General features: G+C 73.1%; 48 protein-coding genes and 2 pseudogenes (1 of these 50 only partly in view). 16 read left to right on the forward strand and 34 right to left on the reverse strand.

Annotation, left to right across the window (positions count from 1 at the left end; translation table 11 throughout):
- On the reverse strand, positions 1-1,253 hold the 5' portion of the coding sequence (locus tag ACIQGV_RS08045; RefSeq protein WP_402492108.1) for a streptophobe family protein. Its footprint begins 19 nt before the window's first position; the window shows 1,253 of its 1,272 coding nt (coding positions 1-1,253); its start codon is at positions 1,251-1,253; the stop codon falls past the left edge of the window.
- A gap of 195 nt (positions 1,254-1,448) precedes the next feature.
- Between ACIQGV_RS08045 and ACIQGV_RS08050 the strand changes: the two genes are divergently transcribed.
- The 3 genes from ACIQGV_RS08050 to ACIQGV_RS08060 all read left to right on the forward strand — a co-directional run bounded on the left by ACIQGV_RS08050 (position 1,449) and on the right by ACIQGV_RS08060 (position 3,766).
- A complete protein-coding gene (locus ACIQGV_RS08050) occupies positions 1,449-2,687 on the forward strand; it encodes a DUF6777 domain-containing protein (RefSeq protein ID WP_402492110.1) in 1,239 nt (412 codons plus the stop codon).
- A gap of 92 nt (positions 2,688-2,779) precedes the next feature.
- The gene (locus tag ACIQGV_RS08055) at positions 2,780-3,232 is read left to right on the forward strand and encodes an ATP-binding protein (RefSeq protein WP_402492112.1); all 453 of its coding nucleotides are present in this window, start codon (positions 2,780-2,782) and stop codon (positions 3,230-3,232) included.
- Between the two features lie 96 nt (positions 3,233-3,328).
- Positions 3,329-3,766: a helix-turn-helix domain-containing protein gene (locus ACIQGV_RS08060; RefSeq protein ID WP_402492115.1), complete on the forward strand. Its 438-nt coding sequence runs from the start codon at positions 3,329-3,331 to the stop codon at positions 3,764-3,766.
- Positions 3,767-3,790: 24 nt separating this feature from the next.
- Here ACIQGV_RS08060 and ACIQGV_RS08065 read toward each other — a convergent pair whose 3' ends face one another.
- Complete coding sequence (locus ACIQGV_RS08065; RefSeq protein WP_402492419.1) at positions 3,791-4,393, reverse strand: ClpP family protease; 603 nt, start codon at positions 4,391-4,393, stop codon at positions 3,791-3,793.
- Positions 4,394-4,395: 2 nt separating this feature from the next.
- Entirely contained in the window at positions 4,396-5,034 is a 639-nt protein-coding gene (locus ACIQGV_RS08070) for an ATP-dependent Clp protease proteolytic subunit (RefSeq protein ID WP_402492118.1), read from the reverse strand.
- Between the two features lie 179 nt (positions 5,035-5,213).
- Here ACIQGV_RS08070 and ACIQGV_RS08075 point away from each other — a divergent pair, with 179 nt between their 5' ends.
- Positions 5,214-5,696, forward strand: coding sequence for a VOC family protein (locus ACIQGV_RS08075; RefSeq protein ID WP_402492120.1), 483 nt, complete (start codon positions 5,214-5,216; stop codon positions 5,694-5,696).
- Positions 5,697-5,724: 28 nt separating this feature from the next.
- On the opposite strand, the gene ACIQGV_RS08080 is transcribed toward ACIQGV_RS08075, so the two are convergent.
- The 4 genes from ACIQGV_RS08080 to ACIQGV_RS08095 form a co-directional block, all read right to left on the reverse strand.
- Positions 5,725-6,636 (reverse strand): SGNH/GDSL hydrolase family protein, encoded by a 912-nt coding sequence (locus ACIQGV_RS08080; RefSeq protein ID WP_402492123.1) that lies wholly within the window; start codon positions 6,634-6,636, stop codon positions 5,725-5,727.
- Between the two features lie 85 nt (positions 6,637-6,721).
- Positions 6,722-7,594 (reverse strand): geranyl diphosphate 2-C-methyltransferase, encoded by an 873-nt coding sequence (locus ACIQGV_RS08085; RefSeq protein ID WP_402492125.1) that lies wholly within the window; start codon positions 7,592-7,594, stop codon positions 6,722-6,724.
- Positions 7,595-7,649: 55 nt separating this feature from the next.
- The gene (locus tag ACIQGV_RS08090; RefSeq protein WP_402492421.1) at positions 7,650-8,762 is read right to left on the reverse strand and encodes a family 2 encapsulin nanocompartment cargo protein terpene cyclase; all 1,113 of its coding nucleotides are present in this window, start codon (positions 8,760-8,762) and stop codon (positions 7,650-7,652) included.
- Positions 8,763-9,066: 304 nt separating this feature from the next.
- A complete protein-coding gene (locus ACIQGV_RS08095) occupies positions 9,067-10,509 on the reverse strand; it encodes a family 2B encapsulin nanocompartment shell protein (protein WP_402492128.1) in 1,443 nt (480 codons plus the stop codon).
- Between the two features lie 361 nt (positions 10,510-10,870).
- Here ACIQGV_RS08095 and ACIQGV_RS08100 point away from each other — a divergent pair, with 361 nt between their 5' ends.
- Positions 10,871-11,671 (forward strand): VOC family protein, encoded by an 801-nt coding sequence (locus ACIQGV_RS08100; RefSeq protein WP_402492131.1) that lies wholly within the window; start codon positions 10,871-10,873, stop codon positions 11,669-11,671.
- Between the two features lie 31 nt (positions 11,672-11,702).
- A complete protein-coding gene (locus ACIQGV_RS08105; protein ID WP_402492134.1) occupies positions 11,703-12,413 on the forward strand; it encodes a ribonuclease H in 711 nt (236 codons plus the stop codon).
- Here ACIQGV_RS08105 and ACIQGV_RS08110 read toward each other — a convergent pair whose 3' ends face one another.
- Both ACIQGV_RS08110 and ACIQGV_RS08115 read right to left on the reverse strand, forming a co-directional pair.
- On the reverse strand, positions 12,414-13,238 hold the full coding sequence (locus ACIQGV_RS08110) for a tyrosinase family protein (RefSeq protein WP_402492137.1): 825 nt from the start codon (positions 13,236-13,238) through the stop codon (positions 12,414-12,416).
- Positions 13,239-13,269: 31 nt separating this feature from the next.
- Positions 13,270-13,641 (reverse strand): tyrosinase cofactor, encoded by a 372-nt coding sequence (locus tag ACIQGV_RS08115; protein WP_402492139.1) that lies wholly within the window; start codon positions 13,639-13,641, stop codon positions 13,270-13,272.
- Positions 13,642-13,976: 335 nt separating this feature from the next.
- Here ACIQGV_RS08115 and ACIQGV_RS08120 point away from each other — a divergent pair, with 335 nt between their 5' ends.
- Both ACIQGV_RS08120 and ACIQGV_RS08125 read left to right on the forward strand, forming a co-directional pair.
- Positions 13,977-15,248, forward strand: a complete 1,272-nt coding sequence (locus ACIQGV_RS08120; protein WP_402492141.1) for an FAD-dependent monooxygenase — start codon at positions 13,977-13,979, stop codon at positions 15,246-15,248.
- Between the two features lie 30 nt (positions 15,249-15,278).
- On the forward strand, positions 15,279-15,764 hold the full coding sequence (locus tag ACIQGV_RS08125) for a DUF6328 family protein (protein WP_402492144.1): 486 nt from the start codon (positions 15,279-15,281) through the stop codon (positions 15,762-15,764).
- A gap of 4 nt (positions 15,765-15,768) precedes the next feature.
- Here ACIQGV_RS08125 and ACIQGV_RS08130 read toward each other — a convergent pair whose 3' ends face one another.
- Together ACIQGV_RS08130 and ACIQGV_RS08135 are read right to left on the reverse strand one after the other, a co-directional pair.
- Positions 15,769-16,410, reverse strand: coding sequence for a DUF2238 domain-containing protein (locus ACIQGV_RS08130; protein ID WP_402492146.1), 642 nt, complete (start codon positions 16,408-16,410; stop codon positions 15,769-15,771).
- Positions 16,411-16,620: 210 nt separating this feature from the next.
- A pseudogene (locus ACIQGV_RS08135) lies at positions 16,621-16,827 on the reverse strand (hypothetical protein); the annotation flags it as partial.
- Between the two features lie 152 nt (positions 16,828-16,979).
- Here ACIQGV_RS08135 and ACIQGV_RS08140 point away from each other — a divergent pair.
- Positions 16,980-18,434 (forward strand): serine hydrolase domain-containing protein, encoded by a 1,455-nt coding sequence (locus tag ACIQGV_RS08140; RefSeq protein WP_402492149.1) that lies wholly within the window; start codon positions 16,980-16,982, stop codon positions 18,432-18,434.
- Here ACIQGV_RS08140 and ACIQGV_RS08145 read toward each other — a convergent pair.
- The 4 genes from ACIQGV_RS08145 to ACIQGV_RS08160 all read right to left on the reverse strand — a co-directional run bounded on the left by ACIQGV_RS08145 (position 18,412) and on the right by ACIQGV_RS08160 (position 24,115).
- Complete coding sequence (locus tag ACIQGV_RS08145; protein ID WP_402492152.1) at positions 18,412-20,013, reverse strand: serine/threonine protein kinase; 1,602 nt, start codon at positions 20,011-20,013, stop codon at positions 18,412-18,414. The genes ACIQGV_RS08140 and ACIQGV_RS08145 overlap by 23 nt on opposite strands.
- A 90-nt stretch (positions 20,014-20,103) precedes the next feature.
- Positions 20,104-21,078 carry a threonine/serine dehydratase gene (locus ACIQGV_RS08150; RefSeq protein ID WP_402492155.1) on the reverse strand — a complete coding sequence of 325 codons (975 nt, stop codon included), beginning with the start codon at positions 21,076-21,078 and terminating at the stop codon, positions 20,104-20,106.
- Positions 21,079-21,110: 32 nt separating this feature from the next.
- The gene (locus tag ACIQGV_RS08155; RefSeq protein WP_402492159.1) at positions 21,111-22,436 is read right to left on the reverse strand and encodes a CAP domain-containing protein; all 1,326 of its coding nucleotides are present in this window, start codon (positions 22,434-22,436) and stop codon (positions 21,111-21,113) included.
- 449 nt (positions 22,437-22,885) lie between these two features.
- Positions 22,886-24,115 (reverse strand): serine hydrolase domain-containing protein, encoded by a 1,230-nt coding sequence (locus ACIQGV_RS08160; protein ID WP_402492161.1) that lies wholly within the window; start codon positions 24,113-24,115, stop codon positions 22,886-22,888.
- A gap of 198 nt (positions 24,116-24,313) precedes the next feature.
- Here ACIQGV_RS08160 and ACIQGV_RS08165 point away from each other — a divergent pair, with 198 nt between their 5' ends.
- Positions 24,314-26,068: a M4 family metallopeptidase gene (locus tag ACIQGV_RS08165; protein WP_402492163.1), complete on the forward strand. Its 1,755-nt coding sequence runs from the start codon at positions 24,314-24,316 to the stop codon at positions 26,066-26,068.
- Between the two features lie 132 nt (positions 26,069-26,200).
- Here the strand turns inward: ACIQGV_RS08165 and ACIQGV_RS08170 are convergent, their stop codons facing one another.
- From ACIQGV_RS08170 to ACIQGV_RS08185, 4 genes are all read right to left on the reverse strand, one after another.
- Positions 26,201-29,167: a helix-turn-helix transcriptional regulator gene (locus ACIQGV_RS08170; RefSeq protein WP_402492166.1), complete on the reverse strand. Its 2,967-nt coding sequence runs from the start codon at positions 29,165-29,167 to the stop codon at positions 26,201-26,203.
- A gap of 76 nt (positions 29,168-29,243) precedes the next feature.
- Positions 29,244-29,594 carry a UBP-type zinc finger domain-containing protein gene (locus ACIQGV_RS08175; RefSeq protein WP_402492168.1) on the reverse strand — a complete coding sequence of 117 codons (351 nt, stop codon included), beginning with the start codon at positions 29,592-29,594 and terminating at the stop codon, positions 29,244-29,246.
- Positions 29,584-31,080 (reverse strand): ATP-binding protein, encoded by a 1,497-nt coding sequence (locus tag ACIQGV_RS08180; RefSeq protein ID WP_402492170.1) that lies wholly within the window; start codon positions 31,078-31,080, stop codon positions 29,584-29,586. The genes ACIQGV_RS08175 and ACIQGV_RS08180 overlap by 11 nt, the downstream gene beginning before the upstream one ends.
- Positions 31,077-32,753 (reverse strand): FAD-dependent oxidoreductase, encoded by a 1,677-nt coding sequence (locus ACIQGV_RS08185; protein ID WP_402492172.1) that lies wholly within the window; start codon positions 32,751-32,753, stop codon positions 31,077-31,079. The genes ACIQGV_RS08180 and ACIQGV_RS08185 overlap by 4 nt, the downstream gene beginning before the upstream one ends.
- A 428-nt stretch (positions 32,754-33,181) precedes the next feature.
- Here ACIQGV_RS08185 and ACIQGV_RS08190 point away from each other — a divergent pair, with 428 nt between their 5' ends.
- On the forward strand, positions 33,182-34,051 hold the full coding sequence (locus tag ACIQGV_RS08190) for a universal stress protein (protein ID WP_402492175.1): 870 nt from the start codon (positions 33,182-33,184) through the stop codon (positions 34,049-34,051).
- Between the two features lie 22 nt (positions 34,052-34,073).
- Here the strand turns inward: ACIQGV_RS08190 and ACIQGV_RS08195 are convergent, their stop codons facing one another.
- Complete coding sequence (locus ACIQGV_RS08195; protein WP_402492177.1) at positions 34,074-35,309, reverse strand: DUF4032 domain-containing protein; 1,236 nt, start codon at positions 35,307-35,309, stop codon at positions 34,074-34,076.
- Positions 35,310-35,352: 43 nt separating this feature from the next.
- Positions 35,353-36,129 carry an MBL fold metallo-hydrolase gene (locus ACIQGV_RS08200; protein ID WP_402492180.1) on the reverse strand — a complete coding sequence of 259 codons (777 nt, stop codon included), beginning with the start codon at positions 36,127-36,129 and terminating at the stop codon, positions 35,353-35,355.
- A gap of 470 nt (positions 36,130-36,599) precedes the next feature.
- Between ACIQGV_RS08200 and ACIQGV_RS08205 the strand changes: the two genes are divergently transcribed.
- Positions 36,600-37,229: a TetR/AcrR family transcriptional regulator gene (locus tag ACIQGV_RS08205; RefSeq protein ID WP_402492183.1), complete on the forward strand. Its 630-nt coding sequence runs from the start codon at positions 36,600-36,602 to the stop codon at positions 37,227-37,229.
- Between the two features lie 16 nt (positions 37,230-37,245).
- Positions 37,246-38,919 (forward strand): FAD-binding dehydrogenase, encoded by a 1,674-nt coding sequence (locus ACIQGV_RS08210; RefSeq protein WP_402492186.1) that lies wholly within the window; start codon positions 37,246-37,248, stop codon positions 38,917-38,919.
- Between the two features lie 11 nt (positions 38,920-38,930).
- Here the strand turns inward: ACIQGV_RS08210 and ACIQGV_RS08215 are convergent.
- Positions 38,931-39,284, reverse strand: a pseudogene (locus ACIQGV_RS08215) (DUF488 domain-containing protein).
- 70 nt (positions 39,285-39,354) lie between these two features.
- Entirely contained in the window at positions 39,355-39,633 is a 279-nt protein-coding gene (locus ACIQGV_RS08220) for a WhiB family transcriptional regulator (RefSeq protein WP_402492189.1), read from the reverse strand.
- A gap of 206 nt (positions 39,634-39,839) precedes the next feature.
- Here ACIQGV_RS08220 and ACIQGV_RS08225 point away from each other — a divergent pair, with 206 nt between their 5' ends.
- Entirely contained in the window at positions 39,840-40,313 is a 474-nt protein-coding gene (locus tag ACIQGV_RS08225) for a carboxymuconolactone decarboxylase family protein (protein WP_402492191.1), read from the forward strand.
- On the opposite strand, the gene ACIQGV_RS08230 is transcribed toward ACIQGV_RS08225, so the two are convergent.
- A complete protein-coding gene (locus ACIQGV_RS08230; protein WP_402492423.1) occupies positions 40,249-41,250 on the reverse strand; it encodes a LysR family transcriptional regulator ArgP in 1,002 nt (333 codons plus the stop codon). The genes ACIQGV_RS08225 and ACIQGV_RS08230 overlap by 65 nt on opposite strands.
- A gap of 90 nt (positions 41,251-41,340) precedes the next feature.
- On the opposite strand from ACIQGV_RS08230, the gene ACIQGV_RS08235 reads away from it, so the two are divergent.
- A complete protein-coding gene (locus tag ACIQGV_RS08235; RefSeq protein WP_402492193.1) occupies positions 41,341-41,964 on the forward strand; it encodes a LysE/ArgO family amino acid transporter in 624 nt (207 codons plus the stop codon).
- 242 nt (positions 41,965-42,206) lie between these two features.
- On the opposite strand, the gene ACIQGV_RS08240 is transcribed toward ACIQGV_RS08235, so the two are convergent.
- From ACIQGV_RS08240 to ACIQGV_RS08255, 4 genes are all read right to left on the reverse strand, one after another.
- Positions 42,207-42,662 carry a cyclic nucleotide-binding domain-containing protein gene (locus ACIQGV_RS08240; RefSeq protein ID WP_402492196.1) on the reverse strand — a complete coding sequence of 152 codons (456 nt, stop codon included), beginning with the start codon at positions 42,660-42,662 and terminating at the stop codon, positions 42,207-42,209.
- A gap of 312 nt (positions 42,663-42,974) precedes the next feature.
- Positions 42,975-43,205 carry a hypothetical protein gene (locus tag ACIQGV_RS08245; RefSeq protein WP_402492198.1) on the reverse strand — a complete coding sequence of 77 codons (231 nt, stop codon included), beginning with the start codon at positions 43,203-43,205 and terminating at the stop codon, positions 42,975-42,977.
- A gap of 42 nt (positions 43,206-43,247) precedes the next feature.
- Positions 43,248-44,621 (reverse strand): NAD(P)/FAD-dependent oxidoreductase, encoded by a 1,374-nt coding sequence (locus ACIQGV_RS08250; RefSeq protein WP_402492201.1) that lies wholly within the window; start codon positions 44,619-44,621, stop codon positions 43,248-43,250.
- Between the two features lie 209 nt (positions 44,622-44,830).
- A complete protein-coding gene (locus ACIQGV_RS08255; protein WP_402492203.1) occupies positions 44,831-46,762 on the reverse strand; it encodes an AMP-dependent synthetase/ligase in 1,932 nt (643 codons plus the stop codon).
- A gap of 152 nt (positions 46,763-46,914) precedes the next feature.
- On the opposite strand from ACIQGV_RS08255, the gene ACIQGV_RS08260 reads away from it, so the two are divergent.
- Positions 46,915-47,148 carry a DUF6480 family protein gene (locus ACIQGV_RS08260; RefSeq protein ID WP_402492205.1) on the forward strand — a complete coding sequence of 78 codons (234 nt, stop codon included), beginning with the start codon at positions 46,915-46,917 and terminating at the stop codon, positions 47,146-47,148.
- Between the two features lie 12 nt (positions 47,149-47,160).
- On the opposite strand, the gene ACIQGV_RS08265 is transcribed toward ACIQGV_RS08260, so the two are convergent.
- The 6 genes from ACIQGV_RS08265 to ACIQGV_RS08290 all read right to left on the reverse strand — a co-directional run bounded on the left by ACIQGV_RS08265 (position 47,161) and on the right by ACIQGV_RS08290 (position 56,010).
- On the reverse strand, positions 47,161-48,246 hold the full coding sequence (locus ACIQGV_RS08265; protein ID WP_402492208.1) for a glutamate--cysteine ligase: 1,086 nt from the start codon (positions 48,244-48,246) through the stop codon (positions 47,161-47,163).
- Positions 48,247-48,302: 56 nt separating this feature from the next.
- Positions 48,303-50,516, reverse strand: coding sequence for a 1,4-alpha-glucan branching enzyme (gene glgB / locus ACIQGV_RS08270; RefSeq protein ID WP_402492211.1), 2,214 nt, complete (start codon positions 50,514-50,516; stop codon positions 48,303-48,305).
- A 7-nt stretch (positions 50,517-50,523) separates the two neighbouring features.
- On the reverse strand, positions 50,524-51,906 hold the full coding sequence (locus ACIQGV_RS08275) for a maltokinase (RefSeq protein WP_402492214.1): 1,383 nt from the start codon (positions 51,904-51,906) through the stop codon (positions 50,524-50,526).
- Positions 51,907-51,934: 28 nt separating this feature from the next.
- Complete coding sequence (treS, locus tag ACIQGV_RS08280) at positions 51,935-53,653, reverse strand: maltose alpha-D-glucosyltransferase (RefSeq protein ID WP_402492217.1); 1,719 nt, start codon at positions 53,651-53,653, stop codon at positions 51,935-51,937.
- A complete protein-coding gene (locus ACIQGV_RS08285) occupies positions 53,650-55,641 on the reverse strand; it encodes a maltotransferase domain-containing protein (protein ID WP_402492220.1) in 1,992 nt (663 codons plus the stop codon). Before ACIQGV_RS08285 ends, treS begins: the two co-directional genes overlap by 4 nt.
- A 66-nt stretch (positions 55,642-55,707) precedes the next feature.
- Positions 55,708-56,010 (reverse strand): DUF5133 domain-containing protein, encoded by a 303-nt coding sequence (locus ACIQGV_RS08290; protein ID WP_402492223.1) that lies wholly within the window; start codon positions 56,008-56,010, stop codon positions 55,708-55,710.
- Positions 56,011-56,170 lie beyond the last annotated feature (160 nt).

A 56,170-nucleotide genomic window follows, 5' to 3' on the forward strand; every position in this document is an offset into this window, starting at 1 on the left:
CCCCGTCTGCGTACACCGTGGGCCAGCAGAGCGCCCAGGAACCCTGTCACCAGGCCCCACAGGAGGGCGAGACCGACGGCGGACCAGATCCGGGGGTGCAGGAAGAGGTCGCCGCCCAGCTCGCCGCCGAGGTCGCCGATGCCGAGGACCGACAGGCCGTAGTGCGCGTCGACCCGGCCGACCAGGCAGATCATCAGCACGGTCAGGGCGAGGGCGACGGCCATGTGCACGGCGTGCTGCCAGGCACGGACCCGGGCGGGGGAGCGGGCGGCCATCACGAACGCCGCCGCCAGCAGCAGCACGGCGTCGACCGCCACCAGCCACCACACCCGGCCGTCGTGCTCGGCGAGCGCGGACAGATTCAGCTCGGCGGTCTCCTCGCCGCGCAGGACCTGGTCCAGCACATGCGGCATCGGCAGCCCGAAGGGACCGTCCACCCTGCCGTACCAGGTCGCGCCCAGACCGATCGTCAGAGCCAGCCACACCAGGTTCGGCAGGCCCAGCAGGAGCACCGCGAACGTCTCGGCGACATGCCCGCGGGTCGCCGCCACGACCAGCCCGATCACCGCACCGAGGCCGACGTACGCCAGAAGCAGCAGAACCATGGCGTACGCGGCCGGCCTGACCGACGTCTGGAAGCGCAGCAGGCCGGCCGGCAGCGGCGCCCCGCGCGACACCAGCAGTGCGAGGACCAGCACTCCGGCCAGCCACAGCAGACCGAAGAACAGCGTCGGCGCCAGAGCCGTCTCGAACCCCACCTCCGGCGAGACCCCGAACACGTCGCCCAGGTCGGCGAGCGTGCCCTCGCCCAGCGGGATCGCGAAGGTCTGCCGGGCGGCGAGGGACACACCGAGCAGCACGACCAGCCACAGCACGGCGATCCGGGCCGCCCAGCCGGCCAGCTCCCGGGCCCCCGCCACGGCCCTGTGCCGCAGCGGCCGCAGGAACCCCGCGGCGAGCAGCAGGGCACCCACGAGGGTGACCGACAGCGGGATCACCGTCAGGGCCGCCGACGACTCGGCGAGCCCCCCGGCGTTCCCGGACAGCTCGACGGTGCCGCCGACGGACGTGACGACGGTCGCGGCGGTCACCCGGGGGAAGGCCCCGTCGGGCAGACCGGTGGCACCCGCCGCCCACAGGCCCAGGGCCGCGGTGACGGCCATGGCGACCGTGGCGACCAGCACCACGGCAGCGGCCTGCACCCAGCCGTGGCGGGCGACGGACTGCCGGTCGGAGGGGGTGTGCGGACTCACCCTTGCCACGCTAAGCAGCCGTCGCCCGCACCGCCCGCCGGGAGGTCCGTCCGGACCTCCCCCGCCCGGAGCCGGTGAACCGGACCCGGCCCGCTTGCGTGGTCGGCAGGACAAGCGCACACAATAAGAGCTGAATACCCTATAGCGGTGCAAGGCGGTGATGTCGCACGCGGCCGCCGTCGGGAAGAAGGGCTCGTGAGCGTCGAACCGCCGTCCTCAGGCCGTCCCACCGGCCCGCCCTCCGGCCCGCTGTCGGGCCCCGGCCAGCCGCCCTCGGGCCCGCCCTCCCAGCCGCCCACGAGCGGGGGCGGAGCGACCCCGCCACCGCGGCGGCCCTGGTGGAGGTCGGCGCCGCGCGTCGCCCTGGTCTCCGCCGCGGTGGTGGCCGCCGTGGTCCTCGCGGTCGTCCTGACCCGGCCCGGCGGCGGCTCCGCCCCGGGCTCCGGCGGCGAGGTCTTCCTCCAGGCCGCCGGCACCTCGGGTCCCGACCCCTTCACCGAGTCCACCGCCGACGACAGCTCCCTGCCCCCGGTCACCCCCAGCCCGGCCGGCACGTCCCCCGCCAACACCGTGCGCGGCGTCGACGGCGGGGCCCCCGGCCTCTACGGCGGCACCCGCAACGTCGCCGCCTGCGACGTGGAGAAACAGGCCGAGTACCTGACGGCCGACCCGGCCAAGAACAAGGCGTTCGCGTCCGTCGCGAGCGTCGAGCCGGCCGGCGTCCCCGCCTATCTGCGCTCGCTCACCCCCGTCCAGCTGCGCATCGACACCCGCGTCACGAACCACGGCTACAGCGACGGCGCCGCCACGGGCTATCAGGCCGTCCTGCAGAGCGGCACCGCCGTCCTGGTGGACGACCGCGGTGTGCCCCGGGTGCGCTGCGCCTGCGGCAACCCGCTGACCCCGCCGGTCGCCGTCCAGGGCACCCCGCAGCCCACCGGTGCCTCCTGGCCGTCGTACCGGTCCTCGAACGTGGTCGTGGTGAATCCCGCACCGGTCGTGATCGACGTCTTCGTGATCTACGACGCCGAGCAGGACGAGTGGATCGAGCGCCATCAGGGCGACACCGGCGACCACGACCGGAAGACCGACCGGCCCTCCGGCACCCCGACCCCCTCGGTCAGCGTCTCCACACCGACCTCGTCGTCCACGTCCCCGTCCACCCCGTCCACCTCGCCGTCCTCGCCGTCGCCGTCCTCGCCGTCGCCGAGCTCGCAGAGCCCGTCCTCCGAACCGCCCACCTCCGCACCGGAACCGGAGCCGCAGTCGCAGTCGCCCGACACCTCGTCGCCCCAGGAGGCGTCCGACTCCGGCACGACGGTCGAAGAGACCGTGTCCGACTCCGGCGGCACCACCACGGACGGCATGCCGAGCGGCCCGGGATCCGTCTCCTCGGGCGCCCCGCGGTCGGCCGTGACGCTCTCCGGGCTGTAGCCGCCGTCACAGCCGGGACTGCCGCGCCGCTCACGGGGTACGAGGATGGGTGCAGCAGTATCCGGCCAGGCCGGCTTCGGAGAGAGAAACGGATGATCGAGCAGCGGGACACAGTGACGCCGACCGGGTTCGACGTGCCCGTCGAACCCCTGAGGCGGGCGGCGCACTACACCGGTGAACCGGGATGCATCGCCGAGGCACGGGCCTTCGCGGCCGTCTTCCTGGAGCGGCTCAGGACCGAGTGGTGCGCCGACATCGACGACCGCTCCGAGGACGCCGTGCTCCTCGTGGTCAGCGAGCTGATCACCAACGCGGACCGGCACAGCAACGGTCCCTACATACTGGAGCTGGAGGGCACCGACGACGAGGTCTCGGTGTGCGTGTACGACAGCAGCGCCGCGCTTCCCCTGCGTTTCCCCCGCGATCCCGAGCGGGTCGGACGGCACGGCCTGGAGATCGTCCACGCCCTGTCCGCCGAGGTCACCGCCGAGCGCGTCCCGGTCGGCAAGCGGGTGCGGGCCGTGCTCGACCTGGCCGACGGATGAGCGCGTGCCGACACCCCTAGAACCCCGCCGTCCGGTTCCACCCAGGGCGGAACGCCGGAGCCTTCCCAGGACGACCGGGCCTCCTAGGCTGGGAAGGTGAACCGTCAAGCGCAGAACGAAGCCCGCGTGATCCCCCTGCGGCCGGGGAACACCCGCCCCGCGTCCGACCGCCGCCCCGCCGCGCCGGCCGTGCCGCCCCGCAAGGGCCCCGAGCCCGCCGAGCCCCTCTGGCGCGACCTGGTCGGCGACGTCCTGCGCCGCGAGCGTCTGGCGCAGGAGCGCACCCTGAAGGACGTCGCCGACGCCGCACGGATCTCCATGCCGTACCTGTCGGAGGTGGAGCGCGGCCGCAAGGAGGCGTCCTCCGAGGTCCTCGCAGCCGCCGCCCGCGCCCTGGGCCTGGGGCTGGGCGATCTGCTGGCCCTGGCACAGGGCGGGCTGGTGCGGCTCACCGGCACCGCCGGCCGCAGGCCGGGCGCCGGCGGACGCGGCGCCGGCACCGCGTCCCACAACGGCCTGTGCCTGGTGGCCTGACGGCCGCGCGCCGGCGCCTCGGGCTCAGACCCTCGTGAGGCGCCGGCTCAGCACCTCGTCGGCCAGCCCGTACTCCACGGCCTCCCGCGCCGTGAACACCTTGTCGCGGTCCATGTCCGCGCGCAGCGTGGCGATGTCGTGGTCCGTGTGCCGGGCCAGCACCTCCTCCACCTGGGAGCGGATGCGGACCATCTCCTTGGCCTGGAGGGCGAGATCCGACACCGTGCCCTGCCGGCCGCCCGACGCGGGCTGGCCCAGCAGCACGCGCGCGTGCTCCAGCACGAACCGCCGCCCCGGATCCCCGCCGGCCAGCAGCACGGCGGCCGTGGAGGCGGCCTGACCGACGCAGAACGTCGAGATGGGCGCCTGCACGAACGTCATGGCGTCGTAGATCGCCATGAGCGAGGTGTACGAGCCGCCGGGCGAGTTGAGATAGATCGCGATCTCGTGCTCCGGCGCCGCCGACTCCAGATGGAGGAGTTGGGCGATGACGACATTGGCCACCCCGTCGTCGATCTCGGTGCCGAGGAAGATGATCCGCTCGTTGAGCAGCCGGCTGAACACGTCGAAGGACCGCTCGCCCTGCGGGGTGCGCTCGATGACGTTCGGAATCGTGTAACTCCCCATGGTCACAGCCCCATCCGTCGCTTCGTCGAGGCCGGGCGCACATCCGCGAACGACTCCACCACCCGGTCCACCATCCCGTACTCCCTGGCCTCCTCGGACGTGAACCAGCGGTCCCGGTCCCCGTCGCGGGAGATCGTCTCCGGGCTCTGCCCGGTGTGCTCGGCGGTGATCCGCTCGATGGTCCGCTTGGTGAACTCCAGGTTGTCCGCCTGGATCTCGATGTCCGCGGTGGTGCCGCCGATACCCGCCGACGGCTGGTGCATCATGATCCGCGCGTGGGGCAGGGCGAACCGCTTCCCGGGAGCGCCCACGCTCAGCAGGAACTGCCCCATGCTCGCGGCGAACCCCATCGCGAGGGTGGAGACGTCGTTGGGGATCAGCCGCATAGTGTCGTAGACGGCGAGGCCCGCGTGGACCGAGCCGCCGGGGCTGTTGATGAACAGGCTGATGTCGGTGTGCGGGTCCTCCGCCGAGAGGATCAGCAGCTGGGCACAGACACGGTTGGCGGAGACCTCGTCGACCTGCGTGCCCAGCAGCACGATCCGCTGCCCGAGCAACTGGGCCGCGAGATGGTCGTCGAAGCGGGTGGGCGGGGTGTCGCCGTCCTCCGCGCGGGGGGCGAGAGCGGTGAGCGCGGTCATCGTTCCTCCTTGTCGATGCGGTCGATGCCGTCGACGCCACTGTGGCCTCCGGGAGCCGCCCGCCGGGGATTTCTCTGCCCGCCGCAGATCTGCCACGGGCAGAGCGATGACTTTCGCCGGGCACGCCGGTCCCCACTACCGACCGGGTTCCACTCCCTCAGCTCCCCCAGGAGGACGACATGACCGCCGACGGATTCACCACCTGCCTCTGGTTCGACGACCAGGCCGAGGAAGCGGCGCACCACTACGTCTCGATCTTCAAGAACTCCGGCGTCGGTACCGTCTCCCGCTACCCCGAGGGTGCCCCGCGTCCGGCCGGCACCGTCCTCACGGTCGAGTTCACGGCCAACGGCCACCGGTTCACCGCGCTGAACGGCGGCCCCGAGTTCACCTTCAACGAGGCCGTCTCCTTCCAGATCCACTGCGCCGACCAGGAGGAGATCGACTACTACTGGACCCGGCTCACCGAGAACGGCGGGGAGGCGGGCCCCTGCGGCTGGCTCAAGGACCGGTACGGGGTGTCCTGGCAGGTCGTTCCGGACCGGATCGCCGAGCTGATCGGCGGCCCGGACCCGGCCAGGGCCACCCGTGCCACCCAGGCCATGCTGAAGATGGGCAAGCTCGACATCGCCGCCCTGGAGAAGGCGTACGCCGGGGAGTGAGCCCCGGGGCCGGCCCCCGGACCAGGGGTCAGCCTCCGGTGCGCTCCGCGACCGCCCGGGCGATCTCCCGGGCGATCCGCAGGATGCCGGGGGAGCGCACCGGACAGGGCTTCGGCGTGGAGGTCGTCGGCGCCAGACAGAAGTGCAGGGGATCGTCGTCGCGGTGCAGGGCCGTACGGCCGCGGCCCGGCTCCGTGCAGAAGCCGGGGTGGGCCCGCTCGTACGGCGTGCACGGCAGGTGCTGCACCCAGGTGTGGCGCCGCGCGGCGGGGCTGACCGTCCGGCCCGCGTCGACGACGGCGTTCCCGGAGGCCGCGGCCCGCTCCTCGTAGACACGGTTCACCTGCCGTACCCGGTCCGGGGTCATCGGGTCGGGCCCCTGGAGCACCCACAGGACCAGCGGCGCCCGCGTGCCGCCCGCTCCGGCGATCTGCTCCGTGAGCCGCAGGGCGTCGGAGGTGTACCGCCGCAGATAGCGGTCACGGTCACGGCCGTACGTGATGCCGTCCATGCACGGGGTGAAGCCCCAGGCGTTGCCCCAGAACTGGAGCACGACGACGTCCGGCCGCAGCCTGCGCACCAGCGCCGCGGCCTTGTCCGCGTCGGGCACCAGCGACCGCTCGCCGGTGCCCTCCAGGTAGTCGCACAGCGTGGTGCCCGAGTACGGGGCGCTCGTGTACCGGGCGTGCACCGCGCGGCGCAGCTCCTGCCCGAGGACGTCCTGGCTCTCCATGGCCAGGGAGTCCCCGAGGTACAGCACGACCGGAGGCCGCGCCGGTGAGGACGCGGCCCCGGCGGAGCTCCCGGGGGAGGCCGCGGCCCGCTGGTGCGTGGTCCCGGGCGGGGGAGCGGCCACGTCCCGCCCGGACGCCGGGTCCCCGCACCCGGCGAGCAGCAGCGCCCCGGCCAGCAGTGCTCCCACGAACCACGGTCTGCGCATACGGCAACTCCCGCCCCGGCGCCAAGGAGTTCCCCAGGCAAGCACACCCGGAGCCGGGACGGAAGACGCAGCTCGGCCGAAGACGTCAGACCCGGTCCGCCACGATCAGCAGGTACTGGAAGCTGCCGTTGCGGTAGGCGTCGAGGAAGGTGTCCTCGATCCCGGTGACGAGATGGTCGGCCTGGCGGCGCAGCTCCCAGTAGGGGATGGCAGCCTCGGTCAGGTCGGCCACGTGCACCGGCACCAGCCGGTTGCGGGCCATCGCGCGGAAGTACTCCGACCGCGGGTGGATGTCGCAGATGTAGTGGGCGTTGATCAGGGACACCTCGCGCGATGCCTGCCCGTAGGTGTCGTTGTAGCAGCCGGTGATCACCGCGTAGCGGCCGCCGCGGCGCAGCAGCCGGGCGTGCTCGGCGAAGAGCAGGTCGAGCTCGACGTACATGGTCGACTCGTTGTTCCAGGACGCCGCGTAGGCGCCGGACTCGAAGCCGGTGTCGAGCATGTTGCGGTGGTGGTAGCGCACCTTGTCGTCGATGCCGCGCTTACGGGCCTGCTCGTTCGCGAACGCGGCCTGCTTGGCCGAGATGGTGACGCCGTCGGCGTGGCAGCCGTGGCGCAGATGGGCCGTGACGCTGCCGCCGCCGCGGCCGCAGCCCGCGTCGAAGACCCGGTCGTCCGGGGTGAGCGGGCCGAGGTGACTCGCCAGCAGTTCCGCCTGGGCGTGCTCCAGCCGGTGCAGCTCGGCCGTCACGCGGTGGCCGCGCAGCTCCGGGTCGTCCTCCTGGAGCACGGTCCAGTCCGCCTCACCGATGCCGTAGTGGTGGTGGTACAGGTCGTCGAGCCGGCCGAGTTCGAGGTTGACCGGGTTCTCCTCGGCGTTCCAGTAGTCCGCGACGCGGTTCTGGTACGTGGACTGGGTCGGCACCGTGGCGGCGCGGGTGTCGCGGGCGGTGGTCAACAGGTACTCCTCGTTTCGTGCGTGTGACGGTCGTTCATGTGGGGGGTCTGGTCGGTCACCAGTAGTCGGGCAGGTGGTAGCGGTGGGTGTTGGTGGCGTGCCACTCGTGGTTGCCGGCCACCCAGTCCGCGAGGCCCTGGGCGTACCGTGCGACGAGCGGTGAGGCCGCGGCGAGCAGGGCCGACTCCTCCTCGAAGGCGTCCATGATCCGGTTGTGGATCTCGACGCTCCTGAGGTACGCGGCCTTGAGCCCGCACCGGTCGTTGCCGGCGACCACGACGGGCAGATTGAGGTGCCGGGGATCGCCCAGCTCCTTGGTGAAGGAATAGAGGTCGTTGACGATCGTGGTGGCGTTGCAGGCCAGCGCGGTGATCCGCTGGATCTCGGGGCGGGCGTAGACCGGCTCGGGCAGTTCGTAGCCGTCGATCGCGTCGACGATCGACAGACAGGGCCGGAAGTTGTTGAACTGCCGCATCACCAGGTACTCCCACACCCGCGGCCGGTACCCGATCTCCGCCCAGGCCGCCTCGCCGAGATAGCCGAGGTGCAGCCGGGCGATGTCGTGCACGAACCGGTCGGTCTGGCTGGGGGTGGCGAGGGCGGCGTAGTCCTTCAGCGCCCAGTGGTACGAGCGCAGCGGCCCGTCGGCGTCCATGCCGCGCCGCCACTCCTCCTCCAGCTCCGGCGGCCCGTGGTACGGGTCGAGGGCGGACTGGGCGAGGATCAGCCGGCCGCCCAGGCCCCGGTGGGAGCCTCCGTAGTCCTCGTCCTCCTCGCAGTAGCAGTTGTCGACGATGTTCTCGGCCAGCAGCAGCTTCCCGGCGACGGTCAGCCGCTCCAGGTCGGCCGCGCCCGGATGCTGGAGCACCACGGCCCGGCCGAACTGGAAGCCCGAGAAGTCGCCCTTCCACGCCTCCGGGAACAGATCCAGCTCCCGGGCCCATGCCTCCAGCCGGTCGTCCACCTCCCTCGCCTTCTCGGGGTCGGCGGGCGCGGCCTGCCGGTACCGCAGCCCCGGCACGGCCCCGGAACGCCGGGCGCGCACGCCACGGGCGAGACTCGGCGGACCCGGCAGCCGCGACAGGGCGGCGGCCGACGGCGTTGTCGCGTCCGGCGGCGTGGGCGGCGGCGTGGGCGGTGGCGTGGGTGTCGCCGGGTGTGTTCCCAGGAGGTCGGCGAGGCTCGGCGGGCCCGGCAGCGGCGGTGCGGCCGGACCCGGAGCGGGCGGAGGCACGGCGGCCGCTGGTGTGACGGTCGGCGATGCGGCGGCCGGCGCCGTTGTCGCGTCCGGCGGCGTGGGCGGTGGCGTGGGCGGTGGCGTGGGTGTCGCCGGGTGTGTTCCCAGGAGGTCGGCGAGGCTCGGCGGGCCCGGCAGCGGCGGTGCGGCCGGGACCGGGCCCGGCGGAGGTGTCGCGGTCGCCGACGGCGTCTCGGTCGGCGGGGACGTGGTCATGTGTGCGCGCTCCACGCGGTCAGTCGGCGCTCCGGCCGATCTGGACGTTCTCCAGGATCCCGGCGGCGTCGGGGACGAGGACGGCCAGGGAGTAGTAGGCGGTCACGAGGTAGTTGACGATCGCGGCGGTGTCGACGCCCATGAACCGCACGTTCAGGCCCGGCTGGTACTCCTCCGGGATGCCCGTCTGGTACAGGCCCACCACGCCCTGGTCGGCCTCGCCGGTGCGCAGCGCGATGATGCTGGTGGTGTGCTGCGGGGAGACCGGGATCTTGCCGCAGGGGAAGATCGGCACACCACGCCAGGCCGGCACCTCGTGCCCGTCGACGTTCGCCGAACCGGGCACCAGACCACGCCGGTTGCACTGCCGGAAGAACGCCGCGATGGCCTTCGGATGGGCGATGAACATCCGTGTCTTGCGCCGCATGGCCAGCAGCTCGTCCATGTCGTCGGGTGTCGGCGGCCCGGTGAAGGTGCTGATGCGCTGGCCGTGGTCGATGTTGTGCAGCAGCCCGAACTCACGGTTGTTGACCAGTTCCCACTCCTGCCGCTCGCGGATCTCCTCGACGGTCAGGCGCAGTTGCTCCTCGGTCTGGTTCATCGGGTCGTTGTAGAGGTCGGCCACCCGGCTGTGCACCCGCAGCACGGTCTGCGTCAGCGACAACTCGTATTCACGCGGCGAGAGTTCGTAGTCGACGTAACCGCCGCGCAGCGTCGGCTCGCCCGCATGCCCGGCCTGCAGCGGCAGCTCGGCCTCGCCCTTGCGGTTCGTCGGAAGCCGCTGCCGCTCGGCGTAGGTCCGCAGATGCGCGGCCAGCGAGGGGACCCGGTCGGTGAACTCGCGGACCGCCTCCCGGGGCAGCACCAGGACGACGCCCGCCGTGTCGGCCCGCGCCGACGTCAGCCACAGCGGGTCGGGCCGGCCGATCGCCTCGTCGCCCATCTGGTCGCCGTCGGTGGCGACCCCGGTCACCGCCTCGTCGCCGTACTTGCCGGTCGCGTAGCGGGTGAAGCGGCCGTGGACCACGAGACAGATCTCGGTGACCGGCTGTCCCGCCTCGAACAGCACCTCCCCGGCGCGCACCTCGCGCACCTGGAACCGCCCGGCGATCTCGGCGAGGACCTCGGCGTCGGAGTAGCCCCGCAGCACCGGAAGTTCGGTGAGAGTCTGCGGGATCACCCGGATGTCGTCGGCGCCGTTGTGCTCGAAGTGCACCCGGCCCCGGCCGGTCCGCAGGGTCAGACGCCGGTTGACGCGGTAGGTGCCGCCCCGGACGTCGACCCACGGCAGCGTCTTCAGCAGCCATCGCGAGGTGATGGCCTGCATCTGCGGCCGGGTCTTGGTGGTCGTGGTGAGCCGGCGGGCCGCCTGTGTGCTGAGGCTGGTGAGCTGACCGTCGGCGGGTGGGGCGGGCCCGGGGTCGTCGGTGGCGGGATCGGTGGCGCTGTCCGGAGTGGACAATTTCCCTCCCGGGAATGAACGTACATGATCAAAGAGACTGTCGGAGGGCGAGCTGGTCAGGCCCGGCACCCAGCCAAACAGCCGGAGTGTGAGGGCGGTACGGCGCACAGGGGGCGGCTTCGCGCTTCTGCGGTGGCAAACATTCCGGTTGAAGTGGGCGCCGTGCCGCGCTCCCGCCGTGCGCCGGTCCACCGCCCCCGAGCCCCGGGGGCGTGCGCCCCCGGCCGCGCTGCCCCGCCCGCCCCGCACGGGTCCCGTGCCGCGCACGCTCCGTGACGGTGCCCGCCTCCCGGCGCGCGGGCGGGCCGGGGGGTGGCTAGCGTGTGGAAGCGGACACGTCCCCGATCCGAGAGGGCCGATCATGGCCGCACGACCTGAGGGAACCCCCTGCTGGGTGGACGCGATGTTCACCGATCTGGAGGGGGCCAAGAGTTTCTACGGTGACGTTCTCGGCTGGACCTTCGGCGAGTCCGCGTCGGAGTACGGCAACTACACCCAGGCGTACGCCGACGGCAAGGCGGTCGCCGCCGTGGTGCCGCCGATGCCCGGACAGGAGGGCGTCTCGCAGTGGTGTCTGTACTTCGCCTCGCCGGACGCCGCCGCCACCGCGGGCAGGATCCGCGACAAGGGCGGCGAGGTGCTGATGGAGCCGATGCAGGTCGGCGACTTCGGCACGATGGCCCTCGCCCGTGACCCGAGCGGCGTCGTCTTCGGCGTGTGGCAGGCCGGTGTCCACGAGGGCTTCGAGGCGCCGCCCGAGCAGCCCGGCGCGTACTGCTGGGCGGAGGTCTTCACCCGCGACCCCGGCAAGGCGGACCCGTTCTTCGCGGGCGTCTTCGGCTACGGCCAGAAGCAGATGCAGGACGACGCGGTCGACTTCCGCATGTTCGACCTGGGCGACACGACCGTCCTCGGCCGGATGAGGATGACCGAGGAGTTCCCGCCCGAGGTGCCGGCGTACATCAACGTGTACTTCACCGTCCCCGACTGCGACGCGGCGGTGCAGAAGGCCACCGAGCGCGGCGGCGTGCTGCGCTTCGGTCCGATGGACACGCCCTTCGGCCGGTTCGCGGCGATCAGCGACCCGCAGGGCGCGAACTTCTCCGTGATCGACGTCACGAGGACCGCGGGCGAGATGCCGCGGAGCACCGCCGTCACCTGAGAGGCGGCCGGACGGCCCGCCGGCCCATGGCATGATCGGACGCATGCGTGAACGTGTGGTGGCCGCGTGCGACGGGGCTTCGAAGGGAAACCCCGGTCCGGCGGGCTGGGCCTGGGTCGTCGCGGACGAGACGGAGACGCCCGGCCGCTGGGAGGCCGGGCCGCTGGGCAGAGCCACCAACAACGTCGCGGAACTCACCGCGCTGGAGCGGCTGCTCGCGGCGACCGACCCGGCCGTGCCGATCGAGATCCGCATGGACTCGCAGTACGCGATGAAGGCCGTCACCGCCTGGCTGCCGAACTGGAAGCGCAACGGCTGGAAGACGGCCGCTGGCAAGCCGGTCGCCAACCAGGACCTCGTGGTGCGCATCGACGAACTGCTCACCGGCCGTGAGGTCGAGTTCCGCTACGTCCCCGCCCACCAGGTCGACGGCGACCGGCTCAACGACTTCGCCGACCGGGCCGCCAGCCAGGCCGCGACCGTCCAGGAGGGCGCGGGCAGCGCCGCCGGGTCCCCCGAGCCGCCGGCCTCGCCGGACACCCCGGCGAAGAAGAGCCCGCGCCGGGGACCCGCCGCCCGCGGGGGCGCCCGGACCGGCACCGGCTCCTCCTCCGCCCGCACGATCAAGGCCAAGTTCCCCGGCCGCTGCGGTGTGTGCGGCCGCTCCTACGGGGCCGGCGAGTCCATCGCCAAGAACGCGTCCGGCTGGGGCCACCCGGAGTGCCGGACCGCCGAGGTCTGATCAGGCCGCGTCGAAGGTGTAGTGCGCCGTGTGGTCGAGCAGGTCGGCCGGGCGCACGTCCTTCCAGGGCTCCATCGTCTCCTGGAGATCGACGACGTCCGCCGTCCCGGCGGCCGGCAGATAGCCGGAGCCGGGGTGCCGCTGCTGCCAGTCGGCCCACAGCTTGTCGATGTAGGCGTGGTGCAGCCAGAACACCGGGTCGTTGGGGGAGACGCCGGTGGCCATCTGCCCGCCGACCCAGACATGGACGCGGTTGTGCAGGTTCACACCGCGCCAGCCCTCCAGATGGTTGCGGAACCCGTCCGAACCGCTGTTCCACGGCGCCATGTCGTACACCGGCATGGCCAGCACCGACTCCACCTCGGCCCGGGTCGGCAGTTCGCGCACGGCGGTGCCGAGCGAGCGGCGCAGGAACGTCCGGCCGTCGACCCGTACGTTGATCGGCCACTTGCCGCCCGACGCGGCGAACGGCCCGTCCGTCACCCGGCCGTCCGAACTGCGCCCGGTGCCCCCGAGGAAGTCCGGCGCCCACAGCGAGGCGCGCGGGGTGCGGTCCGTGGCCCAGTCCCAGTACGGCAGCGCGACCGAGGCGTCCACCTCCTGCAGGGCGCGCTCGAACTCCAGCAGGAATCTGCGGTGCCAGGGCAGGAACGACGGCGAACGATGGCCGGTGCGGCGGCCGTTGTCGGTGTCGGCCACGATGAACTGGTTGTGGGTGCTGACGAAGGTGTCGTAGCGGCCGCTGCGCTTGAGTTCGAGGACGGCGGCGACGAAACGGCGCTTCTCGTCGGCGGTCAGGTTCGCCTGGTTCTTGCGGACGGTCATCGGTGGTGCTCCAGATGTGCTTGCGGGCAGGTCAGTTGGCGGGGAAGGGCAGCAGCCGGGCGCCCTGCAGTTCTTCGACCGCGGCCCGGGCGGCGGCGCGCGGCGTGGCCACCGGGTCGTAGTGGCTGACGACGCTGATCCAGCTGCCGTCCGCGTTCTGCATCACATGCAGCTCCACACCGTCCACGAACACGGCGTAGCCGCCTCCGTGGTGATGGCCGCCGCCGGGCCGGCCCTGTATCCGGCGGCCCCGGTAGACCTCGTCGAAAGGCTGCGGGCCGTCGTGGTGACGGGCGGCGGGTGCGGCGGCGGGCGTGCCGCCGGGCGCGGCGGCGACGGTGGCGCCGGCCGCGGCCACGGCGGCTCCTGCGACGAGGGCGCGACGACGGGTGAGTTCCGGCATGCGGACCTCCGGAGTTCGGGGAACGGACGTTTCCCGCATACCTATCCGTCCGGGCCGCGAGGCCGGAAATCCTCCGTGACCGGTAGAGCGTGATCCGGACAAGTGGTCACATGTCATGCAGGATTGAACAAAGATGATCTTTCTGCGGGGTCGGGTCCGGCCATCCCGGAACGGGCAATTCCTTCCATCCGGGGCCGGGTCGGGGGTGATCTTTCGCCTTGTCCGCGGTCGGACCCGTCCGCGACCCGCGCCGGGTGATTGACGCGTTTCACGGCCCCACCGACTGCTACCCTGCGTCGCACATCAACCGCTCTGAGTAATGACCAGGGGTGCGTGTGAAGGTCGCCATCGTCGGAGGCGGGCCCGCCGGCCTGTATCTGTCGATCCTGCTGAAGCTCCAGGATCCCGCCCACGACATCACCGTCCACGAGCGCGATCGCGAGGGCTCGACCTACGGCTGGGGTGTCACCTACTGGCAGGGGCTCCTCGACCGGCTCCACGACCACGACCAGGTCTCCGCCCGGGCCGTCGACGAGGCGTCCGTGCGCTGGAACGAAGGCGTCGCCCACGTCCGCGACCTGAGCACCCGTCACCCCGGCGACCAGGGCTTCGGCATCGGCCGTCACCGCCTCCTGGAGATCCTCGCCGGCCGTGCCCGCTCCCTCGGCGTCACCCTCGGCTTCGAGCAGGAGATCGACGACGTCGCCGGTGCCCCGCAGCTCGCGGAGGCGGACCTCGTGGTCGCCGCCGACGGGGTGCGCAGCGCCCTGCGCACCCGGCACGCCGACCACTTCGGCACCGAGGTCGGTGTCGGCCGCAACTCCTACATCTGGCTCGGCACCACCCAGGTCTTCGACGCGTTCACCTTCGCCTTCGTCGAGACCGGCCACGGCTGGATCTGGGCCTACGGCTACGGCTACAGCGGCACCCACAGCACCTGCGTCGTCGAATGCGCCCCCGAGACCTGGACCGGCCTCGGCCTCGACCGGGCCGATGAGGCCGACGGACTCGCCCTGCTGGAGAAGCTGTTCGCGGACATCCTCGACGGCCACCCGCTGATCGGCCGCGCCCAGTCCGACGGCAGCGCCCAGTGGCTGAACTTCCGCACCCTGACCAACCGCACCTGGTACCGCGACAACCTGGTCCTGCTCGGCGACGCCGCCCACACCACGCACTACTCCATCGGCGCCGGCACCACTCTCGCCCTGGAGGACGCCATCGCCCTGGCGTCGGCCCTGCGCGAGCACGCCGCGCTGCCCGCCGCCCTCGCCCGCTACGAGCACGAGCGCAGACAGGCACTCCTGCAGGTCCAGAGCGCGGCCCGCTACAGCGCCCAGTGGTACGAGAACCTGCCGCGCTACATCCATCTGCCGCCCGAGCGCATGTTCGCCCTGCTCGGCCAGCGGCACTCGCCGCTGCTGCCGTACGTCCCGCCCCAGCTGTACTACCGGCTGGACCGGGCGGCGGGGCGGCTGGAGGCCCTGCGCCGTCTCAAGCGGTGGCTCGGCCCCCGGCTCGCCCGCACGGTCCACGCCCGGGCACTGGAGTCACGTAAGGAGGAACCGGTGCGTCCGCGCGGGCGACACCCCCGCGACGGTGCCGTTTGAGCGGATCGCCCCGGGGTTACCCGAGTGCACATGACCGAGGAGCCGAAACGCACGGGCCGCGACGAATCCCCGGAGGAGCGCGCGGACCGGATGTGGGGCGAGCTCATCCAGGAGGTCCGTGTCGCCCAGACAGGTGTGCAGATCCTGTTCGGCTTTCTGCTGACCGTCGTCTTCACCCCGGTCTACGCCGGGCTCGACGACACCGAGAAGACCATCTACATCGTGACGGTCGTGCTCGGCGCCGCCGCCACCGGCGCCCTGATCGGCCCCGTGATGCTGCACCGGCTCGTCTCCGGCCGCAAGGTGAAACCGCAGGCGGTGCAGACGGCCTCCAAGCTGACCGTGACCGGGCTGGTGCTGCTGCTCGCCACCATGACCGCCGCCCTGCTGCTGGTCCTGCGGGTGGCCACCCACGACGGCTTCGTGCCCTACCTCGTCACCGCGGTCGTGCTGTGGTACGTCGTGTGCTGGTTCGGCATCCCGCTCTGGACGCGCCACCGGAACAGCCTGCAGTGACCCCTCACAGCCGGTCGAGCTGCCGGTCGTGCACCCGGCTCAGCGCCGACAGTGCCACCGTGGCCCCGATCAGCGCGCAGAACATGTCCCACTGGGTGTCCCAGACATCGCCCTGCGTGGCCAGGAACGCGTCCGCCGAGTGACCGCCGGTCACGGCCGCCGCCCACTCGAACATCTCGAACACCGCGCTGAAGGCCAGGCACGCGCACACCGTCAGAGGCGCCAGCCACCGGCTGCCCCGCAGCGGCGAGGTACGGCTGAGCAGCTCCCGCACCAGGATCGCCGGCACGAAGCCCTGCATCAGATGCCCGAACCGGTCGTACGGATTGCGCTCCAGCCCGAAGGTGTCACGCACCCAGTCGCCCGGCGGCACCTCGGCGTACGTGTAGTGCCCGCCCAGCGACAGCACCAGCGCGTGCACGGCGAGCAGCCCGCACACCAGCCCCGTCAGCGGGAACCGCCGCCAGGCCAGGGCGACCAGCGGCAGACCGACGATCACCCAGACCGTCTCCAGGAACCATGTCATGCGGTCGTGCGGCGCCCAGGCGGACGCGGCGAGCCCCGCGACCGCCACCGCGGCGAACGCGGCGGGCGGCACCCGGCGCGGGGAACGGACGACGGCCGGCGGAACGGACAGGGTGGTCATGGGCGGGCTCCTCCTCGTGGGAGCCCCATCGTGGCGGCGGCCGCCGGGCCGCGGCATGAGTACGGCTACTCACCCGCGCGGGCGTCAGTCCCCAGGACGCCCCTCGCGCACCCCGCGCAGCGCCGTGAGGCAACTGCCGATCGCCCGCTGGAGCCCCCCCAGCCGCTGGACCATGTCGTCCTCGTAGTACTCCTGGGCGTCGTCGAAGGTCAGCTCCTCGAACGCCTTCGCCGCCACCTTCGGCGTCTCCCCGGCCCCCTGGCCGCCCGGCCGGACACTGCGCGCCACCCTCAGGGCGAAGGCCCAGCCGCCGGTGCGCGCGTAGGCGCCGAACTCGCGCGCGTCACGGGCCACCAGGTCCGACGGCGGCGCGGGAGGGACGGGGGCCGGTTCGATCGGGGCGGTCGCCAGGGTCACGGACGGTCTCCCAGGAACGGGGCACGGACGGGGAACAGATGCAGACAGAAAGCCTATAGGGGCCTGTCGGCCGCTCTCCGGCGTTCCCGGCCGCGGCGGACGTCCCGAAAGAGCTCTCGATCTCCGGGGCGGAGCCGGGACAGGATGGCCCCATGACCGCGCGCCCCCTGCCCTCCAGCACCCCGGCCGCCCAGGGAGTCGACTCCACCGGCGTCCTCGCCCTCCTCGACGCCCTCGACGCCGAGCCCGACATCGAGATGCACAGCATCATGATCCTGCGGCACGGCCGGGTCGTCGCCGCCGGCTGGTGGGCGCCGTACACGGCCGGGCGCCGCCATCTGCTGTACTCGCTCAGCAAGAGCTTCACCGGTACCGCCGCCGCGCTCGCGATCGGCGACGGACTGTTCGGCCTGGACGACCCGGTGATCTCCCACTTCCCGGAGTTCGACGCCGACATCACCGATCCGCGCAGCCGCGCCATGCTGGTCCGGCACGTGGCGACCATGTCCAGCGGCCATCTCGCCGAGACGGTCGACGAGGCATACGGCACCGACCCCGCGGAACCGGTCCGCGGCTTCCTGCTCCAGCCGCCGCCGCGCGACCCCGGCACCGTCTTCGCCTACAACCAGCCCACCACCTACACCCTCGGCGCCATCGTCCAGAAGACCACCGGGCAGCCGCTCAGCCGGTATCTGCGCACCCGCCTGTTCGAACCGCTCGGCATCGCCGACGCGGCCTGGCTGCGCGACGGCACCGGCCGCGAGCTCGGCTTCAGCGGACTGCACCTGACCACCGACGCCGTCGCCCGGCTGGGCGAGCTGTATCTGCGCGACGGAGTCTGGCAGGGACGGCGCCTGCTCCCGGAGGGATGGGCCGCCGAGGCGACCCGCGCGCACGTGCCGACCGCGGGCGGCATGGGCTTCGCCGACGCCCCGGACTGGGACCAGGGCTACGGCATCCAGTTCTGGCGCTCCCGGCACGGCTACCGGGGCGACGGGGCCTTCGGCCAGTTCTGCCTCGTGCTGCCCGAGCAGGACGCCGTGGTGGTGACCACCGCGGCCACCGAGCAGATGCAGACCCTGCTGGACCTCGTGTGGGAACACCTGCTGCCCGCCTTCCGCCCCGCCCCGCTGCCCGGCCCGCGGGACGCCGACGCCAGGCTGAGGGACCGGCTCGACGGGCTGGCCCTGCCGCCCGCGACCGGGAAGGCCGCCCCGCCGGAGCACGCCGGAAAGTGGGCCGCGGCCCCCTTCGCCCCGAGCGGCGGCGCCTGCGCCGACCAGCCCGGGCTGACCGGCGTCGACGTCGCCCCGGGACCGGACGGCTGGACGGTGACCCTCACCGAGAACGGGCACCGGATCCCCCTGCGCCTGGGCGCGGGCGGCTGGACCGTCTCCGAGGAGCCGCTGCCCGTCGCCGTCGGCGGCGGCTGGACGGATTCCGGCACGCTCGTCGTGGAGACCCTGTTCCTGGAGACACCGCACCGGCTGGTGCTGACCTGCTCGCTCCCCGGACGCACCTTCACCGCGCGCTGGCGCCCCGCCCCGCTGCACCGCCCCCCGCTGGGACGGATGCGGGCGCCGGTCACCCCTGCGGCGACTGCCTGAAGGTCAGCAGGAACGCGTCCAGCGCCGCGAGGTTCTCGGCGCTGGACCAGTCCGCCGCCGGGGTCGTCCAGCGCAGCGAGTAGCCGCGGCCGCCGCCGATGAGGAAACCGCGGCCGAAGGTGCGCAGCGAGGTGCCGCCCTCCTTGCTGAACCACTGCATGTCCGCCGCCTGCCGGCCCTGGTACGTCCGCGCCCGGATCGCCCCGAGCCGACGGTAGTCGCCCGCCGCCCGCAGTCCCGGCTCCACGTCCCGCCACACGGCGACCGGGTCGGGGCCGACCCGCTCGCTGTAGGTCACGGCGAGCGTGCGCGGATCACCGGAGGCACCGAGGACGACGCGATAGGCCAGACCGGCCGTCCGGGTCGTGCGCAGCGGACGCCAGCCACCGGGCAGGGCCACCGAGAAGCCCTCGGGGGAGCTGTACGTCCGGAAGCCGTCGGGCAGCGCCGTGGAGTCCGACGGGGAGGGTGTGGGCTCGGGCGGCGCGGCCGGCGGAGCCGTCGCCGGGGGTGCTCCGGCCGGCGCCGAGGTGCGCGGGGTCTCGCCGCCCGACGCCGCTCCGGCCGCTCCGGCCGGGCCGGACGTGCCGCCGGACAGCCCGCCGGTCGCGGCGAGCACCGCGACGGCCACCGTGACGACCGCCAGGGCCGTCCCCACGGCGAGCATGCGTCCGCCCCGGCCCGCCCCCGCATGGCAGACCGCCGCGTACGCCTGCCGCAGCCGGGGCCGCGGCACCGCGGCCGGCGCCGCGGCCGGATCCTCCTGCACCACCCGGGTCAGCGCCTCGCGGACCACCGACCGCGACAGCCGGTCGCGGGACTCCTTGCGCAGCAGCCCCTGCACCGCCCGGGACAGCGGTCCGGCCCGCACCGGGGAGCGCAGCGGCAGCCGGTCCACGCCCTTCAGCGTGGCCTCCGCCCGTTCGCGCTCCCGGAACGGCGGACGGCCCTCGACCATCGTGTAGAGGATCGCGCCCAGCGCCCACAGATCCGCCGCCGGACCGATCCGCTCGTCCCGCGCCTGCTCCGGCGAGGCGTACGACGGGGCCGTGAGCCGGGGCGCCAGCGTCGCGCCCGCCAGACCGAACCCGCCCACCACGGCCGGACCCCGCTCCGGCACGAACACCTGGCCGGGGCTCAGTTCACCGTGCGTGATGCCCGCCGCGTGCGCCGCGTCCAGCACGTCCAGCAGCTCCAGGCCGGTCCGCGCCGCCCGTACGTAGTTGAACGCGCCCCGCCGGGCCAGGAGTTCCCCGAGCGGCGTGCCGCCCACCCACTCCGTGACGGTCCACAGGGCACCCGACTGGGTCACGGCGTCCAGGACCGCCGGGACCCGGCCCGGGCACAGGGTGCGCATGGTCTCCGCCGCGCGCAGCACCCGGCTCACCGCCCGCCGGGCGTCGCGCTCGTCCAGACCGCCCTCGGGCAGTCCCACCCGTGTGAGCAGACACGCACGGCCCGTCTCCACGTCCTCGCCGTACCAGCCGACACGATTGGTCTCCCGGTGCACGACGTCCAGGGGCCGGTATCTGCCGGCGATCAACTCCTCGGCGGAGACATGCGGCTCGACCATGCTCATTCCCTCGCTGAACCCCGGGCTGTCGGTTTCCCAGAGGTACGGCGCGTGACGGGCCGTGCGTTCAACCCTCCCGGCAACGCTGACCCGACGTCAGGAAATGTCGTCCTGCGCCAGGCCGAAGCGCGCGGTCCAGGCGGCCATGTCGGCGGCCGACGCGTTGCCCCCGCACACCACCAGGCCGAGCCGGGCGCCGTCGCCGACCCGCTCCAGCACCCGGCGTGCCGCCGGCAGCAGACAGCCCGCGGCCGGCTCGGTCCACACCTTCGCGTGCTCGGCGAGCTCCAGACAGCCCCGTACGGCCTCCCGGTCGGGGACCACCAGCACCTCCTCGACCAGGGACGCCACATGCTCGTAGGCCGACCGGCTCACCGACGGCGCGCTCAGGGTGCTCACGATCGACGACAGCGGCACCGGCACCGGGCCGCCCGCCGCCAGTGCCGCGGACATCGCCTCGGCACCCTCGGTCTCCACCCCCCACACCCGGACCTCGGGACGGCGGGCCTTCACGGCGGCCGCGACCCCGGCGATCAGCCCGCCGCCGCCGATGCTGACCAGCACGTCGGTCAGCTCCCCGGCGTCCTCCGCCAGCTCCAGCCCCACGGTGCCCTGGCCGGCGACGACCAGCGGGTCGTCGAAGGGGTGCACCAGCGTCAGCCCTTCGTCCCGCAGCCGCTCCGTCAGCGCGAACGCCTCGTCCATGGTGTCGGTCAGCCGCACCGACGCCCCGGCCGACTCGGCGATCCGGACCGCACGGACCGGTGCCGAACGCGGCATGACCAGCGTGGCCTTCACGTCGAAGGCCGCGGCCGTCACCGCGAACGCGATGCCGTGGTTGCCGCCGCTGACCGCCACCACACCGGCGGCCCGCTCGGCCTCCCCGAGCGACAGCAGCTTCGCCGTCGCCCCCCGGACCTTGAACGACCCCGTGTGCTGGAGCAGCTCCAGCTTCGCCGTGACCGGCACGCCCAGCAGCGCGCTCAGCCCCGGGCTCGGCACGGTCGGGGTGCGGACGATGTGCCCGGCGATGCGCGCTGCCGCGGCTTCGATGTCCGTGATGCTGATCAAGACCTCACCTTTCCACGCGGTGCCCCCTCGGGTCAGGCACCGAAGAGCTGTGTCCAGTACGTGCCCGCCCGGCCTCCGCCCGCGAAGCCGATGCCCATGTGGGTGAAGCCGGGCTTGAGGATGTTCGCGCGGTGCCCCGGGCTGTTCATCCAGCCCGTGACCACCTCGGCCGCGGAGCGCTGGCCGCAGGCGATGTTCTCGCCGACGGACCGGTGGGCGGACCCGGCCGCGGCGGCCCGGTCCCAGGGTCTGCTGCCGTCCGGCGCGGTGTGCGCGTAGAAGTCACGGGCCACCATGTCCGCGCTGTGCGCCCGCGCGGCTCTCGTCAGCGCCGGGTCCGGCGCGAGCGGCGGCAGCCCGGCGGCCGCGCGCTCGCCGTTGGTCAGGGAGACCACCTCCGCCTCCGTGCGGGCCGCGTCGCCCGGCGTGAGCGGACGGGCCCACAGCGCCGTCCAGTACGTCTCGTCCCCGGGGCCGCCCGCCCGGCCGAGACCGGCCTGGGTGAACGCGCTGTCCAGCAGGGTCTGCCGGGCCCCCTCGGTGCGCAGGCAGTAGGCGAGGAACTCCTCCGCGGTGCGCGGCCCCGACACCAGATGTTCGCCGACGCTCGTGTACGCGTACCCGGTGCGGGTCAGCCGCTGGTAGACCGAGACGCCGTCCCGCCCCTCGACCCCGAGCCGTCCCGCGGCGGCCATCGCGACGGCGTGCGCCTGCGCGGCGGCGGCGAGCCGGGCCTCGTGCACCACGGGCGGCACGCCGGCCCGCGCACGGGCGGAGTTGGCCGGCGCGAGCCAGAGCGCGTCGGCGGCGGGTACATCGGGGCCCGCCGTGTCCGAGGGCCGCGACGGGCCGTCGGCGTCCCCGGCCGGTTCCGTCCCGTCGTCCACGACCTCCACGCCGAAGTCCCGGGCCAGTCCCGCCAGGCCGTCCCGGTAGCCCTGGCCCAGCGCACGGAGCTTCCAGCTCTCGCCGCGGCGGTAGATCTCGGCGAGCAGCAGGACGGTCTCCTCGCCCGGGCGGGGAGGGGCGAAGCGCGCGAGGACGCGGCCGTCCGGGCCGGTGACCCGGAGGGCGGGGGAGGGCAGACGGCCCAGCGGAGTGCCGGGCTCGGCGGCGCCGACGGCGACCGTGACCCGGGTGGCGCCGGGGCGCAGGGCGCCCGGTTCGACGGTGAGGGTGTCACCGTCGAACCGGGCGCCCTGCGCCGCAGGCTGGTTGAAGAACACGAAGTCGGCGTCGCCGCGGACCTTGCCGCTCTCGTCCGTGATCAGCGCGCAGAGGTCGAAAGGTCCCGGCACCCGCACGGTCAGCGTGCCGGACGGCAGGGGCAGATTGCCCCCGGAAACCAGCTCCTGCATCGTGCCGCCCTGCTGTCGTGGCCGGCGGCGCAGCCGCCCGGCCGTGGCTCTCGAACCGGACAACGTCCGTGCCCCCGTCCCGGGTTCCCGCCGCCCCTGCCCGGCCCCGCGACGCCCGGCACGCACCCCCCCACTGCCTCAAGGGCGTGGGAGGTGCCCCCGGCCGCACGGCGCGAAGGGCCGGGCGACTCCGCCGCACGACCCTCCGCACCGCACGCCGGCCGCACGCACCGAAGGCCGCTCCCGCTCCCACGGAGATCCGTCAGAAGGGCCCCAGGGCCTGTCCGACCGTTCCCGTCTGCCGCGCGACGCCGTGCACGCACTCTCGCCGCACCGGCCCCGGACCCGAGTACGTCCGGGTACGAGGGCCTGGAGCCGGCACGCCGAGAGCACGCACCCGACGGCGCGCGGCCGCCCTTCGGGCGACGACGCGCATGGTCGGACAGGTCCTAACCCTCGTCGACGGGTCCCCGCCGCCCCTGCCCGGCGACGTCCTCGTGACGCCCGGCCGGTCCGGCGGCGCGCCGGGCCGCGCTCTTCCCGCAGAACGCCGACTCCAGCGTGCCCAGCATCGTGCTCAGCACCGTTGCGTTGTTGGAGGTGTTGGCCAGCGCGGCAAGACTCCGCCTGCCGTCCTTCGAGGTGAACGCGTACGTGTAGTAGCCCTGGACGGCGCCCGTGTGCCCGTACACCGACACCCCGCACGACAGGTCGCGGCGGCGCAGCCCGAGCCCGTACGCCTGGGTGCTGTTCACCGTCGTCCACCTGGTCATCTGCCGCAGTGCCGTGGACGAGGTGAGCTCGCCGCGCAGCAGCGCCGAGGTGAAGACGTTCAGGTCCTTGGCCGTGGAGACCAGCGCGCCCGCGCTCTGCGCCCACGACGCCGTCTGCCGGGTGGCGTCGACGAGCCGCGCACCCGCCTCGTCGGGCGTCAGGTACCCGCGCGCGTACGTGCCCGGCAGGGCCGTCGCCGGGTGGACGTAGGACGTGTCACGCAGGTTCAGCGGCTCGATGATCCGGGTGCGGTACGCGGTGCCCACGTCCTGGCCGGTGAGCTTCTCGATCAGCATCCCCGCGACGACGAAGTTGGTGTTGGAGTAGGCGTACGCGCCGCCCGCCCTGCCCGTGCGCGCGTGCCGCAGCGACCGGTCCACCAGCTGACGGTAGGTGAACACCTTGTTGCGGACGGCCTCGAAGCCCGGCACGGTCCGGGCGAACATCTCGTCGGTGTAGTCGTACAGTCCGCTGCGGTGGCTCAGCACGTGCCGCACCGTGACGGCGTCGTCGGGCAGCAGCCCGGGCAGATGGCGGTTCACGGGCGTGTCCAGCTTCAGCCTGCCCTCGTCGACGAGCTGGAGCAGCACCACGGCGGAGAAGACCTTGGTGACGCTGCCGATACGGAACCGGTCGGTCGTCGCGAGGGCCCGCCCGGTGCCGCGGTCGGCGACACCGGAGGCCACCCGGTGCACGGTCCCGTGATCGTCGATGCGCGCCATCGCGCCGGGTGCGCCCTGCCGCCGCGCCGTACTCAGCACGCTCCGCAGCCCCGCGATGTCGGGCGCGGCCGGTGCGGCCGCCGCAGGTCCGTGCGACGCCGCCGTGGCGGGGGCCGGCACCGCCAGGAAGGACAGCACCACCGCGCCGAGCACGGCGCTCCTGCTCACCGTTTTCTTCACCATCCGGCTCCGCTCCCTGCTCCTGCCTGGGGCTTTGGTCATGTCTGCGCACGGGTTGGGGGGTTTGTGTGCGAGATCGGTCACATCCAGGCGGGGCAACTTTCTCGCATCCCGTCACATCTCCACAGACGACACACAGTTGGCGGCCGAACCTGCCCTCGTGGTGCGTGCGACCGCCCCGGCACCAAGGAAGCCACCACAGTGCACAGACCCCTCATACGCGGCCTGGCGGTCGCCGTCGCCGTGACCTCGGCCGCCACAGGCATTTCCGGCACGGCATTCGCCGAGAGCACCCCGCCCTCGGTCGTCGACGCGGCCCGGGCCGCCGCCTTCGCCCACGCGAGCGCGACCGGTGTCGCCCGCGGCGACGAACTGCGGCCGCAGGACGTGCTGACCGACCCGGAGGGCGCCCGCCACGTCCGGTTCGTCCGCACCCACGACGGCATGCCCGTCCTCGGCGGCGACCTCGTCGTCCACCTCACGGACAAGCTGGCCTACGCGGGCGTGACCCGCGCCGCCGATCACGCCGTCCGCCCGGCCGGCACCGCCCGGCTCACCGCCGCCGAGGCCCGCACCAAGGCCGCCGCGGCCGCGGACGGCACCGCGGGCACCGCCGAGCTGGTCGTGGACGCCCGCGACGGCGACGCGATCCTCGCCTACCGCGTCCCGGTCACCGGCAGCGACATCGCCGAGGGCACCGGCCGCAGCACGGTCGTCGTCGACGCCGTCACCGGCGAGATTCGCAGCAACACCCCCGACGCCGACGAGTTCCTCTCGCCGAAGCTCGTGGAGACCCTGCGCGAGCGCGGCGAGCGGATCGACCCCGTCACCGGCGTCGCGAGCGCCTCACCCCGGTCCGGTCTGACCGGCGCGGGCGCGGCGGCCGCCTACCCGGCTCCCGTCGTCGGCACCGGCAAGACGCTGTTCGCCGGACAGATCAAGCTCTCCACCACGCAGACGGCCCGCACGAGGTACCTCCTCAAGGATCCCAAGCGCTGGAACACCGAGACCCGCGACGCCCGGGGTCTGGAGCCGACCGCGTTCGGGCAGGCCAAGCAGTTCGTCACCAGCAACAACGTCTGGGGCAACGGAGCCGTCTCCAACCGGGCCAGCGCCGCGGCCGACGCCCAGTACGGCGTCGCCGAGACCCTGGACTTCTACCGGGAGCGGTTCAACCGCAAGGGCATCCGCAACGACTCCCGGGGCGCCCGCGCGATCGTCCACTTCGGCAACAAGGTCGGCAACGCCTTCTGGGACCCGTACTGCGCCTGCATGCTCTACGGTGACGGCGACGGCGAATGGTTCAAGAAGCCCCTCGTCGTCCTCGACGTCACCGGCCACGAGCTGAGCCACGGCGTCGTCGACGCCACCGCCCGGCTCGAACCGACCTACGTGGACGGGGAAGGCACCCAGTACGGCGAGCCCGGCTCCCTCAACGAGTCCCTCGCCGACATCTTCGGCTCCGGCGTCGAGTTCCAGACGAAGAACGCCAAGAACCCGCCGAACTACCTCATCGGCGAGAAGCTCGGCCTGTCGCAGAAGTTCCTGCGCCGGCTCGACAAGCCGTCCCTGGACGTGCTGGAGCAGGCCGTCGACTACTGGTCGCCGGCCCTCTACAGCACCGAGGTGCACGCCGGCTCCGGTGTCTCCTCGCACGCGTTCTACCTGCTCGCCGAGGGCAGCGGCCGCAAGACCATCGGCAGCGTCACGTACAACTCGCCGACCTACGACGGCCAGCCCGTCAAGGGCATCGGCCGCGCCAAGGCCCTCGCGATCTTCTACCGGGCCCTGACCCGCTACATGGTCTCCACGACCGACTTCCACGACGCGCGCATCGCGACGCTGAAGGCGGCCAAGGACATGTACGGCGCGACCAGCGTCGAGTACAAGACGGTCAGCCGCGCCTGGGCCGCCGTGAACGTCAGGGTCGCCAACACCCCTGCCGCCAGGCACTGACGACGGACCGACCGGGTCCGGGGACGTCCCCGGACCCGGACCACGGCCCTCCGGAGCACCCGGCCGGAGGGCCGTGGCGCGTCCTGCGCCGCGAACGCGCCGGACACCCGGCCGAAGCCTCCGGGACGCCCGTCAGCCCGAGGCCGTGTGCTCCCGGTCGATCAGGCCCTCCCGGTAGGCGATCGCCACCGCCTCCGTGCGGCTCGCGGCGCTCAGCTTGGCGAGGATGTGGGAGACATGGACGCTCGCGGTCTTGCCGGTGATGAAGAGCTCCTCGCCGATCTGGCGGTTGCTGCGGCCCAGGGCGAGCAGACGCAGCACATCCTCCTCGCGGGCCGTCAGCCGCACAAAGCCGCCGGAGGACGGCGCCGGTTCGCCGAGGCGGCCCCGCCGCCGGAGGGCGTCGACCTGCTCCAGCAGATCGGCGGCGCCCAGCCGGACGGCCGCCTCACGGGCCGCGCGCGCCTCGACGGCCGCCTCCTCGCGGCGCTCCGCCACCAGCAGCGCCTCGGCGAACCGCAGCCGGCAGCGCGCCCGTTCGTACCGGTCCCCGAAGTCGAACGCGGCGACGGCCGCCTCCCAGGCCGCCGCGTCCGGACCGCGCACCGCCCGCACGCGCTCCGCCTCGGCGCGCGCCAGCCAGGCCATGCCCTCCGGCCCCTGCGGTCTGCCGTTCACCCCTTTCCGCGCGGAGGCCCGCGCCAGCCCGACCAGTTCGTCCGCGGTGTCCGCCCAGCGCCGGGCCTCCGCCTCGTCGCCGCCCGCGCGGCAGGCCACGGCCGTGTCGGCGACCGCGGACAGCGCCAGCGCGGCCAGCCGGACGGTGGCGTCGGGAGGCAGCCCCGAGTCGTCGGTGAGGGCCTCCACAGCGGCCCGCATCCGCGCCACGGCCCCCTGCGCGTCACCGCTTCGCGCGGCCGCCTCGGTCAGCACGGTGCCGGCCACCAGCGCCGCCATCCAGTCGAACGGCCCCCGCAGCAGTTCCTCGGCCCGCTCCACGGCGCTCTCGTCGCCGCGCGCGAGCCGTACGTACAGCGCGGGCCCCACCGTGAACGCGCCCGCCGGCGGCAGCACCTCCGCGTCCTGCTCCGAGGCCCGCACACACTCGTCCCAGCGGCCCAGCATGTACAGCGCCAGCAGCCGCAGATAGCGCATCTCCAGCGGGTACGGCGACGACAGCAGCCCGGCCGACCGGGCCCGGTCCAGCCCCTCGGCCAGCCAGGGCAGGCACTCCTCCAGCGTGCCCGCCTCGAACGCGCCGATGGCGAGGTGGAACAGGGCGCGCAGCTCCACCGGCGCGTTGCCCGAACCGCGCGCCAGGTCCCGGGCCTGCTCCAGCCGCAGGCGGCCCGCCGGGGTGCGGCGGCCGTCGAAGTAGGCGAGCGAGACCAGCAGATCGGCCCGCGCGTCGGTGAGACCGAGGTCCTCGGCGGCCTTGAGCGCCTGATGCGCCACCCGCAGGGCGGTCTCGGCCTCCCCGACCTGCCGGGCGGCCAGCACATGGGTGGCCGCCGCCCACACCCAGGTCGGCGACGGGGGATCGGCCGGGATCAGCGCGAGCGCCTCGCTGCTGTAGGTGTAGGCGGCCGCGAGACGGTCGACGCCGAGCAGATTGCCCGCGAGGGTGTAGCGGACCCGCGCGGCCAGTTCGGAGTCGGTGTCCTGTCCGACGCCCGCCAGCGCGGCCCTGGTGAGGGAGACCGCGCGATGGGAGTCCCCGGCGTGCGCGGCCGCCGCCGAGGCGCGCAGCGTGAGCGTGACCCGGTCGCCCGTCCCGCGGTCGGGCCGCGCCGGGGGCGGTACGGACGCCCACAGGTCCAGGGCGGTCTCCAGGTGGCGCAGCTCCTCCGCGGGCGCGCCCAGCCGCTGGGCGTGGTCGGCGGCCTCCAGGGAGGCGGCGAGCGCCTCCGGCAGGTCGTGGCTCTCCCGGTAGTGGTGGGCCCGCTCCGCGGCCGTCTCGGCGGCCGGGCCGCGGCCGGCCAGCAGCCGCGCGAACGCCCCGTGCAGCCGCGCCCGTTCGCCCGGCAGCAGATCCGCGTAGACCGCCTCGCGCGCCAGGGCGTGCCGGAAGGAGTAGGTGTCGCCGTCGGCGGAGACCAGCAGCCGGCGTTCCACGGCCTCGCGCAGGGCCGTCTCCAGCGCTTCCTCGGGCAGGGCGGCCGCCTCCCGCAGCAGCTCGTGACCCACCCGGCGGCCGGCGACGGCGGCCGTGCGCAGCACCTGCTGCGCGGTGTCGGAGACCTGCTCGAAACGGATGAGCAGGACATCGGCCAGCGCGTCGGGCACCCCGCCCGCGCCCGGGTCCGTCGCCGCGAGGAGCTCCTGGGCGTAGAAGGCGTTGCCCTCGGCGCGCTCGACGATCCGGCGGACCGTGATCTCCGGCAGGGCGCGCTGCTGGTCGTCCTGGAGCACCCGCACCAGCCGGGTCACCTCGGCGTCGTCCATCGGGCGCAGCTCCAGCCGCTCGACGGACGGCAGCCGCACCAGCTCCGCCAGCAGGGGACGCAGCGGATGCCTGCGGTGCAGGTCGTCCGCGCGGTACGACGCCAGCACCGCGAGGCGGCTGCCCGGCACGCCGCCCGCAGGGCGCTGGAGGAGGCCCCTGCTGAGCAGGAACCGCAGCAGGTCGCGGGACGACTGGTCGGCCCAGTGCAGATCCTCCAGGACGAGCAGCAGCGGGGCTGTCTCCGCCACGTCGGCCAGCAGCCCCGCCACGTCCTCGAACAGCCGCAGCCGTCCGCCCGTGTCCGGTGCGCTGTCGGCGCCGCCGCCCAGCAGCCGTCCGACCGCGGGACGCGCGGCGACGGCCGGCGCGAACCGCTCGTCGCCGGCCAGGGCGCCCAGCACCTCGGTGAACGGCAGATACGGCAGGCCCACGTCACCGAGGTCGACGCAGTGACCCGTCAGGACCGTCAGGCCCTCGCGTGCGGCCCGTGCCGACGCCTCGTCCAGCAGCCGCGTCTTGCCGACGCCGGCGTCACCGGCCACCAGCACCGCGCGCGCCTCACCGCCACGGGCACGTTCCAGCACCCCTGCCAGCCGGGCGAGTTCCTCCTCCCGGCCGACCAGGGGAGTGACGGTGAATGCGCTGTTCGACACACCTCCATCCTGGCACGCGCCACCGACAACCCACGGCCCGCCCAGGACGTCCGCGCAGCCGCAGCCGGGTGGCGCGTCAGCGCAGGATGTCGGCCCAGTTCCGCGGGACGCGGTCCGCGGGGCCCGGGACGGTCTGGTCGGCCGGATGGCTGACCGGCGGGGCCAGATCGGGCCCGGAGGCGTAGAGCTCGCCGGTGGCGAAGTCCCAGAACCAGTCCTCACCGGGCTCGTAGCTCTGGATCACCCGGTGCCCGGTCTCCCGGTAGTGCGCGGTGGCGTGCTTGGAGGGGGAGTCGTCGCAGCAGCCCACGTGCCCGCACAGGGCGCACCGCCGCAGATGGAACCACCACCCGCCGGCCGCGTCGCACTCCACGCAGCCGGCGCCGCTGGGCGGCACGGCGGGGTCGATCGCGGACTCAACTGACATGCGCCGGCTCCTCGGGTGTCTCGGTGTCCTCGATGTCCACGGGGGCGGCCTCGCCCTCCGTGGCGGTCAGCGGCAGCAGGACCTGGAAGCGGGTGTCGCCCGGCTCGGAGTCGACCTGGAGGCTGCCGTGGTGCTTGTTGACCACGATCCGCCAGGAGATGTCCAGACCGAGACCGGTGCCCTCGCCGACCGGCTTGGTGGTGAAGAAGGGATCGAAGATCCGGTTGCGGATCTCCGCCGGGACGCCGGGGCCGGTGTCCCGGAACTCGACCAGCGCCTGGTCGCCCTCCAGCGCCGTCCGCACGGTCAGCGTGCCCTCCGCGCCGGCGCTCCGCATCGCGCCGACCGCGTTGTCGATCAGGTTGGTCCACACCTGGTTCAGCTCGGCCGGGTAGGAGGGGATCCTCGGCAGCGAACGGTCGTAGTCCTTGACGACCTTGATCTCCGGCCCGATCTTGCCGGCCAGCATCATCAGCGTGCTGTCGAGGAGTTCGTGCACATCGGCGTTCTGGTACGGGGCGCGGTCCAGCTGCGAGTACTGCTTGGCCGCGTTGACCAGGCTGGAGATGCGGGTCGTGGAGTCCTCGATCTCGTCCATCAGCAGCTCGGTCTCGACCGTGTAGTTGAGCCAGCCGACGGCCGCCGGGAGGACCTCCTCGTCCACCGACGCGGCGACCTGGTCGAGCCAGTCCACGCCGAGGCCCGCCTGCACGAAGGTGGGCGCGAGCTTCCAGCCGTCCGCGATGTCGTGGTCGTCGAGCCAGTCGGAGATCTCGTCCTCGCGGTCGGATGCCTCCAGCGGGCTCAACGAGGGTGCCTTGGCGACGAGTTCGGTGGTGCGTTCCTGGATCTCGATCAGGGACGCGATCTGCTCGGGCGGGTAGGGGCCGGAGGAGATGACGGCGAGCTTGTGCCGCATCTTGGCGACCCGCTCGCGCAGCGTCGCCGTCGCCCGGACGGCCGCCGCGGCCGGGTTGTTCAGCTCGTGGGTGAGCCCCGCCGACAACGAGCCCAGCGCCAGCAGCCGTTCGCGCTGCCCTATCAGCCGCTGGCTGTTCTTGGACCCGAAGAACACGCCCTCCAGCAGATGCACCGCCATGGGGAACCACTCCCGCATGACGCTCGCGAAGACGTCCGCCGGCAGCACGAAGAACCGCGACGGCTGCGTCACCCGCATCGAGTTGTTGTACACCTGCTTCACCCGGTCGCCTATGTACGCCTGCATGGCGCCCGTGTACGACCCCGGGTGCGAGCTGCGGACGACCTCGATGTCGTCGCCGCCGACCCGGCGGGACAGCACGACCTCGCCCTCTATCAGCACGAAGAAGCAGGTCGCCGGTTCGCCCTCCGCGTAGACGGGGCCGGGCTCGAAGAGCTCCACCCGTCCCTCGGCGCACAGCCGGCCCAGCTGCTCCGCGGTGAGCTTCTCGAACAGGAAGAGCGAACCGATCTCCTTGGGACTGCAAGGCATCCGCTGCCCGCTCATGACTGCTCCAGATAGCGGTGGACGAGCATGACGGCCATGGCTCCCTCTCCGACGGCGGACGCGACGCGCTTGGCCGACTCCGCCCGTGCGTCGCCCGCGACGAACACGCCGGGCACACTGCTCTCCAGATGGTACGGCGGCCGGTCCAGTTCCCAGCCGGCCGGCGGCCGCCCGTCGGCCGACAGGTCGGGCCCGGTCAGGATGAAACCGCGCTCGTCGCGCAGCACCGTGCCCTCCAGCCAGTCCGTCAGCGGGGCGGCCCCGATGAACACGAACATCCACTGCGCGTCGACCACTTCGGTCTCGCCGGTGACGGCGTCGCGCAGGGTGAGCTGCTCCAGCCGCTCGTCGCCGTGGGCGGCGTCCACGACCGTGGCGGCGCGCACGTTGATGTTGGGCGCCTCGGCGATCTGCTGGATCAGATAGTGCGACATGGACGCGGACAGGTCCGGCCCGCGCACCAGCAGCGTGACCGACTTCGCGCCCCTGGACAGGTACATGGCCGCCTGCCCGGCCGAGTTGGCGCCGCCCACGATGTACACGTCGTGGTCCTGGCAGGAGGGCGCCTCGGTGAGCGCCGAGCCGTAGAACACGCCGCAGCCGGTCAGTTCGCTCGCGCCGGGCGCCGCGAGCTGCCGGTACGACACCCCGGTCGCGAGGATCACGCTGTGCGCGGCGACGGCCGAGCCGTCGGAGAACCGTACGATCCGGGCCGCGCCGTTGATCTCCAGGCCGGTCACCTCGCGTGCGGTGAGGATCTCCGCGCCGAACTTCGTCGCCTGCCGCCGGGCCCGGTCGGTGAGCTGCGAGCCGGAGACGCCGTCGGGGAAGCCGAGGTAGTTCTCGATGCGCGAGCTCTGCCCGGCCTGCCCGCCGGTCGCCGACCGCTCCACGAGCACCGTGCGCAGCCCCTCGGAGGCGCCGTACACGGCCGCGCCGAGCCCGGCGGGACCGCCGCCGATCACCACGAGGTCGTAGAACTCGGAGGCCGGTGTGGTCGCCAGGCCCACGTGCGCGGCCAGCTCGGGCGCCTCGGGCTCCACCAGGGGCGTGCCGTCGGCGGTGACGACGAGCGGCAGCCGCTGCCCGTCCTCGCCGGCGGCGGCCAGCAGCCGCTGTCCCTCGGGCTCGTCCGCGGAGTACCAGCGGTAGGGCACCTGGTTGCGGGCCAGGAACTCGCGGACCTCCGAGGAGCGCGCGGAGAAGCGGTGCCCGACGACCTTGGTGCTGGGCACCGGCCTGAAGTCGCTGGTGCGCCATGCCTCCAGCAGGTCGTCGAGGACCGGGTAGAGCTTCTCCTCGGGCGGGTCCCAGGGCTTGAGGAGGTAGTGGTCCAGGTCGACGACGTTGATGGCGTCGATGGCCGCGTCGGTGTCGGCGTACGCCGTCAGCAGCACCCTGCGGGCGCCCGGATACACGTCCAGGGCCTGCTCCAGGAACTCGATGCCGTTCATCTGCGGCATCCGGTAGTCGGCGAGGATCACCGCCACCAGATCACCGCGCAGCTTCAGCTCCTTGAGCGCCTCCAGCGCCGATTCACCGGACTCCGCGCGCACGATCCGGTACGACGCCCCGTAGCGGCGTCTGAGGTCTCGGGCGACGGCACGGGAGACTCCCGGATCGTCGTCCACGGTCATGATGACGGTGCGCGCCGCCTCGGCGACTTCTGCCATGCGTCTCCCACCCCGAGGGCTCGTACCTGCGGCACGGTCGCCCGCCGCCGCGCCGCATCCATCGTAGGTTCGATCGCCCCGGTTCGCTCGGGTGCGAGGCGGCCGGCCGGCCCCGCGGGACGCCCGGGACGCGGAGACCGGCGTCCTCCGGGTCCGCCCCCACCACCCTCATCCGGTCACCCTGCCCCACCTGCCCGCGCCCGGCGCCCGCCGCGAGCGGGCAGGCCACCTCGGCGCTGTGGCCGCCGGGGCGGGAAGTCCAGGTGAGGCCGGTTCCCGACGGTCCGGCCCCGCCCCGCGGGCCGGGGGCACGATCCGGTGGGACTTCCTGAGGTCGGCCCGATCCCGGACTCCTCCCCGGGGGCCGCTCCCGCCCGTAGGGAAGACTGGGGCCGTAAAGATCCACGGGACAGAGGGAGGCGGCCGGGATGACGGGGCCGATCACGGCAGGCGTCGACGGATCGGAGGAGAGCCTCGCGGCTCTCGCCTGGGCGGCCCGGGAGGCCGTACGGCGGGACAGGCCGCTGCGGGTCGTGCAGGCGTGGGAGCACGAGACGCACGAGGCGCTCGACGGGGACCGTGACACCCAGGCCCGCTGGGCCGCTGAGGCGGTGGCCGCGGCCGCGGGCAGGGCCGCCGAACGGCATCCCGGCCTGGAGGTGACCGCGGACGCCGTCGAGGGCCCGGTCGTCGACACGCTGGTGGCCGCGGCCGCGGAGGCCGGGACGCTGGTGCTCGGCTCGCGCGGGCACGCCGCCGTGGTGGGTTTCCTGCTCGGCTCGGTGGGCCAGCAGGTGATCGCCGGGACCACCTGCCCCGTGGTGCTGGTGCGCGCCGGGGACCGGGCGTCCGACGAGGTCGCGGGACACGAGATCGTCGTGGGCCAGCAGGGCACCCCCGAGGACAGCGCGGCCGCGCTGGGCTTCGCCTTCGGGACGGCGGCGGCCCGCGGGGCGACCGTGCGGGCGGTACGGGCCTGGACGCTGCCTCCGGTGTTCGCCTACAGCCCCGGCTCCATGAAGCTGCTGGACGACGCCGGGGGCCCCGAGCCGTTCGAGCAGAAGGCGCTGGCCGAGGCCCTGCGGCCGTGGCGCGAGCGGTTCCCGGACGTGCATGTCGTCGAGCACGTGGAGATGGGCAGCGCCGGACAGGTGCTGCTGTCGGTGGCCGGGCGGGCCCAGCTGATGGTCGTCGGACGCCGCGCCCGCCGTACCGCCGTCGGCGCCCGGATCGGCTCGGTCGCCCACGGGGTGCTGCATCACGCGGGCTGCCCGGTCGCGGTGGTCCCGCCGGCCTGATCCCGCCCGTGCCGTCCGTGCCTCACTCGTGCGAGGGGGTCTCCAGGGTCTCCCTCGCACGGGGCAGGACGTTCTCGACGTAGTCCCGCACCGCCGTGTCGATCCCGATGTCCTGCTGGGCGCGCTCGGACAGGAACCAGCGGTGCTCCAGGAGCTGGTGGTAGATCTCCGCCGGGTCCATGGCGCCGCGCAGCGCGAGCGGCACGGCCCGCACGGTCGGCCGGAACACCTGGCGCACCCAGCGGTGGGCGAGCACCTCCGGGCGGGCCGCGAGCGGATCGCCCGGCGCGTAGTCGTCCTGGGTCGCCATCCAGCTCTCCAGGTCGTTCAGCAGCCGCCGGGCCTGGTTCTCCTCGGTGTCCAGCCCGGTCAGCCGCAGCAGCTGGCGCTGATGGTGGCCGGCGTCGACGACCTTGGGCACGAAGGTGACCGTGTCGCCGTTGGAGGAGTGGTCGATCTGCATCTCGGCCACGTCGAAGCCGAGGTCGTTCAGGCGGCGGATCCGGCGCTCTATGTAGTGGTACTTGCCCGCCGGGTAGACCGAGACCCGGGTCAGCTCCTTCCACAGCTCGCCGTAGCGGGCGCAGATCTCCGTGCCGAACTCGATGGGGTCGACCGAGGGGTGCAGCGCGCCCGACGCCTCCAGGTCCAGCAGCTCGCCGCTGATGTTGACGCGCGCGAGGTCGAGGTCGTAGTCCCGCTGGCCGGGGCTGAGCCGGGCGTGCAGCTCACCGGTCTCGGCGTCGACCAGATAGGCGGCGTACGCGCCCGCGTCCCGGCGGAACAGCGTGTTGGACAGCGAGCAGTCGCCCCACGCGAAGCCGGACAGATGCAGCCGGACCAGCAGGACGGCGAGGGCGTCCATCAGACGGTGCATGGTCGCCGGGCGCATCGTCGTCTCGAACATCGAGCGGTACGGCATCGAACCGCCCAGGTGCCGTGTGATCAGCACCGGCTCCAGCGGCTCGCCGGAGGTGTCGGTGCGCCCGGTGACCACCCCGAGCGCGTCCACCGTGGGGATGCCCAGCCGGTCCAGGTCGCGCAGCAGCTCGTACTCGCGCAGGGCGGGCCGCTCGGCGAGCTCCTTGACCGCGATCACCTCCTCGCCCGCGCGCGCGTAGCGCACCACGTGGCGGGAGATGCCGCGCGGCAGCGGCACGAGGTACTCCTCGGGCCAGTCCTCCAGCGGGATGTGCCAGGGCAGTTCGAGGAGCAGGGCCGGGTGTTCCGGGTTGGTGGCGCTGATGTGCAAAGCCATGGCCCGACCCTAGACGCCGTGTTCCCGCGTCGGCACGGCCTGTTCACCTGCTGGAACGGCCCCTCGCCGGGGGTCGGGCCGCGCGTTCGCGGGCCCGGTCCGCGGCCTTTCGGACCGAGCCGTGGTGGGCGGGGCCGTGGCCCGGCAGCAGCAGGTCGCCCTCCAGGCCCGCGACGGTCTCCAGGGAGGCCACCGCCCGGGCGCGCTCGTGGTGGAACATGTCGGGCAGCAGCTGCGGGCCCTCCGGACGCGAGGTGGCGTGACCGGTCACCAGGGCGTCCCCGCCGAGCACCGCGCCGCGGTCCGGCACATGGAAGACGGTGTGCCCGAGGGTGTGCCCGGGCGTGTGCACCGGCACGGGCCGGCCCGGCAGGTCCAGCGGGCCGTCCGCCGGGAACGCCTCGGGGGCGGCGACCGGCACATGGGCGGTGCCGCCGACGCGCAGCGCGTGCACCGCCCAGGGCAGCACGCCCGGGCGCCAGCCGTTCGCCAGGACCGTCCCCACCGTCACCTGGTGCAGGAAATCCCGTCGCGCGTGGGGGACTTCGGCCTCGTGCAGGTACACCGGCGTGCCGTGGGCGGCGCGCAGGTGCTCGGCGGAGCCCAGGTGGTCGTTGTGGGCGTGGGTGACCAGCACGGCGGCGACCGCCTCAGGGGCGCTGCCCACCTGTGCCAGCGAGTCCAGCAGCCGCTCCCGGTCGCCCGGGTACCCGGTGTCGACGAGGGTGACGGCGTCGCCCTCCTTGAGGATCACCCAGTTGGTGTTGCTGCCGTGCACCAGGTAGGTGTCGTCGGCGACCTGCCGTACGTCTGCGCGCATGTCCGTCCCGGGTCGGTGAGTTGGGTCCGCGGGGGACAGCAAAGCAGACCGCCCCGGGCCCGCGGGAGGGGGACGCCGCCCCGGCGCGCACCGCGCGGGCAGGACCGCCCGGCGGCGCGCGGTCCGGCGGCGCGCGGCCTCGCGGCGTGCGGCCCCGCGGCGCGTGCGGTGCCCGGTCCGCAGGGATTCCCGGCCCGCTGTGCTTCCCGGCCTGTCGGCAGGAACCGCCCGTCGGCAGGAACCGCCCGTCACGACCGGGCCGCCGTGCCGGGCGACGCCGTGCCGGGCGACGCCGCGGAGGCCGTCGCGGAGGCCGTCGCGGTGGCGGAGCCCGCCCGCCGCGGACGGCTCACCCGGGTCCCCGGCGTGCCTCCCGCGCGGAGACGCGCACCGTCCGAAGGCAGCCCCGCCGGGGTCTTTCGATACACCGGTGTATCGAATACATTCCTGTATCCGACGAAGGGCGGACCATGGCGACGGAGCCGACGACCACCGGGCGTGTGACCAAGCGCCGGGCGCGCACCCGGGCGAACCTGCTCGACGCCGCGTTCGCCGTGTTCGCGGCGAAGGGCTTCGGACGGGTCTCGATCGAGGAGGTCTGCGAGGCCGCCGGCTACAGCCGCGGTGCCTTCTACTCCAACTTCTCCACCCTGGACGAGCTGTTCTTCGCCCTCTACCGGCAGCGCGCCGAGCTGATCGCCGCACAGGTTGCCGGGGCGCTCGCCCAGGACGGCCCGGATCTGGACGTCGTGCAGTCGGTGGACCGGGTCACCGAGGTGCTGCTGCTGGACGTGGACTGGCTGCTGGTCAAGACGGACTTCCTGGTCCACGCCGCGCGCGACCCGGCCGTCGCGCAGACCCTGCTGGAGCACCGCGCCACGCTGCGGCGGACCGTCGCCGACCGGCTCGCCCGCGCGCGCGGCCACACCGAACTGCCCGCCGCCCTGGGCGACGCGGACTCCGCCGCCCACGCCGTGGTCGCCGCGTACGACGGCGTCACCACCCAACTGCTGCTGGACAAGGACGTCGACGGCGCCCGCGCCTGGCTCAGGCAACTGCTCACCGCGCTGCTGACGGACGGCAGCGGCAACGCCCACTGAGGAAGGAACGCTCGCCATGGACGCGGACGTCATCGTCGTCGGAGCCGGCCTCGCCGGACTGGTCGCGGCGCACGAACTCACCAGCCGGGGCAGGCGGGTCGCCCTGGTCGACCAGGAGAACGCCGCCAACCTCGGCGGCCAGGCATTCTGGTCCCTCGGCGGGCTGTTCCTCGTCGACTCCCCGGAACAGCGGCGCCTGAAGATCAAGGACTCCTTCGACCTGGCCTGGAGCGACTGGCAGGGCAGCGCGCAGTTCGACCGTGTCGACGACGAGGACTCCTGGGGGGTGCGCTGGGCGCGCGCCTACGTCGAGTGGGCGGCCGGCGAGAAGCGCTCCTGGCTCGACGGCCACGGCATCAAGCTGCTGCCGACCGTCGGCTGGGCCGAGCGCGGCGACCTGCGCGCCGACGGGCACGGCAACTCGGTGCCCCGCTTCCACATCGCCTGGGGCACCGGCACCGGGGTCGTCGAGCCGTTCGCCGCGTACGCGCAGCAGGCCGCGCGCGACGGGCTGCTCACCTTCCACCACCGCCACCGCGTGGACGAGCTGGTGATCGAGGGCGGCACCGCCCGCGGGGTGCGCGGCATGCTCCTCGCCCCCGACGACGCACCGCGCGGCGTCGCCTCCAGCCGCGAGACGGCCGGCGCGTTCGAGCTGACCGCCCAGGCCGTGATCGTCACCTCCGGCGGCATCGGCGCCGACCACGACATCGTCCGCCGGCACTGGCCCGAGCGGCTCGGCACCCCGCCCGCCCGGATGGTCACCGGCGTTCCCGCCTACGTCGACGGCCGCATGCTCGACATCAGCGCCGAGGCGGGTGTCCGCCTGGTCAACCGCGACCGCATGTGGCACTACACCGAGGGCCTGCAGAACTGGGACCCGGTCTGGCCCGGCCACGGCATCCGCATCCTGCCCGGCCCGTCCTCGATGTGGTTCGACGCCCTCGGCCGCCGTCTGCCCGACCCCTGCCTGCCCGGTTACGACACCCTCGGCACGCTCAGGCACCTGCGCACCACCGAGGACATCGCCGGGTACGACCACTCGTGGTTCGTCCTCACCCGGAAGATCGTCGAGAAGGAGTTCGCGCTCTCCGGCTCCGAGCAGAACCCCGACATCACCGCCAAGGACCGGGGGGCGGTCCTGCGCGACCGCCTCCTGGGCAAGGGTGCCCCCGCCCCGGTGCAGGCGTTCCTGCGCAACGGCGCGGACTTCGTCGTGGCCGACACCCTGGAACAGCTCGTCGACAAGATGAACGCCCTCACGGACAAGGCGCTCCTCGACGCCGGCACGCTGCGCGGCCAGATCGAGGCCCGCGACCGCCAGCTCGCCAACCCCTACGCCAAGGACGCCCAGGTCCAGGGCATCCGCAACGCCCGCCGCTACATCGGCGACCGTCTGGGCCGCGTCGCGACCCCGCACCGGATCCTCGATCCGCAGGCGGGCCCGCTGATCGGCGTCAAGCTGCACATCCTCACCCGCAAGACGCTCGGCGGCATCCAGACCGACCTCGACTCCCGCGCCCTCGACGCGGGCGGACAACCCGTCGAGGGCCTGTACGCCGCCGGAGAGGTCGCCGGGTTCGGCGGCGGCGGCGTCCACGGCTACAACGCGCTGGAGGGCACGTTCCTCGGCGGCTGCCTCTTCTCGGGGCGCGCGGCCGGGCGGGCGGCGGCCCGTCAGGCGGGCTGAGCCGGACGGGGTCAGCCCTCTTCGAGGAGCCGGGCCGGCACCGCTGCGTGGCTGCGCTCCGGCTCCTTCGACGCCGTCAGCAGCGTCACCGTGCCCCGGCCGGCCGACTAGCTTACGCCGTCCAGAAGTTCGGCCGCCCCGGGCGACGCCGGCTCCGCCTCGTAGCGCCGGGCGAACTCCTCGTACGAGCCCTCGCCCGCGTGGTACCGGCGGCGCAGCCTGGTCGACGGGGTGAGCCCCTCGGGCCACTCGTCCACCCGGGCCGCGTCCTTGGACAGTCCGCGCGGCCAGAGCCGGTCGGCCAGGACACGCAGACCGTCGTCCGGCTCCGGGGCGTCGTAGACACGACGTACACGGATGCTCACGCGGGGCCCTCCTCGGCCGTCGTCCGGTCGTCCGGCCCTCGGAGCGTGACCCTGCCGCGGCCGGACCGGCTCACTCGGCCGACCGGGTGCGCCGCTCCGCCTCCCGGCCGCGGGCGGACCGGGCCCGCCGCAGCATCAGGCGCCGCTCGTTCTCGCCGGTGCCGCCCCACACCCCGATGCTCTGCCCCGTGTCCAGCGCGTACCGCAGGCACTCCTCCTGCACGGGGCAGCGCTCGCACACCGCCTTGGCCGTCAGCGTCTGCATCGACGCGGGGCCCGATGTGCCGATGGGGAAGAACAGGTCGGGATCCTCGTGGCGGCACTCGGCCCGGTCCCGCCATGCGTCCATCGGTGTCACTCCCATTCCTCCATGCCCTCCCGAGTCCGGTTGTCCGCACACGGGTCACCTGCCGGCGGGGAGCGAAACCGGGATTCCGGGTGCCCGCCCCGGACCGCCGGGGTGAGACGCGGGTCACAGCCGCCGGTGTCACAGCGCGCGGGGCCCGTCTCGTCCAAGAGACGTAACCAAGGACAACGGCAGAGGAGACCCTCCCGATGGAACCCCGTCTGAACGCCTTCACCAACCCCGTCGCCCTGAGCGTCGTCAAGCACTTCGTCGCGGCGAACAAGGCGGTCCACGGCACGGCGGTGCCCGCCGCCACGCTGGAGCTGGTGAAGATCCGGGCCAGCCAGATCAACGGCTGCGGTTTCTGTCTCGACATGCACACCAAGGACGCCGCGGCCGCCGGTGAGACCCCGGTGCGGCTCGCGATGGTCGCGGCGTGGCGCGAGGCCACCGTCTTCACCGACGCCGAGCGCGCCGCCCTGGAGCTGACCGAGCAGGGCACCCGTATCGCCGACGCGGCGGGCGGGGTCACCGACGAGGCATGGGCGGACGCCGCCAAGCACTACGGCGAGGACGAGCTGCTCGCCCTGGTGGCCCAGATCGCGATCATCAACTCCTTCAACCGGATGAACGTGATGATCGGGACTCCGGCCGGCGACTACCAGCCGGGCCAGTTCGGCTGACACCCGGGCCGGTCCGGCCGACACCCGGGCCGGTCCGGCCGGCGTCCGGGCCGCGCAGTGCCTCGGCCGCCGTCGCGACGACCGCCTCGGCGACCGTCGCCAGCGCGGGCGAGTCGAGCTTCCACTGCTGCCAGTACAACGGCACGTCCACCGCCCGGTCGGGCGCGAACGCGACCAGCCGGCCGGCGTCCAGCAGCGGGCGGGCCTGGGCCTCGGGGAGCATGCCCCAGCCCAGGCCCGAGGCCACGGCCTCGGCGAAGCCCTCCGAGGTCGGGACGTAGGTCCGGGCCGCGCTCGCCGAGGTCCCGGCCAGCCGGCGCACGAAGCCGTCCTGGAAGTCGTCGCGCCGGTCGAAGACCACCACCGGGGCCTCGGGCAACGATGCGGCGAGCGGCCCGGTCAGCAGCCGGGCCGCGAGGTCCCGGCCGGCGACGGGGAGATAGCGCATCGCCCCCAGGGCCCGGACCGAGCAGCCCGGAACCGGGTCGGGGGAGGAGGTCACCGCGGCCATGACGAGTCCCTCGCGCAGCAGCGCCGCGGTGTGGTCCTCGTCCTCGCGGCGCAGCTCGAAGCAGATCCGGGGCTCCTGCCGGATCCGGGTCAGCGCGGGCAGGAACCAGGTCGCCAGCGAGTCGGCGTTGACCGCCACCGACACGCTGGCCGCCTCCCCGGCGCCGCGCATGCCCAGCTCGGCGCGCGCGTCCCGTTCCAGCCGGGCCAGCTGCCGGGCGAACCGCACCACGACCTCGCCCGACTCCGTGGGCCGCACCGGCTTGGTGCGCAGCAGCAGCACCCGCCCGGTGCGCTGCTCCAGCGCCTTCACCCGCTGGCTCACCGCGGACGGGGTGACGTGCAGCGCGGCCGCGGCCGCGTCGAAGGTGCCCTCGTCGACCACCGCGAGCAGCGTGCGCACCTGGTCGAGAGGCAGTTCCGGCATGCCGGAGGCGACGTCGGTCTTCACGATCGCTAAGGATACGTAAGAATCTTTAGCTGTACGCACGGTGATCGTCTCCGTAGCGTCGGGGCCATGAGCAACGCACTGTCCGCCGCCGCCGCGGGGTTCGGCACCGGTCTGTCCCTGATCGTCGCCATCGGCGCCCAGAACGCCTTCGTCCTGCGCCAGGGCGTCCGCCGGCACGCGGTCCTCGCCGTCGTCGGCATCTGCGCCCTGTCGGACGCGCTGCTGATCGCGCTCGGGGTGGCCGGGGTCGGCGCCGTGGTGGTGGCGTGGCCGGGCGCGGTGACCGCGGTCGGCTGGGTCGGCGGCGCCTTCCTCGTGGGATACGGCGTCCTCGCCGCCCGCCGGGTGCTGCGGCCGCAGGGCGCGCTGAGCACCGAGGGCGAGGCGGCGGGGTCGATCCGGCGCGCGGTGCTGACCTGTCTGGCGATGACCTGGCTCAATCCGCACGTCTACCTGGACACCGTCTTCCTGCTCGGCTCCGTCGCCGCCGACCGCGGCCCGATGCGCTGGACCTTCGGCCTCGGCGCCGCGCTGGCCAGCCTGTGCTGGTTCACCGCGCTCGGCTTCGGCGCCCGCCTGCTCGGCCGTCATCTGGCCCGGCCCGCCGCCTGGCGCGTCCTGGACGGCCTGGTGGCCGCCACCATGATCACCCTGGGTGTCCTGCTCCTGGCCGGGAACGGGGGTGCCTAGAGGGTTCTTCGGGGCTGGCTAGTGCTGTGACCGGAAAGGTTCACCGGCTCGCGACGCCCGGCACGGCGCTCCCCCAGCCTCCGGCCGGGGGTACCCCCACGCCGCGTTGTCGCATCACCCGAGTACATCCAGTACGCGGGCGACGCTCCGCCTTGCGATGCTCCCCCACTGCCCGAAAGGCGTGGGGGTACCCCCGGCACCGGACGCCGCGAGCCTTCCGGCAAACCTTTCCGGTCACAGCACTAGACGGTGCCCCGGCGGTGGTACGCGTACTGGTCCATCAGCCGGTTGCGGGTCGTCTCCAGCCTGTGGGCGAGGATCTCGGAGACGATGCGGATCAGGGTCAGCCCGAGACGGGGGTCCTCCTCGCACAGCGCGAGCACGGGCTGGGCCTCGAACTCGTAGGCGCGCACCGGGCTGAACGCCTCCGCGCCGAAGTCCCACTGGTACGGCGGGAAGAGCCAGGACCAGCCGAGCAGGTCGCCCGCGCCCAGGCTGGCCACGGTCACCCGCTGCACCGAGGTCACGCGCTGGTCGAGGGAGACCGCGCCGGAGCGGATGACCCAGAAGCGGTCGGCCGTGCCGCCCGCCTCGAAGATGCGGGTGTCCTCCGGGAAGGACACCTCCCGGGCGAGCGTCATCAGTCGCTCGCGCTGCGGCGGAGGAAGGGCGGTCAGCAGTTTCGTCGCTCTGGTCATGGCGCGGGGCTCCTGCCGGGAGACGTTCCGGTGTTTTCCCTACGCCCATTTCAGCCGCCGAAGCCCGGGCGAGCACCTCGGCGGACCCCCGTTCCCGGATCCGGGCAGAAAAAAGCCCTGGCTGGACGGGGGAAACCAGCCAGGGCAGATCATGGGGGTGCACGGAGGACGGGAGCACGTCCACTCCGTGACCGGGTATGTATGAACGATAAACCATCCAGGGGCGCGTAACACAACAGAAACAGGCACGCGTGACGGGTTTCACTCGGCCATGTGGCTCCGCACCCGGATTCCCGGCGGCCGCCGGGCCGGTCAGGTCGCCCCGGTGCCTCCGGAACGCACGCCCGGCGTCAGGATCTCGTCCAGCACCCTGACCACCACCTCGTACGCCAGCCCGCGCATCTCGGCGTCCCGCGCCGCGCCGGGATCGTGCGCGCGCAGTTCCTCCCCACGGGCCCGCCAGCCGCGCAGCTCCTCCACGGCACAGGTCCTGCTCCGCTGCATGCGCCGCAGCAGTTCGTCAGCGTCCACGACATCGGTCATACGAGCCCCCTACCCCGTCGGCCCGCGCGCATCCGCGGCTCTTCAGCCCTTCTCGCGCGCGGCCTCCACCCGCGCCCGCACCTCGTCCGGCGACAGATACGCGTCCGTGTACTCGAAGTCCTTCAGCTTCGCCGGCTTGCGGGCCTGGAAGCCGGTGCGCACGAAGTCGTCGCCCGCGACCGCGTTGAGCACCCAGTTCGTCAGCACCCGGGTCTTGGCGACGTTCGTGCGCAGGGCGCCCCAGTGGTAGCCGCGGGCCACGGCCTGGGCGGGCAGCCCGCGCAGCTCGATCCCGAGCGGCTTGGACACCGCGTCCTTGCCGCCGAGGTCCACCACCAGCCCCAGATCCTTGTGGACGTACGGCTGACGCGTCTCGCCCCGCAGCGTCGCGATGACGTTCTCGGCGACCTTGCGGCCCTGGCGCATCGCGTGCTGCGCGGTCGGCGGGCACACCGCGCCCTCCTCGCCCTTGGCCACGTCGGGCACCGCGGCCGAGTCGCCGAGCGCGAAGACACCGTCATGGCCCGGCAGCGTCATCTCCGGAGACACCACGAGCCGCCCGCGCACGGTCTCCGCGCCCAGCGTGGCGATGAGCGGGCTGGCCACCACACCCGCCGTCCAGATCAGGGTGCGGGTCGGCACCACCCGCCCGTCGGTGAAGGTGACCTCCTCCGGGCCCGCCTTGTCGACGGACACCCCGAGGGACACGTCGATGCCGCGCCGCTGGAGGACCTCCATGGCGCTGCGGCCGAGCTTGTCGCCCAGTTCCGGCATCAGCTTCGGCGCGATGTCGATCAGATGCCACTTGATCAGGCTCGGGTCCAGCCGCGGGTAGCGCCGGACCGCGGCGTGCGTCAGCTTCTGCAGGCAGGCGGCCGTCTCCGTGCCCGCGTAGCCCCCGCCCACCACAACGAACTGGAGCCGTGAGGCCCGCTCGACGGGGTCCTGGCTGGCGTCGGCGAGGTCCAGCTGGGAGATGACGTGGTCACGGAGGTACGCCGCCTCCGCGAGGGTCTTCAGGCCGAACGCGTGATCGGTGAGCCCGGGGATGTCGAAGGTGCGGGTGACGCTGCCGGGGGCCAGCACGATGTAGTCGTACGGCTCGTCCACGATCTCGTCCGTGATCGTGCGGATCACGCACACCTTGGCCTTCAGGTCCACCCCGATCGCCCCACCGGGGATGATCCGCGTGCGGTACTTCTTGCTGCGGCGCAGCGACAGGGCGATCGACTGCGGCGTCAGCACGCCGGAGGCGACCTGGGGCAGCAACGGGAGATAGAGCTGGTAGGCGAACGGCGTCACCAGGGTGACGTCGGCCTCGTCCGGCCCGAGCCGGCGCTCCAGCCGCCGCACGCACTCCACGCCGGCGAAGCCTGCGCCCACCACCAGGATCCTGGGTCGTGTCACGGTGTCCATCCCTTTCCGCGCTTCCAGGCGGCCTTTCCGCCGACGCCATGCGCCTGCCCCTGGATCGCTGCCTCGCACCTCACTGATCCCACCGTGTCCCGGGCGGCCTCGCCAGCCGAGTGAGGCAGGCTGGCGAATCCGCCGGGCACCAGCATGCAACGCGGGGGATGTCCGCGTACCCGATCAACGAGATCCCGTACGTACTTTCCATGAGTCGATCATGTGGACGACCGGCTGCCCCGGGTCTGGCGGAACACGTCGTCCGTGTCGTCCCAGGCCAGCGGGTCCTCCGGGACGGGGGGCCGCGTCTGGGGAGCGCGGGCCTGGTACATGCCCTCGATCTCCATGCCGTAGCGCTCGACGATCGCGTCTCGGCGCAGCTTCATCGACGGGGTGAGCAGCCCGCCCGCCACGTCGAAGGGCTCCGGCAGCACCCGGAACACCCGGATGGACTCGGCGCGCGACACCGCGCTGTTGGCGGCGGCCACCGCCCGCGCGACCTCCTCCCGCAGCGCGTTCTCCTCCCGGGCCTCCCGGCTCCGCGCGTCGTTCTGCCAGCGCTGGGCCGAGCGCCAGTGCGCGAGGAACTCCGGGTCCAGCGTGATCAGCGCCCCCACGCACGGCCGGTTGTCGCCGACCACGACCGCCTGATGCACCAGCGGATGCATCCGCAGCCGCTCCTCCAGCGGCTGCGGGGCCACGCTGGTGCCACCGCTGGTGATGATGATGTCCTTCTTGCGGCCCGTGATGGTCAGATAGCCCTGCGAGTCCAGCCGCCCCAGATCGCCCGTGGCCAGCCAGCCGCCGCGCAACGCCGCCCGGGTGGCGGACTCGTCGCCCACATAGCCCTGGAACACCGACGGGCCGCGCACCAGGATCTCCCCGTCCGGGGCCACCCTGACCTCGGTGCCCGGCAGCGGCTGCCCGACCGTGCCCGACTTCTCCCGGCCCAGCGGCTGCATGGTGATGCCGCCGCTGGTCTCGGTGAGGCCGTAGCCGTCATTGACGTAGATGCCGATGCCCTCGTAGAACAAGGACAGTTCACGGCTGAGCGGCGAGCCGCCCGAGGTGGCCCGGCGCACCTGACCGCCCAGCGACTCGCGCAGCCGCCTGTACACCGTCCGCTCGTACAGGGCGTGCTGGATCCGCAGATTGGGCCCCGGACCGGCGCCGCGGCCCAGCCGGTGCCGCTCCTCGGCCGCGGCGAAGGCCCGCGCCGTCTCCGCCGCCCGTTCGAACAGCGCCCCGTGCCCGGCCTGTTGGGCCGTCCGCAGGAACGTCTTGTACAGCTTCTCGAACAGCGAGGGGACACCGTGGAAATAGGTGGGCCTGAAGGAGCGCAGAGCCGCGGACAGGGACGCCTCGCTCAGATCCGGCTCATGCCCCATCAGCACACCGCCGCGCAGGCACATCTCCTGGATCATCAGACCGTACGCGTGCGACAGCGGCAGGAACGCCAGCACCCTCGGCTGCTGTCCCGGAGGAGCCGCCGTGTGGCCCCAGCCGGCCAGCAGCGTGTCGCACGGGCTCGCCACCCCCCGGTGGCTCAGCGCGCATCCCGTCGGCCGCCCGGTCGTGCCGGACGTGTACGCGACGACCGCGGTGGAGTCCGGCAGCACGATCCGGCGCAGCGAGTCGACCGTCGTGGCGGGGATGAACGCCCCGCGCTCCACCAGCGCCCGCAGCCCTCCGGCGTCGAGCTGCCAGACGTGCCGCAGCCGGGGCAGCGTCGCGCACACCGAGCCGATCGTCATCACCGCGGACTCGTCCTCGACCACCACCGCCACGCACCCGGCGTCCCGCAGGATCCACTCCACCTGCTCCCGCGACGAGGACGGATGCACCGGCACGACCTCGGCGCCCACCGCCCACAGCGCGTGGGCGAACACCGTCCACTCGTAGCGGGTGCGCGCCATGACGGCCACGCGGCTGCCCGGCGCGACCCCGGACGCCACCAGTCCCTTGGCGAGGTCGACCACCTGGTCCTTCAGCTCGACCGCGCTGACCTGCTCCCAGTCGCCGTCGGATCCCGGGACCCGGCGGGCCAGCAGCGGGAGCGTGGGACTGTGGACCGCCGCCTCGAAGACGCTGTCGGCGAGCCCGCCGGACGAGGGCGGCACGAAGGGCGGAGCGAGAGCGGGATCGCGCATGCGCTGCTCCTGGTCGGTACGGGCTGTGACAGCGCCGACGAGAACTGTTATCGACGGTGGTCGAATCTAGCCCAGGAGCGAGCGCGAGGTGCCACGAACGGAGTAACAGTTCGGCCCTGATGATCTCGCCGCAGTCGGGGGACCCGGGGTGCATGACCCACATCAGCCCTGACCCCGAACCCGAACGCAGCACCGGCCTGGAACCGGGCGGCGGCGTTCCCCCGGGCGAGACCCCGCCCGCCGAGAGCAGCCTGCCCGGAGCCGGCCCCCGCGAGACGCACAACCCCACCCGGGGCTGGGCGAAGGCGCCATTGGCGCTGATCCTCGGCCTCGTCGTGCTGGTCGCCGCGTTCTTCCTCGTGTACGCCCTCGTCCTGATCCTGTGACCCGGCGCGGTCTCACTCCTGGGTGTGGCGGACACAGCCGGTGACGACGTCGCGCAGGCTGCCGGTCCGCTCCATCAGATCCCGTTGCACCTGCGCCCCGTTGCCGCGGCGCAGCAGCCGCTCGCAGCCCTCGCGGGCGCGCTCCAGATCGCCGCTGTCCGCGAGCGCCGCGCCCACATGCTCCAGCAGGGCCCCCACGACCTCCTCCGCCGGGGCCGGACGCATCACGGCCGGATGCAGCAGACGGCCGGTGAGCCCCCACCGGGCCGCCCGCCAGCCGGCCAGCCGCAGCAGGCTCACACTCGGCTCCGCCGGCGCCGCACCCGCCCGCCACTCACGGGCCGACGTCTCCACCAGGCCCCGGGCGAGCAGCGCGACCAGCACGGCCGTGTCCGCGTGCAGACACACGTCCGCGACCCGTATCTCCACGGTCGGATAGCGCTCCGACAGCCGGGCGTCGAAGTACACCATCGCCTCGTCCAGGATGACGCCGGTCGCCACCATCTCCGCGACCCTGCGGTGATATCCCTCGGCCGACCCGAACGCCTCGGTCGGCCCCGCCGACGGCCACTGCTGCCACACCCGGCTGCGATAGCTGCTGTAGCCGGTGTCCCGGCCCTGCCAGAAAGGCGAGTTGGCGCTCAGGGCCGACAGCACCGACAGCCACGGCCGCAGCCGGTCGACGACCGCGACGCCCTCCTCGTCGGACTCCACGCACACATGTACATGGCAGCCGCACACCAGCTGCCGCGAGGTGATGTCGTACTGCTCCGCCATCCACCGGTAGCGGGCGTTCACCCCGACGCTCGGGCTCACCGGCAGCGGGGACGTGGCGAGCGCGGCCACCGCGCAGCCGAGCCCGCTCGCGTGCCGCGCCGCCTCCCGGCGGCAGCGCACGATCTCCGCCCGCAGATCGCCCATGTCCGCCTGCGGATGCGTGGCGAACTCCACCATCTGCTCGTGCAGTTCCTTCTCGAAGACCTGCTCGCCGGTGTCCTGCGCCGCGGCGCGTGCCAGCACCGCGGCGGACATCGCCCGTGGATCACCGCTCTCGGGATCCACGAGGAGCAGTTCCTCCTCCACTCCGACGGTGCGCAAGGGACACCACCTTCCGGGGCCGACGACATGCACCCGAATGCCCGCCGGAGGCCGTTTCACACGGCGTACGGCCGCAGCCACACCGTCGCGAGCGGCGGCAGCGTCATCCTCAGCACCCCGTCCTCCGGCTTCACCGGGCCGGGCTCGGTGACCCCCGAGCCGCCGTAGCGCACCTCGTCGGTGTTCAGCACCTCCTGCCACGCGACGAAGTCACCGGGCACGGCCAGCCGGTAGTCGTGCCGCACCACCGGCGAGAAGTTGCTGACCGCCAGCAGCGGCGAACCGTCGGCCGCGAACCGCAGGAACGCGAAGACGTTGTCCTCCGCCGCGTCACCGGCCACCCACCGGAAACCGGCCGGATCCGTGTCGCGCTGCCACAGCGCCGGCGCATCGAGATAGGCGGCGTTCAGGTCCCGGACCAGGTCACGCACGCCCCGGTGGTCGGGCTCCGCCGGGTACGCCGGATCCAGCAGCCACCAGTGCGGGCCCTCCGGCTCGGACCACTCCGCGCCCTGCGCGAACTCCTGCCCCATGAACAGCAGCTGCTTGCCCGGGTGCGCCCACATGAAGCCGAGGTAGGCGCGGTGGTCGGCGCGCTGCTGCCACCAGTCGCCCGGCATCTTCGACACCAGAGCCCGCTTGCCGTGGACGACCTCGTCGTGCGAGATCGGCAGGACGTAGTTCTCGCTGTAGGCGTACACCATCGAGAACGTCATCTCGTTGTGGTGGTACTTGCGGTGCACCGGCTCGTGCTGGATGTACTCCAGCGAGTCGTGCATCCAGCCCATGTTCCACTTCAGCCCGAACCCCAGCCCGCCGCTGTCGGTCGGCCGCGTCACCCCGTTCCAGGCGGTGGACTCCTCGGCGATGGTCACGACACCCGGCGCCCGCCGGTACACGGTCGCGTTCATCTCCTGGAGGAACGCCTTCGCCGCCAGGTCCTCGTTCCCGCCGAAGGCGTTCGGCTCCCACTGGCCCGGCTCGCGCGAGTAGTCCAGGTAGAGCATCGAGGCGACCGCGTCCACCCGCAGACCGTCGACATGGAACTCCTCGCACCAGAACACCGCGTTGGCCACCAGGAAGTTGCGCACCTCCACCCGGCCGAAGTCGAACTCGTACGTCCCCCAGTCCGGGTGCTCGGCCCGCCGCGCGTCCCCGGGCTCGTACAGCGGCTCCCCGTCGAAGCGGGCCAGCGCCCAGTCGTCCTTGGGGAAGTGCGCGGGCACCCAGTCCACGATGACGCCGATGCCCGCCCGGTGCAGCGAGTCGATCAGGAACTTCAGGTCGTCGGGGGAGCCCAGCCGGGCCGCCGGCGCGTAGAAGCCGGTGACCTGGTAGCCCCACGAGCCGCTGAAGGGGTGATGGGCGACCGGCATGAACTCCACATGCGTGAAGCCGAGGTCCTTGACGTAACCGGGCAGCACCTCGGCCAGCTCGCGGTAGGTCAGCCCGGGCCGCCAGGACGGCAGATGCACCTCGTACACGGAGAACGGCGCCTCGTGCACCGGGACGTCGCCCCGGTGCGCCAGCCACTCCTGGTCGCCCCACTCGTAGCGAGAGGTGTGCACGATCGACGCCGTGTCGGGCGCGGCCTCGGCCCGGCGGGCCATCGGGTCGGCCTTCAGGAAGCGGTGACCGTGCCGCGAGGTGATCTCGAACTTGTAGCGCGTGCCCTCGCCGACGCCCGGCAGGAACAGCTCCCACACCCCGGACGCGCCGAGCGAGCGCATGGGGAACGCCGTGCCGTCCCAATGGGTGAAGTCGGCTGCCACCCGGACGCCCCGGGCGTTCGGCGCCCACACCGTGAAGCGGGTGCCGGTCACGCCCTGGTGCGTCATCGGCTCCGCTCCGAGCGCCTTCCACAGCTCCTCGTGCCGGCCCTCACGGATCAGATGCAGGTCGAGGTCGCCCAGCGCGGGCAGGAAGCGGTACGGGTCGTGCACCTCCTGCCCGGGATCGTCGCCGTACGCCACCAGCAGCGTGTACGCGGGAACCGCGTCCAGCGGCAGCACGCCCGAGAACAGGCCGTCGCCCTCGGAGACCAGCGCGTGCCGTTCTCCGCCCGTCACGACGCTCACGGAGCGGGCGAACGGCCGCAGCGCCCGGAAGGCGATCCCGCCCGGCACCGCACGGGCGCCGAGCAGGGCGTGCGGATCGTGGTGCGCGCCCGACAGCAGTCGGCCCCGGTCACCGGGGTCCAGGGCCGGTGCGGCCAGGACCACGGCCGGCGGGCCGGACGGCTCGGGCAGGGAGGTGTCACGCAGGGCCACGGCTTCCTCAGTCTCCTCTCACGGCCAGACGCTCGATCGCCGCCATCGGGACGGCGAGCCAGTCCGGACGATGCCGGGCCTCGTACAGAACCTCGTACACGGCACGGTCGGTCTCGTACGCACGCAGCAGCGCGTGCTTCTTGCGCGGGTCCCAGCCGGCCCGCTCGGCGTAGCCCGCGCAGTACGCCTCGCGGCAGCGACGCGCCCACTGCGGCCGCCAGGGGCGGCGCTGACGGGCGGCGTAGTCGAAGGAGCGCAGCATCCCCGCGATGTCCCGCACCGGGGACTGGGGGGTGCAGCGCTCGGCGAGCGGACGCGACGGTTCGCCCTCGAAGTCGATGACGAACCACTCCCGGCCCGCCCGCAGCACCTGGCCCAGATGCAGGTCACCGTGGATGCGCTGGGCGGCGGGCCCGGGATCGCAGGTGACGAGCATGCCGAACGCCCCGCGCAGCCCCGGCACGAACGGCCGCAGGCCCGGCACGCTGTGCGCGGCCGCGTCCAGCCGCTCCGTCATCGCGGCCGCCGTCCGCCCGTTCTCGGCCGGCGGGCTGCCCGGGAACGCCGCGGCGAGCGCCACGTGCACGTCCGCGGTGGCCTCCCCGAGCGCGTACGCCTCGGCCGTGAAGTCGTCGCCGGTGGCGAGCGCGTGCAGCGCGAGGGTCCAGCCGTCGGCGGCGTCGGGCAGGAACGGCTGGAGCACGCCGAGCGTCGCCCCGTGCGGCTGCGTGGTGCGGAACCACGCCACCGGCGCGGGCACCCGGCGGCAGCCCTGCCCGGCCAGCGCGCTCGTCACCTCCAGGTCGGGGTTGACCCCGGGCTGGATCCGGCGGAAGACCTTCAGGATGTACGCGTCGCCGTACACCAGCGAGGTGTTGGACTGCTCGGCGTCCAGCAGCCGCGGCGGCAGCCCCGAGGGCACCGACACCGTCGGGTGCGTCTCGAAGCGCAGCGGACCGAGGCTGCCCGGCCGGCGCAGCCGCTCCAGGAGCAGTTGCGCCGAACGGGGGTCGCGCAGCGCGTCGTAGACCGCCATCCCGGCCAGCGGGCCCTCCTGCGCCCTGCCCACCAGCGCCCTGCCGAGGCGGGGCGACAGATGCTCCTGCACCCCGAGGATCAGCTGGTAGCAGTCACCGGGCGGGGTGGCGGCGCCGGGCGCGGGCACACCCGCGTGACCGGACGGGCTCGGGGCGTGGTCGGCGTGCACCAGCAGATGCAGACAGCCGGGGAACAGCTCGGTCAGCGACAGCAGGCGCAGTTCGGTGACCGGCCGGTCCTTGCCCGCGAACCAGCGCTGCCGCGGGAGCCACTCCCGCAGCAGGCCCTCCAGCGAGGCCATGGGCCTGACGGGCCCGGTGCCGTCCCGGTGCAGGGATGCGGTCTTCGGCATGGCGCCGCGTCCTTTCCTCGGAGCACGCTCACGGTCGTCGGCCGATGCGGGACGCGACTCGGGTGAGCCGGAACCAGTAGAAGCCGTGGCCGCCCAGGGTGAGCAGATACGGCAGTTCGCCGATGGCGGGGAACCGCACCCCGCCGAACAGCTCGACCGGGTGGCGTCCGGCGAACTCCCGCAGGTCCAGCTCGGTCGGCTGGGCGAACCGCGCGAAGTTGCTCACGCACAGCACCAGGTCGTCCTCGTACTCGCGCAGGAACGCCAGCACGGCCGGGTTCGACGACTGCAGTTCGGTGAAGCTGCCGAGCCCGAAGGCCGGGTTCTGCTTGCGGATCTCGATCATCCGGCGGGTCCAGTGCAGCAGCGACGAGGGCGACGACATCGACGCCTCGACGTTGGTGACCTGATGGCCGTGGACCGGGTCCATGACGATCGGCAGGTTCAGCCGTCCGGGGTCGCAGGTGGAGAAGCCTGCGTTGCGGTCCGGTGTCCACTGCATCGGGGTGCGCACGGCGTCGCGGTCGCCGAGCCAGATGTTGTCGCCCATGCCGATCTCGTCGCCGTAGTACAGGATCGGCGAGCCGGGCAGGGAGAGCAGCAGCGCGGTGAACAGTTCGATCGTGTGGCGGTCGTTGTCGAGGAGCGGGGCGAGCCTGCGGCGGATGCCGATGTTGGCCCGCATGCGCGGGTCCTTGGCGTACTCCGCGTACATGTAGTCGCGTTCTTCGTCCGTGACCATCTCGAGGGTGAGCTCGTCGTGGTTGCGCAGGAAGATGCCCCACTGGCAGCCCGAGGGGATGGCCGGGGTCTTGGCCAGGATCTCGGAGACGGGGTAGCGGGACTCGCGGCGCACCGCCATGAAGATGCGGGGCATGACGGGGAAGTGGAAGGCCATGTGGCACTCGTCGCCGCCGCTGCGGAAGTCGCCGAAGTAGTCGACGACGTCCTCGGGCCACTGGTTGGCCTCCGCCAGCAGCACCGTGTCCGGGTACTGCGCGTCGATCTCCTTGCGCACCCGCCGGAGGAACTCATGGGTTGCCGGAAGGTTTTCGCAGTTGGTGCCCTCCTCGGCGTACAGGTAGGGCACCGCGTCCAGCCGGAACCCGTCGATGCCCAGGTCCAGCCAGAACTTGAGCGCCGACAGGATCTCCTCCTGCACGGCCGGGTTCTCGTAGTTGAGGTCCGGCTGGTGGGAGAAGAACCGGTGGAAGAAGTACTGCTTGCGGACCGGGTCGAAGGTCCAGTTCGACACCTCGGTGTCGACGAAGATGATCCGGGCGTCCTGGTACTGCTTGTCGTCGTCGGCCCACATGTAGTAGTCGCCGTAGGGCCCCTCGGGGTCCTTCCTCGACTCCTGGAACCACGGGTGCTGGTCGCTGGTGTGGTTCATGACGAAGTCGATGATGACCCGCATGCCGCGCTGGTGGGCGGCGTCGACGAACTCCACGAAGTCGGCGAGGTCACCGAACTCGGGCAGGACGGCGGTGTAGTCGGAGACGTCGTAGCCGCCGTCGCGCAGCGGGGACTGGAAGAACGGCGGCAGCCACAGGCAGTCGACGCCCAGCCACTGCAGATAGTCGAGCTTGGCGGTCAGGCCCTTCAGGTCGCCCACGCCGTCGCCGTTGCTGTCCTGGAACGAACGGACCAGGACCTCGTAGAAGACGGCGCGCTTGAACCAGTCCGGGTCCCGGTCCTTGGCCGGGGTGTCCTCGAAGGTGTCATGGACAGGCGAGTTCACGGTCATGACGCGCTGGACCCTCCATGGTGCGGTGTCGACGGCCGGACGTGGAGCACGTGGGCCGGGGACCGGCCTGGTTCCAGGCGTACGTAGGCAGAGCTGCCCCAGTGATAGGTCTCACCGGTCAGTTCGTCGTGCGCGGAGATGGAAGCGTTCCGGTCAAGACCAAGGTGCAGCATCTCCAACGAAATCGTGGCCTCCTGGGTGTGGTGCGGGTCCAGGTTGGCCACCACGATCACCGTATTGGAGTCAGAACGCTTGCTGTAGGCGATGACGGAGTCGTTGTCCGTGGCGTGGAAGTGGAGGTTCCGCAGCTGTCGCAGGGCGGGGTTGTCGCGGCGGATCCGGTTGAGGCGGGTGATCAGGGGGGTGAGGGTGCGGCCCTCGGCTTCGGCGGTGTCCCAGTCGCGGGGGCGCAGCTGGTACTTCTCGGAGTCGAGGTACTCCTCGCTGCCTTCGCGCAGGGGGGTGTTCTCGCACAGTTCGTAGCCGGAGTAGACGCCCCAGGCGGGGGAGAGGGTCGCGGCGAGGACGGCGCGGACCTCGAAGGCGGGGCGGCCGCCGTGCTGGAGGTAGGCGTGCAGGATGTCGGGGGTGTTGACGAAGAGGTTGGGCCGCATCCAGGCGGCGGCCTCGCCGGTCAGCTCGGTCAGGTACTCGGTGAGTTCCGCTTTGGTGTTGCGCCAGGTGAAGTACGTGTAGGACTGCTGGAAGCCGGTCTGGGCCAGCGCGGCCATCATCGCGGGGCGGGTGAACGCCTCGGCCAGGAAGATCACGTCGGGGTCGGTGCGGTTGATGTCGGCGATGACCCGTTCCCAGAAGACGACCGGTTTGGTGTGGGGGTTGTCGACGCGGAAGATCCGCACGCCGACGGCCATCCAGTGCCGCAGGATCCGCAGGGTCTCGGTGACCAGGCCGTCCATGTCGGCGTCGAAGGCGACGGGGTGGATGTCCTGGTACTTCTTGGGCGGGTTCTCGGCGTGCGCGATGCTGCCGTCGGGGCGGTGGTGGAACCACTCGGGGTGCTTGGCCACCCAGGGATGGTCGGGGGAGCACTGCAGGGCGAAGTCCAGCGCGATCTCCATGCCCAGCTCGCGGGCCTGCTCCACGAAGGCGGCGAAGTCCTCGACGGTGCCCAGGGCGGGGTGGACGGCGTCGTGGCCGCCCTCGGGGGAGCCGATCGCCCAGGGCACGCCGACGTCGCCGGGCAGTGCGTCGAGGGTGTTGTTGCGGCCCTTGCGGTGGGCGGTGCCGATCGGGTGGATCGGCGGGAGGTAGACCACGTCGAAGCCCATCGCCGCGATCGCGGGCAGCCGGCGCGCGGCGGTGCGGAAGGTGCCGTGGGGCTGTTCGGGGGTGCCCTCGGAACGGGGGAAGAACTCGTACCAGGACCCGTACAGGGCCCGCTCCCGTTCCACCAGCAGCGGCATCGCCTCCGAGGCGGTGACCAGCTCCCGCAGCGGATGCCGGGCCAGCACCGCGTCCACCTCCGGCGTCAGCGCCGCCGCCAGACGGGCCGTGACCGGCAGCGAGTCGTCGCGCAGGACCGCCGCGGCCTCCAGCAGCGTGGTGCGGCCGGCACCCCGGGGAACGCCTGCGGCGGCCCGCTCGTGCAGGTCGCCGCCCTCCTCCAGGACGAGGCCGGTGTCGATGCCCGCCGGGATCTTGATCTGTGCGGCGTGCCGCCAGGTGGCGACCGGGTCGCTCCACGCCTCGACGTGGTAGCTCCAGCGGCCGGGGGCGTGCGGGGTGACGTCGGCGCCCCAGCGGTCGGTGCCGGGGGCCAGTTCACGCATCGGGGTGAACGGGCCGGCCTTTCCGTCCGGGTCGGTCAGCACCACCTGCGCGGCGACGGCGTCGTGTCCCTCCCGGAACACGGTCGCGGTGACCTGGAACGTCTCGCCCTCCACCGCCTTCGCCGGGCGCCGGCCGCCCTCCACCGCCGGGTGGACGTCGCGTACCGGGATGCGGCCGATGGTGCCGGGCCCGTTCATGGTCTCTCCTCACGCCGTGCTCGACGCCGGCCCGTGGGCCGGCGTGGGGACTGCGCGGGGAGGGAACTACCTCCCCGCGGTGGTGCGCCGGGCCGTGAACGGCGTCCGGTGTATCCGCCGGACGGTGTGCGCCCGGCCGCCCTGCTCCCGCTCCTGCAGGAACGCCGCCGGGCCGTGGCGCAGGAAGCGCTCGGCGGCGTCGGCGGCCTCCCGGGCGCAGCGCTTGCCCATCAGCACGCACAGCGTGTAGCCCGAGTCCTCGAAAGTGGAGCGCACCGTGCGGTCGGCCGGGGCCGCGAGCATCAGGCGCTCCCAGGCCCGGTACCGCCGCAGCTGCCGGGCGACTTCTGCTTCGGCAGGTAGCAGCATGGCGGGATACCCCTTCCGGGGCCGCGAACGACGCCGTCCCGACGATCGGGGGCACTCGGGCCTTCACTCATGGTGCACGGGCGGCGACCCAGCGTCTTGTTGGATCTTCAACCACCTCGGGTGTGCGCTCGTGTTGCACGAATGGACTAGCGGCCGCAGG

It is taken from the genome of Streptomyces sp. NPDC093094 (assembly GCF_044754345.1).
In the GTDB taxonomy this organism is placed as follows: Bacteria; Actinomycetota; Actinomycetes; order Streptomycetales; family Streptomycetaceae; genus Streptomyces.

What these genes read in the sequence shown, in the direction of transcription:
- ACIQGV_RS08260 (WP_402492205.1), top strand. Translation starts at nt 46,915, where the DNA reads ATGACCCACATCAGCCCTGACCCCGAACCCGAACGCAGCACCGGCCTG.
- ACIQGV_RS08075 (WP_402492120.1), top strand. Translation starts at nt 5,214, where the DNA reads ATGACCGCCGACGGATTCACCACCTGCCTCTGGTTCGACGACCAGGCC.
- ACIQGV_RS08195 (WP_402492177.1), bottom strand. Translation starts at nt 35,309, where the DNA reads ATGGCTTTGCACATCAGCGCCACCAACCCGGAACACCCGGCCCTGCTC.
- ACIQGV_RS08240 (WP_402492196.1), bottom strand. Translation starts at nt 42,662, where the DNA reads ATGACCAGAGCGACGAAACTGCTGACCGCCCTTCCTCCGCCGCAGCGC.
- ACIQGV_RS08175 (WP_402492168.1), bottom strand. Translation starts at nt 29,594, where the DNA reads ATGTCAGTTGAGTCCGCGATCGACCCCGCCGTGCCGCCCAGCGGCGCC.
- ACIQGV_RS08125 (WP_402492144.1), top strand. Translation starts at nt 15,279, where the DNA reads ATGACCGAGGAGCCGAAACGCACGGGCCGCGACGAATCCCCGGAGGAG.
- ACIQGV_RS08145 (WP_402492152.1), bottom strand. Translation starts at nt 20,013, where the DNA reads ATGAGCATGGTCGAGCCGCATGTCTCCGCCGAGGAGTTGATCGCCGGC.
- ACIQGV_RS08110 (WP_402492137.1), bottom strand. Translation starts at nt 13,238, where the DNA reads ATGACCGTCCGCAAGAACCAGGCGAACCTGACCGCCGACGAGAAGCGC.
- ACIQGV_RS08230 (WP_402492423.1), bottom strand. Translation starts at nt 41,250, where the DNA reads ATGCCGGAACTGCCTCTCGACCAGGTGCGCACGCTGCTCGCGGTGGTC.
- ACIQGV_RS08285 (WP_402492220.1), bottom strand. Translation starts at nt 55,641, where the DNA reads ATGAACGGGCCCGGCACCATCGGCCGCATCCCGGTACGCGACGTCCAC.
- ACIQGV_RS08080 (WP_402492123.1), bottom strand. Translation starts at nt 6,636, where the DNA reads ATGCGCAGACCGTGGTTCGTGGGAGCACTGCTGGCCGGGGCGCTGCTG.
- ACIQGV_RS08235 (WP_402492193.1), top strand. Translation starts at nt 41,341, where the DNA reads ATGAGCAACGCACTGTCCGCCGCCGCCGCGGGGTTCGGCACCGGTCTG.
- ACIQGV_RS08210 (WP_402492186.1), top strand. Translation starts at nt 37,246, where the DNA reads ATGGACGCGGACGTCATCGTCGTCGGAGCCGGCCTCGCCGGACTGGTC.
- ACIQGV_RS08190 (WP_402492175.1), top strand. Translation starts at nt 33,182, where the DNA reads ATGACGGGGCCGATCACGGCAGGCGTCGACGGATCGGAGGAGAGCCTC.
- ACIQGV_RS08225 (WP_402492191.1), top strand. Translation starts at nt 39,840, where the DNA reads ATGGAACCCCGTCTGAACGCCTTCACCAACCCCGTCGCCCTGAGCGTC.
- ACIQGV_RS08180 (WP_402492170.1), bottom strand. Translation starts at nt 31,080, where the DNA reads ATGAGCGGGCAGCGGATGCCTTGCAGTCCCAAGGAGATCGGTTCGCTC.
- ACIQGV_RS08115 (WP_402492139.1), bottom strand. Translation starts at nt 13,641, where the DNA reads ATGCCGGAACTCACCCGTCGTCGCGCCCTCGTCGCAGGAGCCGCCGTG.
- ACIQGV_RS08140 (WP_402492149.1), top strand. Translation starts at nt 16,980, where the DNA reads ATGACCGCGCGCCCCCTGCCCTCCAGCACCCCGGCCGCCCAGGGAGTC.
- ACIQGV_RS08255 (WP_402492203.1), bottom strand. Translation starts at nt 46,762, where the DNA reads ATGCGCGATCCCGCTCTCGCTCCGCCCTTCGTGCCGCCCTCGTCCGGC.
- ACIQGV_RS08205 (WP_402492183.1), top strand. Translation starts at nt 36,600, where the DNA reads ATGGCGACGGAGCCGACGACCACCGGGCGTGTGACCAAGCGCCGGGCG.
- ACIQGV_RS08200 (WP_402492180.1), bottom strand. Translation starts at nt 36,129, where the DNA reads ATGCGCGCAGACGTACGGCAGGTCGCCGACGACACCTACCTGGTGCAC.
- treS (WP_402492217.1), bottom strand. Translation starts at nt 53,653, where the DNA reads ATGACCGTGAACTCGCCTGTCCATGACACCTTCGAGGACACCCCGGCC.
- ACIQGV_RS08220 (WP_402492189.1), bottom strand. Translation starts at nt 39,633, where the DNA reads ATGGACGCATGGCGGGACCGGGCCGAGTGCCGCCACGAGGATCCCGAC.
- ACIQGV_RS08070 (WP_402492118.1), bottom strand. Translation starts at nt 5,034, where the DNA reads ATGACCGCGCTCACCGCTCTCGCCCCCCGCGCGGAGGACGGCGACACC.
- ACIQGV_RS08290 (WP_402492223.1), bottom strand. Translation starts at nt 56,010, where the DNA reads ATGCTGCTACCTGCCGAAGCAGAAGTCGCCCGGCAGCTGCGGCGGTAC.
- ACIQGV_RS08250 (WP_402492201.1), bottom strand. Translation starts at nt 44,621, where the DNA reads ATGGACACCGTGACACGACCCAGGATCCTGGTGGTGGGCGCAGGCTTC.
- ACIQGV_RS08160 (WP_402492161.1), bottom strand. Translation starts at nt 24,115, where the DNA reads ATGGTGAAGAAAACGGTGAGCAGGAGCGCCGTGCTCGGCGCGGTGGTG.
- ACIQGV_RS08055 (WP_402492112.1), top strand. Translation starts at nt 2,780, where the DNA reads ATGATCGAGCAGCGGGACACAGTGACGCCGACCGGGTTCGACGTGCCC.
- ACIQGV_RS08100 (WP_402492131.1), top strand. Translation starts at nt 10,871, where the DNA reads ATGGCCGCACGACCTGAGGGAACCCCCTGCTGGGTGGACGCGATGTTC.
- ACIQGV_RS08275 (WP_402492214.1), bottom strand. Translation starts at nt 51,906, where the DNA reads ATGCCGAAGACCGCATCCCTGCACCGGGACGGCACCGGGCCCGTCAGG.
- ACIQGV_RS08065 (WP_402492419.1), bottom strand. Translation starts at nt 4,393, where the DNA reads ATGGGGAGTTACACGATTCCGAACGTCATCGAGCGCACCCCGCAGGGC.
- ACIQGV_RS08130 (WP_402492146.1), bottom strand. Translation starts at nt 16,410, where the DNA reads ATGACCACCCTGTCCGTTCCGCCGGCCGTCGTCCGTTCCCCGCGCCGG.
- ACIQGV_RS08105 (WP_402492134.1), top strand. Translation starts at nt 11,703, where the DNA reads ATGATCGGACGCATGCGTGAACGTGTGGTGGCCGCGTGCGACGGGGCT.
- ACIQGV_RS08245 (WP_402492198.1), bottom strand. Translation starts at nt 43,205, where the DNA reads ATGACCGATGTCGTGGACGCTGACGAACTGCTGCGGCGCATGCAGCGG.
- ACIQGV_RS08185 (WP_402492172.1), bottom strand. Translation starts at nt 32,753, where the DNA reads ATGGCAGAAGTCGCCGAGGCGGCGCGCACCGTCATCATGACCGTGGAC.
- ACIQGV_RS08155 (WP_402492159.1), bottom strand. Translation starts at nt 22,436, where the DNA reads ATGCAGGAGCTGGTTTCCGGGGGCAATCTGCCCCTGCCGTCCGGCACG.